The sequence below is a fragment of the Kitasatospora sp. NPDC023176 genome, assembly GCF_055560495.1.
In genome coordinates, this window is sequence record NZ_JBVHIP010000003.1 from 113,451 (window position 1) to 167,164 (window position 53,714).

Here is a 53,714-nt window from a genome sequence, read left to right on the forward strand (position 1 = left end):
CAGCAGCAGGCGGTCAACGACCTGGGCTACAGCCCGGCGCTGGCCGTCGACGGCGCCTGGGGCCCGCTGACCGACGCCGGCGTGCGCTGGCTCCAGAACAAGGTCGGCGCCACGGCCGACGGCCTGTGGGGGCCCGGTACCGAGTCGGCGTTCAGGGCCTTCGGGGGCGGCGGCTCGTCCTCCGGCGGCGGCATGTCGTCCGTGCGGTCGGTGGCGCGCCAGCAGCAGGCGGTCAACGACCTGGGCTACAGCCCGGCGCTGGCCGTCGACGGCGCCTGGGGCCCGCTGACCGACGCCGGCGTGCGCTGGCTCCAGGGCAAGGTCGGCACCGCGGCCGACGGCCAGTGGGGCCCCGCCACCGAGTCGGCGTACTTCGCGTACATCGACGACGGCGCCGGCCTCACCGTCGACGGCCAGTTCGGCACCCTGACCATCATGGCCGTCCAGCGGGTGTGCGGCTCCACCCCGGACGGCCAGTGGGGGCCGGACTCCAAGCGGTCGCTGCAGCACCACCTCAATGTGTGGGGCAACGCCGGGCTCGTCGAGGACGGCGACCCCGGCCCCGCCACCTACAAGGCGCTGCAGACCTTCCTCAACGCCTCCGGCGCCGGCCTCACCGTCGACGGCCAGTGGGGCCCGGCCACCATCTCGGCCCTGCAGAACGCGCTGAACCAGGGCAGGTTCTGACCCTTCCGCCCGCCCGATCCGGACCGGCGGCCGAGGCCACCGGCCCGGATCGGGCGGGTCGCGGGGCCTCGCGGGGCCGGGCTTGTCGTTCAGCCGGAGTGATCGTCAAAACCTGTGGGCCGAGCCGCTCGGACCGTCACCGGGATGACCGCGTTTCGCTGCTTCGATCCAGGTGACGATGGCTTCGGCGTCGACCGGCCGGGTGGTGTCGACACGCAGGGTCGTCTTCCCCGCGCCGGGCAGCCCGTTGACCAGGACAGCGAGTGGTCCCCTCATGCCGCCACCGCCTTGGCCGGCGGGCCGGTCGGGGCACTCGGCCGCTCTCTCGCCGTTCTGGAGCTTGTCTCGGGAGTGAGCTCTGCTGGGCCCTCGACTCGGGGGCGCCTGGGGAGAATGTGGACCATGGAGGGGAAGTGCAGGCTGCAGCGCCAGACGAGCAAGTGGGCACGCTTCGCCCAGGTCACCGTGCAGGTCACCATGCAGGGCGCCGTCCAGGGCGCCGTGCAGAGCGCCGTGGCCGACGAGCCGGACGTCAGGACGGGCGCCGACGTGTTCGGGTGGCTCGCCCGGTCCTACAGCGCCGAGGTATGCGCCGGCATCGCCGGTGATCAACGGATCCGGGAAGAGGCACAGGAAGGCGCTCGGTATGCGCTCATGCGTCTTCCTGCATCGGCCCGCGGCGTGCTCGTTTCCGTCATCGAGATCGTGGAGATCGTGACGGCCCCAGCAGACACGGGACCGGGCGACGTGAAGTTCGCTGCGGCACAGGCGGTCTGGCAAGCCGTCGGGTGGGCACCGGATCAGCCTCCCTGGATCGGTGATGACGGGAATCCCGTCTTCCCGTAGCGACGTGGGGGCCGCGATTGCGGCGGTGCTCCCCCCAAGGACGTCACTGGGCGCGGCCGGCCGGCCAACCCGTCGGGGCCTCGGCACGGATCTCGGCGGCCTGGAAGGTCACGTGCTTGCCCCGGCCGCCGAGTACGACCGTCCTCCCGGTGAGGCGGGCAGTCGTCGTAGGCCAGCCGGACCACGCATCCACCTCGAAGCCCGTCACGCCGAGGCACACCAGCACGAACCCGACCGCGTTGTGGCCCCGCTCTCGCCACAGGTCCGCAGCCCCGGCCGGGGCGCCGAAGGCGAAGAACCTCAGGGTGACCGAGGCCTCGCGTTCGTCGATCAGAACAGAGGTCAGTTCGTAGTCACTGAGTGGTGGTGGCGGACGGCCAAGAACCCCCCGGACCGTCTCGGGGCCGGTCAACTCGGCGGACCAGTCCTGGTCACCGTTCATAGAAGGCCTTCGCCGTCGTGGGAGGCAGTACCCGCTCCGGGTTCAGATGCTGGTCGAGCCGGCTCTCGAACCACCGCCGGGCCGTGGAGGGATCGGCGCCGCCGGAGCAGTACGCGTTGAGGTGGCCGACCTTGAGCGCCGCGTGCGCGGTGAAGTCCAGCGAGAGCCCCGGCCCGCTCACCGCGACCGCGATCCGGCGCTCCCGCCCCTCGGCGTAGCAGTCCAGCACGATGTCGACCACGCTGCCGCTGGGCACACCCCGCATCCGAAGGTCCTCACCCACACCCATGAACTCGATCTGCGCCTCGAACCGGTCACACCCGGCCTCCACCCACGCCGGAGGAGCATCGTCCGGGAAGCGCGGCAGCTCGACCCGCAACGTCACGCCGGCGCCGTACGGACTCAACTGCACCGACCTGAGCACCAGGCCTTCTAGGGGCGGCAGTTCGGAGTAGAGCGCGGTCAACCGCTCGGAGCCGACCAGGAGCTCCGACCACGCACCGGCCGTCATGGGGCACATCCCTTCCCTCGACGAGCGCTCTGAGCTGCGATGATATCCAGTGCGGCAATGTCAGGGAGCGCTGGTTCCGCAGCAGCCGAACGCACACTGCCGCCGGGTTCGCTGAGCGAGCGGCGCGCTCGAACGGCCGGCCACGGGCGAGGACGGGGACGGGGACGTCCGCGAAGCCGCACGCTCAGCGCTGGAGGCACCGGTCGGACCCCGGTGAGACAACGGTTGCGCGAGAAGTCGGCCGGGCCGACTTCTCGTGCCGAGGCCGAGCCCCTCAGTGGTGCCCGTGGCCCTCGTGTTCGCCGGCGTCGGGGCTGCCGCCCATCATGCGGAGCATCGGGGCGCCGCCGGTGCGGAGGAAGCGGAGGAGCAGCGCCGCGGCCACCAGCAGGAAGGCGATGTTGAGCCACGTCGTGTAGTTCCACTCGATGCCCGACATCGGGATCTCGGCGTCACGCTGGTCCGGCACCAGGCCGAGGACCCCGAACAGGAACTCGACCACGTACCCGGCGACGACCATCGCCGGGTAGAACGTGCCGAGCAGGAAGAGGGCCATCCGCGCCCCGTAGTACTTCCGGTAGATGTTGAGGATCGGCAGGATCAGCAGGTCGGCGAAGATGAACGCGACCACCCCGCCGAAGCTGATGCCGCCCTTCCACAGCACCACCGCCAGCGGCACGTTGCCGATCGAGCAGACGAAGGACGCGATCGCCACCAGCGGTCCGACCAGCGGCCCCCACAGCTTCCCCGCCAGCGGATGGTCGGCGAAGAAGAAGGCCTGCCAGAACGAGTCCGGGACCCAGGCGGCGATCGCGCCCGCGATGAGCAGGCCGATCACCAGGTCCTTGAGGATCGCCGCCCACTCCATCACGAACACGTGCGAGACCGAGGTGAGGCCGCGAGGGGACAGCAGCCGCCGGGCGAAGGAACCCTCGCCGCCCACCGACATGTCCATCGCCGCGTGCCCCTCCATCGACCCCGCCCGCCCGTACGACGCCTGTTGGCGCGCCTCGGCGAGCAGCCGGTCGCGCAGGAACAGCCGGAACAGCGCCGCGAGCAGCAGGATCATCACCGGCCCGCCGACGAACTCCGCCGCGGTGAACTGCCAGCCCAGCAACAGCGCCAGGATCACCCCGAGTTCGACGACCAGGTTGGTGGAGGCGATCTCGAAGGCCATCGCCGCCGTGAAGTTCGCGCCCTTGCGGAACAGCGACCGGGCGAGCGCGACGGCCGCGTACGAGCAGGAGGACGATGCCGCGCCCAGCGCCGAGGCGACGGAGAGGGTGCGCGGCCGGTCGTCGCCGAGCAGCCGTACCACCGTCGCCTTGTGGACCACCGCCTGGACGACCGCGGAGAGCAGGAAGCCGAGGATCAGCGCCCAGGTGATCTGCCAGGTCATCGATCCGGCGATGGACAGCGCGTGCAGGATCGCGTGCACGGCACTCCGCCTTCCCGAGTCTCACGTCCGCGCGACCATATACCTGGACGGGGTATGACGGAACCGTGCCGCGCCGTCGCCGGCGGCGCAAGTGGTGGCAAGCCGGCCGAGTGCGGCGTCCAGCGCGCCCCGGCGGCATCGCCCCCATCGGCATCGCCACCGTCGGCAGGTACCGGCCGCGGCACGAAGCTGCCGCCCCCACCGCCTCCTCCCCGTCGCACACCGGGCACAGAATCAACCGACCGCCCCCATACCCGACTCGGGCACGTCCCGATCCCAGGAGGAGTCATGCTGCTGCGCACCGGACGCCCGGCCGGACCGCTACGGACCGCCCCGCTCCCCACCGTCGAGACCCGCTCGCCCGGCGCCGACGTCCTCGACTACCTGCGCGCCGCCCGCACCACCGGCGGCCCCGTGCTGGACCTCGGCGCCGGCACCGGGCGATTCGCCGTCCCGCTCGCCCGCCAGGGCTTCGACGTCGACGCCGTCGACCGCGATCCGGCCCGGCTCGCCCGGCTCGGCACCTGGGCCAGCACCCTGCCCGACTCCCACCCCGGCAGGGTCACCACCATCCGCGCCGACCTCGCCGACCTCACCCTCCACCGCCGCTACGGCCTCGTCATGATGGCGGGCGGTCTCATCCTCGAACTCCCCGAAGCCGTAAGGCCGGTGCTGCTGCGCAAGATCGCCGCCCACCTGACCAGGAGCGGCGTCCTCGCCCTGGACTGGATCGCCCCCGACCAGCCCGGCGCCATCGCCACCCTGCCGGGCGACCTGCGCGCCTGCGGACTTCGCAGCCTGCGCCGCGACCGCCGACCGCTCGGCGGCGGCCGCTCCAGCGTCTTCCTGGTCTGCGGCCGCCGCGACTGACCGCCGGACGCCGCCGCTCCCGCTTCGAACGACCTTCAGCAGTAGCGGAGTTGCGCCGCCGACGGTCCTGACGAGACGTCAGATGGCCTGATGGCCGGGGCCGGGGAGGAGGCCGGGCCGCAGGGTGGCATCGACGCGGCCGCCGGGGAGGTGCTCGCCCGGGGCAGGCGGCCCCAGCCCCGGATTCCGGCTCCGCGACACCCTTCCACTTACCCTAGGGGGGTATGGTATGTTCTCCGGCGAAGCAGCCGCCCGGGCCACCCCGGGAGGCGTCGCACGCACTGACGACAGGAGCACACCATGAGCGAGACCACCGTCACCGTCGAGCCGGCCGCCACCGAGGGTTCCTGCTGCGGATCGTGCGGCACCGGTGCCGCCGAGGCCCCCGCCACCGCCGTCGCCGAGCGCACCGTGTTCCAGGTGAAGGGCATGACCTGCGGCCACTGCGTCAGCGCGGTGACCGCCGAGCTGAAGAAGCTCACCGACGTCACCGAGGTCGCGGTGGACCTCGCCACCGGGCAGGTCACCGTCGACAGCTCCGGGCCGCTGGCCGACACCGACGTCGCCGCCGCCATCGACGAGGCCGGCTACGACCTGGTCGGCCGCCTCGGCGCCTGACCCGCCGTCGGCCCGGACGCCAACTGCCGTACGACTCCGTGCGACGACTCCCGTCCGTCCGGGCCGACTCCCCTCCCACCGCACCCCGGTAAAGTGAGGACACTCCTCACCGCACGGGAACCGGAGACGGCCATGGCCAGCTACAGCCCCCACAAGGACGACTTCCTCAAGCGGCTGCGCCGCATCGAGGGCCAGATCCGCGGCCTGCAGCGCATGGTCGAGCAGGACACCTACTGCATAGACGTCCTCACCCAGGTCTCCGCCGCCAGCCGCGCCCTCCAGTCCTTCGCGCTGCAACTCCTGGACGAGCACATCGAATGCTGCGTCCGCGACGCGATCGCCGAGGGCGGCCAGGAGGCCAACGCCAGGATCCGCGAGGCCAATCAGGCCATCGCCCGGCTGGTCCGCTCCTGACCCGGACCCCGACGCAGGACACCCCGCACCGGCAGACAGGCCCGCACACCCCCGACGGCACCCGCCCGCCGGGGGTGCCGTGCGTTACGGGGCAGGGGTATGTCGGGGTGGGAGCATGTCGGAGGCAGGGGCGTGCAGCGCAGGGGCATGCGGGGCAGGGGTATTACCGGGCCGGGGTGTCCGCACCGCCCGCACCCGCCGCCGGCGCCCTGAGCAGCGGTAGGACGATCTCGTCCAGCACCTCGGCGACCACCTGGTCCGACGGCACATCACCCTCGATCAGGAAGGCGTCGCGCAGCAGGTCCAGCGGCAGCGACGCGACCCGCGGGGTGAGCCGCGCCGGGTCGATCTCGCCCCGCCCAACGGCCCGGCGCATGATCGCGGCCAGGGTGGCCACCGGGCCTTGCGCGGTGAGACCGCTGCGGAAGACGACACGCAGCTCGGGGACGCGCATCAGGTCGACCAGCAGGCCGTGGACGGCGTCGACCGGCAGGTCGTCGAAGCGGTGCAGCAGACTGCGCAGGAACAGCAGCAGGTCGGTGCGCAGGTCGCCGGTGTCGGGCGGCTCCAGGTAGTCCGGGGCGTTGCGGCCGAGGGCGGCCATCACCATTTCGACCCGGTTCGGCCAGCGGCGGTAGAGCACCGGCTTGCTGGTGCGGGCGCGGGCGGCGACGCCGTCCATGGTGAGCCGGTCGTAGCCGTGCTCGGCGAGTTCGGCCCAGACGGCGTCGAGGATCGCCGCTTCCAGCTCGTCCCCGCGCCGCCGTGGAATGCCCGCTCTTCCGCTTGTCACCGGTTCGGTACCCGATCCTCGTAGATACGTTGCGTTTCCTATCGGGGTCAGCTTACAGTCGAAGACAAGAAACGCGCCGTATCCTACGGCCGAGCGGAGGGGGACCCGCCATGCGCACCTCACCTACCACCGACATCCTCGTCGTCGGCGCCGGCCCGGTGGGCCTCGCGCTCGCCATCGGGCTGGCCCGCTCCGGCGTCGACTGCCGGATCATCGAGCGGGACGCCGGGTTCCGCACCGCCGGCGTCCGCGGCAAGGGCATCAACCCCCGCACGCTGGAGGTGTTCGACGACCTCGGCGTGGTCGATCAGATCCTCGACCGGGGGGCGCTCAACCTCAGGATCCGCTCCTACGAGGGCACCCGGCTGGTCCAGGAGGTCGACCCCGGGGCCACCCAGCCCCCGACCCCCGACCGCCCGTACGCCGGCATGCTGCTGATCGCCCAGCACCAGACCGAGGCCGTGCTGCGCGACCGGCTCGCCGAGCACGGCGTGAAGGTCGAGACCGGCACCGAACTGGTCGACTGCGCCCAGGACGCCGACGGCGTGCTCGCCACCCTCCGACAGGACGGCCGGACGACGCAGCTGCGCGCCCGCTACCTGATCGGCTGCGACGGCGGCCGCAGCACCGTCCGCAAGCTGGCCGGTATCCCCTTCCTCGGCGAGACCTGGGACGAGGAACGTTTCATCATGGCCTCGATGGACCTGGACGGCCTGGACCCGGACCACCTGCACATCTGGAACCACCCGAAGTTCGGCGGCGGCGCCATGACGCTCGTCCCGATGCGGCAGGACGGCACGTGGGCGGTGCACGCCGCCGTCGAACCGGACGAGCACGGCGAACTGCCCGCCCCCACCCTGGAGACCTTCCGCCGGCTCTTCGCCGAACGGGCCGGCCTGCCCGGGGTCCGGATGCACGAGCCGATCTGGTCCACCGTCTGGCGCCCCACCGTGCGACTGGTCGAGCGCTACCGCGACGGCCGGATCCTGCTCGCCGGGGACGCCGCCCACTGCCAGTCCGCGGCCGGCGGCCAGGGGCTGAACACCGGCGTCCAGGACGCCCACAACCTCGGCTGGAAGCTCGCCGCCGTACTGCGCGGCGCGCCCGAGGCGCTGCTCGACAGCTATCAGGACGAGCGCCTGCCGATCGCCCGGGCCAGCCTCGCCGCCACCTCCGCCCACCACAAGGCGGCGTTCAGCGGCGACGGCGCCAAGGTGCTCACCGACCAGTTCCGCACCCTGTCCGTCCAGGGCATCGACCTCACCGGACTCTCCGTCGACTACCGCGGCGGGCCGATCGGCCGCGACCTGGACACGGCCACCGGCATCCGGGCCGGCGACCGGGCCCCGGACGCCCCGTGCGCCACCGCGGACGGCACGCCCACCCGGCTCTTCGAGCTGTTCCGCGGCCCGCACTTCACCCTGCTGGCCTTCGGCGACCACCCGGCCCTGACCGACCCCGCCGAAGCGGCCGACCCCGCAGAACCGGCCGACCTCTCCGACCTCCCCGCCCTGCGGGTGGCCACCGTCCGCGACCCCGACGGCCACGCCGCCCGGGCGTACGGGGTGCACGGCGACGCCGTGGTGCTGGTCCGGCCGGACGGCTACGTCTCGCTCACCGGGGCCACCGCCGACCGGGCCACGCTCGCCGAACACCTGCGGGCGTTCGCCGTCTGACCCGGGGTTGACCCGCCCGGGGCTCACAACCCCGGCGGGCGTCAACCCCGCCCCGCCGCCCGCTCATCCGCGTCGGCGAGCCGGAAGAACACCACCGGAAGCCCGAGTTCGATCCCCATCAGCACCAGCTGGAACCAGTGCGGCCGCCCGTCCACCGCGAGGCCCAGCACCCGGCCGAGGCCGCCCAGCAGGAACACCGCCGCCAGCCACCGCACCACCCGCGCCGGCACCGGCGCCTGCCGGGCGGCCCAGATCCAGGCCGCGCCGTAGCCGGCGAAGACCGCGCCCATGAAGCGGCCGAAGCTGTCGACCGTCGGGCCCGGGTCCGCGATCCCGGGGAACCCGACGGCGCCGCCCAGCAGGTGTTCGAACCCGATCGCCACGCAGGCGACCCCCATCGTCCATGCGAGTACCCGCAGTGCCTTCGCCATGAGCCGACCACCATCCCATTCAGTGCCTGACGGATCGCCAGGCACTGGTTGACACGTGTCTACCAAGCCGGACTCCACGCTAGCCCCCGCTGGTAGACACGTGTCAAGTAGCCTGTCCGGCATGCCAATCCACGAATCCGGCATGCCGGTCCAGGAGCGCCGCTGGCGCCTCTCCCCCGACGAACGCCGCGCCCAGCTGCTCGCCGTCGGCGCCCGGGCCTTCGCCGCCCGGCCGTACGAGGAGGTGCTGATGGAGCAGGTCGCCGAACAGGCGGGGGTCTCCCGCGCCCTGCTCTACCGGCACTTCACGAGCAAGCACGAGCTGTTCGCGGCGGTCCACCGGAAGGCCTCGGACGACCTGCTGGCCCGGACCAGGTTCGACCCGGCCGACACCCTGGTCGAGCAGTTGGTCGAGGGCATGGACGCCCACCTGGACCACTTCGTCGCCAACCGGCACACCGTGCTGGCCGCCAACCGCGTGCTGGCCGGGGATCCGGTGATCCAGACCATCATCACCGAGGAACTGGACGCCCTGCGCGGCCGGCTGCTCACCGTGCTGCCGCTCGCGGACGAGGGCGCGCGACTCGCCGTCTCCCAAGTCCTGCGCAGCTGGCTGGTGTTCGTCCGGGTGCTGGTCGTGGACTGGCTGACCGAGCCCAGCTGCACCCGCACCGAACTGCGCGACGCCTGCATCGGCGCCGTGCTGGGCGCGCTGCGTCCGCTGCTGCCGGCCGACCCGGCACCCGAGTGGGGGCGTTGAGACACCGTACGGAGGGTTCGGGGGCGTACCATCGGGCCGAAACGGGAAAACCGTCCTAAGGATCCAATTCCCTCAGAAAATATGACAGTTGGATGCCCGTGCCCCGCAGCGCCGCCGACCCCGAAGGATTCCATGTCCTCCGCCGCAGCCGACACCGGCACCGAACCCGGCACCGAGACCTACACCGAGACCGACACCTGCACCGAACCCCGGCAGAGCCACCCGCTCCCCCCGCTCCACCGGCTCCCCGTCACCCCCGCCCAGCCGCCGCACCCGACCACCCTCCCGGACGGCACCCCCGCCTGGCTCGTCACCCGCTACCACGACGTCCGGCAGGTCCTCGGCGACCCCCGCCTCACCCGGAGCGGCCTGCACGAGGTCGGCACCGCGGGCAGCACCGCCGACGTGGCCGCCAACCCGGCCTCGCTGTTCAACCAGGACGGCGCCGCCCACCGCCGCCTGCGCGCCACCGTCCAGAAGGCGTTCACCCCGCGCGCCATCGCCGGCTGGCAGCCCTGGGTCGCGTCCGCCGTCCGGCAGACCGTGGACGCGCTGCTCGCCGCCGGTCCGCCCGCCGACCTGGTCACCGCCTTCACCCGGCCGGTGCCCTTCGCGGTCACCACCCGGCTGATGGGGCTCGACGGGGACGGCCCCGACCGGCTGGACGAGCGGCAGCTGCGGCACTGGACCCTCGCCCTGCTCGCCCAGGGCGGCGACCCGACGCCGGAGCAGGGCCGGGCGCTCGCCGAATTCGGCGCCTTCACCGAGGAGTTGATCGAACGCCGGCGTCGCGCGCCCGGGCCGGACCTGGTCAGCCGCCTGGTCCGGGCCGCCGACCAGGACGGCGGCATCCCCGCCGACGCCCTCGCCTTCCTCGTCCTCGGGCTCACCGCGAGCGGCAACGAGAGCGTCACCGGCGCTCTCGGCAACGCCCTGGTCTACCTCCTCGGCGAGCGCCCCGAGCACTGGCCCCGGCTGGCCGACCCGGGCATCACCGAGCACACCGCCGAACGCCTGCTGCACTTCATCCCGTTGGGGGACGACGAGGCCACCGTGCGCCGCGCCACCGCCCCGGTCGAGGTCGGCGGCGTGACCATCCCGACCGGGGCCGTCGTCGCCGCGAGCCTCGGCAGTGCCAACCGCGACCCCGCCGTCTTCCCCGCCGGGATCGCGGCCGACCTCGCCGCCCCGCTCGACGCCCCCACCCTCGCCTTCAGCGTCGGGCCGCACTTCTGCATCGGCGCCTGGCGGGTCCGGCTGGAGATGCGCGAATCCCTCCGCCGGCTGGCCACCGCCCTGCCCGGTCTGCGCCTCACCACCCCGGTGGAGCAGCTCGGCTGGCAGCTGGGCGGCACCACCCGCAGCCCGGCCGCGATCCCGGTCAGCTGGTGAGGCCGGTCGGTGAGGCCGGTCGGTGAGGCCTGGTCGGTGAAGTCAGTCGGTGAGGTCAGCCGTCCAGCAGGGCGCGCTCCCAGTGCGCCTCCCGCTCCTCGATGTACTCGGCGTCGCCGCGCCAGGTGTCGCCGTGGCCCTCCGCCCACAGCCGCGCCCAGGGCTGCTCGCCCCGGCCGGCCCGGTCCCGCAGGAAGTCGTGCATGGAGCGGGCGCGCCGCCCCAACAGCGGTACCAGGCGGCGCCGTTCGGCCTCGTCGAGCCCGTACGCGTCGCCGAAGACCCGCAGCCGCTCCCCGGCGTCGGCGGGCCGCCAGGCCGGGTCCGTCCGCAGCGGGACGAAGCCGTGCAGCGCGTAGGCGACGTCCCACAGCCGGGAGCCGGGGGCCGCGACGTCCCAGTCGATGAAGGTGAACCGCCCGTCCCGGCCGGCCACCAGGTTCCACGGTGCGAGGTCGTGGTGGGCGATGATCCCACCACCCTCCCCATCCCCGTCCCCGCCACCGTCCTCGCCATCGCCCGTGCCTTCCCCCTCGTCCGGGATCAGCACCTGCCAGCAGGCGTCCGGCGGGGGCGTGAAGTCCCTGACGGCGTCGTGGAACTCGCGGACCAGCCGGGCCACGTCCGCCAGCCGGTCGCGCGGCCGCACCAGGGCGAAGCGGTCGGGCCAGACCACCTCGCCCGGGACGAAGTCGAGCACCTCCCGCCCCTGGTCGTCCAGCCCCAGGGCCCGGGGCGCGCCCCGGAAGCCCACCGCGTGCAGGTGCCCGAGCAGCGCGTGCACGGCCGGGGTCCACGGCCCGGCCGGGCGCCGGACGGTGTCGCCGACCCGTACGACCCCGGCGCTGACGTTGCCGCCCGTCAGCGGCTGTTCCTCCGCAGGGCTCATCGTTACGCCCACAGTCCCTCGCCCAGCACCCCGCCCTCCCGGGCCCCCGGCAGCACGTACACCACCGCCGAAGCCGTGTGCACCAGGAACGGGTTGAGCGCGTCCTTGGCCGCCAGCCGGTTCTGCACCCGGGTGAACTGCTCCGGGTCCCGCACGAAGGCGCAGAACAGCAGGCCCCGGTCGTCGGGGGCGTCGTCGTAGCTGTAGCCGCGCCGCAGCATCCGGGCGCCGGAGTCCAGCCGGGGGCTGCTGAGGCGGACATGGGCACTGTTGGGGATGACGTACGAGCCGTCCGGGTTCTTGGCGTAGATGTCCGGGTCGTCGTGCTCGGCCGCGCCGGTGAGCGGGGTGCCGTCGGTGAGACGGCGGCCCATGGCCAGGTTGCGGCGGTCCTCGGGCAGGGCGGCGAAGCCGGCGGTGTCCATCCGGATGCGGCGGTAGACCAGGACGGTGCCGTGCCGGTACGGGCCCGGCGGGCCCCAGACCCACTGCTCGGCCTCCGTCGGGCTCGGGTTGGCGGTGCCGTCCTTGTAACCGAAGAGGTTGCGCGGCGTGCTGCCCGGGGGTGTGCGCGGCAGGAAGCCGGGCTGGGTCCACCGCACGCTCGCGCCGGCCGATCGCGCGACCGCGCCGAGGAGTTCGGCGACCACGGTCAGCGGCCAGCGGTCGGCGGCGCACAGCTGCACCAGCAGGTCGCCGCCGCCGCGCGCCGGGTCGAGCCGGTCCCCCGGGAAGGCCGGGAGGTCCGCCAGCGCGGGCGGGACGTTCAGCCCCAGCCGGGTGGCGAGCCCCGGCCCGACCCCGACCAGGGTGCTGAGCCGGGCCGGCTCCCCGCCCTGGAGGCGCGGGTCGGCCGAGGTGCCGCCCGCCGCCTCGGCGAGCACCCGGGTCAACTCCCCCAGCAGGGAGCGCAGTGCGGCCCTCCCGTCCGAGGTGGCGGCGGGCGCCAGGTCGAGGGCCAGCAGCAGGGTGGCCGGCTGCTGCGGGGCCGTCACCCCGGCCTGCCGCTCGCCGTGGAACGGCACCTCCGGGGCCACCGGGGGCTCCGGAGGCGGGGAGGCGGACCGCCCCTGCCCCAGCGCCACGACCCCCGCGCCGACTCCGGCGGCCAGCACCGCACCCCCGCCCGCGATCAGTGCCCTCCGGTCCACACCGTTCCTGACGGCCCCCGGCTGTTTCCGCGCCTTTCCGGTTTCGGCATGCATGACCGACATTGGAGACGATAGAACACCCCGTATGCAACTTTTGACTGGCTGTCAATCCGTCTCCGAAGCACCGATCCGCCGTGGCCGTCGCCGAGTCCGCGCCCTGCCCACCCTGCTGGTCGCCGCCCTCGCCCTCGCCGGCTGCTCCTCCGCCGGCGGCTCCTCCTCGGACGCCCGGCACCCGGACGGCACGGTGGTCCGCGTCCCGCAGGACTTCCCGTCCATCCAGAAGGCGGTGGACGTCGCCCGCGAGGGCGACACCGTCCTGGTCTCCCCCGGCACGTACCAGGAGAGCGTGCGGATCACCAAGGCCCGGATCGTGCTGCGCGGCACCGACCGCAACACGGTGCTCCTGGACGGCGGCGTCCGCCTGGTCAACGGTGTCACCGTCACCGGCCCCGGCTCGGTGGTGGAGAACCTCACCGTGCACGGCTACCTCGCCAACGGCGTGCTGTTCACCGGCGTCACCGACGAGAAGCTCCAGCAGCGCGGCGCCGGCGGCTCCGCCTACAACCCGTTGGACACCACCCGCTTCCCCGCCGTCCAGGGCTTCCGGGCGACGAAGGTCACGGCTTACAACAACGGTCTGTACGGCATCTACGCCTTCGACGCCCGGGGCGGGATCATCGAGGACTCCTATGCCTCCGGCGGCGCCGACTCCGGCATCTACGTCGGCCAGTGCAAGCCCTGCGACACCCTGGTCCGCGGCAACACGGTGGAACGCAACGCGGTCGGCATCGAGATCACCAACGCCTCGGACAACCTCCACTTCCTCGGCAACCGGGTGGTCGGCAACCGGGTCGGCGTCACCGTCAACTCCAACGACCTGGAGGCGCTGGCCCCCCAGCACGGCGCCGTGATCGCCGGCAACGCCGTCACCGACAACAACGCCTCCGACACCCCCGAGCAGGCCGACGGCGGCTTCGGCATCGGGATCGGGATCGGCGGCGGCACCGCGAACCGGGTCGAACGCAACCTGGTCAAGGGCAACCGCGCGGCCGGCGTCATCATCACCGACCCGCCCGGCCACCCGGCCGCCGGCAACCGGATCCAGGGCAACCGCACCGAGGGCAACGGCGCCGACCTCGTCCTCGCCTCGGCCGACCCCGGCAACTGCTTCACCGGCAACCAGCCCGCCACCCAGAGCCCGGACGGCCTGGAAGCCCTGGCCGCCTGCGAGGCCAAGAGCCACAGCCCGCTCACCGCCGGCCGCGCGGCCCCGGTCCAGGCCCCGCCCGGCGTCCCCTTCAACCAGGTCCAGGCTCCGCCCGCCCAGCCGTCGCTGCCCGACCCCAACGCCCCCGGCCGCCCGGCCACCGACCTGCCCGGCCCGGTCGACCCGGACGCCTACCCGCTGCCGGCGACCGCCGACGCCGTCCTCCGGCACTGACCCGCCGCCCCCGGGTGGGCCCCGGCCGCCGAAGCACTGCGGGCCCGCCCGGCTCTCCCCGGCTCCCCCGGCTCCTCTGATGCCCCTGACTCCCCCGACTCCCCGCTCCCAGTCCTTGCCCGTTCCTTTGCCCAAGCACCACTCGGCCGTGCGGCATGATCGGTACCGATCAACCGCCGACCGAGGAGCCCGGATGAACCGCCCCGCGCGCACCGCCGCCGTGGCCGCACTGGCCCTGCTCGCCACCGCCGGCTGCTCGGCCGCCCCCGCCCGGGCCCGCGACCGCCCGCCCACCGGCCCCGCATCCGCATCCGCCGCATCCGCCGCGGCCACCGCCGCACCGAGCGGATCGGTCGCCTGGAGCGGCGGGTTCCGCGGCTACGGCACCCCGCAGTGGCAGCGCGCCTGGGGCGTGGCCGGCCAAGGCGCCTGGGGCGCGGCGGACTTCGGCGCCGTCGACGACCCGGCCGCCCCCGGCGGCGGCCCGGCGCTGCGGGTGACGTACGGCGCGGGCTCCTCCGCCGACTCCTGCACCGACTGCCCCAACCCGGGCGGCGGCCAGTTCTACACCGACCTGAACACCCTCGGCCTGTCCGCGCTCGCCCAGGGCCCCACCCTGGACCTCAAGTACTCCGTCCGGTTCCCCGCCGGCCGCGACTGGGGCAAGGCCGGCAAGCTGCCCGGCCTGTACGGCGGCACGATCGGCCAGGAGTCCGGCGGCAACCACGGCGCCGGCTGGTCCACCCGCTACATGTGGCGCACCGCCAAGGGCAGCCCCGACAACGGCGAGGTCTACCTGTACACCCCGACCGACTCCGGCCCCACCGGCTACGGCGTGGACGAGGGCCTGGGCGACTGGCACTTCCAGGCGGACGGCCGCTGGCACACCGTCGAGCAGCTGGTGAACCGCCGCACCGGCGACATCACCGTCTGGTACGACGGCCGTCAGGTGCACGCGGCCACCGGCACCGCCTCCGGCATCGGCTCGATCCCCTTCGGCGGGGTGCTGTTCTCCACCTTCTACGGCGGCCACGACACCAGTTGGGGCCCGGCGAGCACCCAGCAGGCGTACTTCGCGGACTTCTCGCTCTCCGCCGGCGTCCAGCACTGACGGGCGGCTGGGCCGGGGTGTGCGGTCCGGCGATCTCGCTGTACGCGCCGAACTCCGGCTGGACGGCCCGGGAGTTCGCGCCGAACGCCCGGCTGTACGGTGTGGTGGTGGCCGCCGTCTCGCCGGCGGCCAAGGGGCTGCGCCCGAACTGAGCGCGTCCGCCTGGGGGTTGGTGACCGCGGCACTGGCCGGCGCGGCGGTGGCGAACCGGCTGCCGGCCGCCCGGGTGCCGGAGCGGCGAGCCCGCGCGGTGGTGCTGGGGCCGGCCCTCGCGGGCGGTCTGACCACCTCGTCAAGGGGGTTTCCGGACTCTGAGACCTCCGGCTGGGAATGCTCTGTGAAGGGGCGGCCAAATCTGTAGCGGTCATGCCATACTGCGTCGGTGACTCCAGCCAGCCCAGCGACATCCGCGCCCCGCACCAGGCCCCAACTGGGCCGGAAATTCGCCATGCTGTGGTCGGCCTCGTCGATCTCAGCGGTCGGCGACGGCATGCGTGACTCGTCGCTGCCGCTGCTCGCCCTGGCCATCTCGGACTCCCCGTCCTCGGTGTCCGTCGTCGCGGTGGCCGGATCGCTGCCCTGGCTGCTGATGGCCCTGTTCGGCGGCGTCATCGCCGACCGCTTCGACCGCCGCCGGCTGATGTGGACGATCGACCTCGGCCGGGCCGCCATCGTGCTGGGCTTCGCCGCCTGGGTCTTCTCCACCACCCCGCCGCTGGCCCTGCTCGCCGCCCTGGCCTTCATCCTCGGCTGCGGTGAGACGGTGTTCGTCAACGCCGCCACCTCGACCATCCCGGACGTGGTCCGCTCCGACCAACTGGACGTCGCCAACGGCCGGCTGCAGGGCGGCCTGCTGGTCGGCCGGATGATCGGCCCGCTGGTCGGCACCACCCTGTTCGCCCTCGCCGCCGGCTACCCGTTCACGGTGGACGGCCTGTCCTTCGCGCTCGCCGCCATCCTGGTCGCCCTGACCGGCCGCTCCGGCGCGCCCCGGGCGAAGTCCGAGCGCCGGGTGATGACGGAGGTCCGCGAGGGCGTCCGCTGGCTGTACCGGCACCGGCAACTGCGCCTGGTCGCCTCGCTCTCCGCCCTGGCCGCCGGTGCCTCCTCACTCGGCATCACCATGATGGCGCTACTGGTCACCCGGACCCTGCACGAGCCCACCTGGGCCTACGGCGCCGTCCTGGCCACCGGCGTGGCCGGCGGCACGGCGGCCAGCATGCTGGCCGGCCGGATCAGCGAACGGCTGAGCCGGCGGGCCCGGATCACCCTCTCCTTCGTCCTGATGGGCTCGTCGCTGCTGCTGATGGGCCTGAGCCCCTCGGTGTTCGTGGTGGCGCCGCTGTTCGCGGTCGGCAACTTCGGGGTGGTCACCTGGAACGTCCAGGCGATCTCGCTGCGCCAGCAGACCGTGCCGAAGGAGCTGCTCGGCCGGGTCAACAGCTGCTACCTGATGCTCTCCCGGATCGGGATGCTCATCGGCGCGAGCCTCAGCGGCTGGATCGGCTCCACCGTCAGCGTCCGCACCCCGATCGTGATGGCCGGCGCCCTGATCCTCGCCGCGCTGGTCGCGATCCCGCGGATGGGCGACCTCGAACCCGCCCCGGCGCCCGCCGCCGAGGAGCAGCCGGTCGAGCAGCCGGCCCGCTGACCCCACCGCGACCCGTTTCCGTCCTCATGAGCGCACCTGCGCACACGCCCTACGATGGCGCCATGAGTTCCGGCACCCCCATGGCAGATGCGCACCGCTCGCAGCAGCGGGCCGAGGCCCGGCTGGACGTCGCCGCGTCCGTGCTCTCGCTGCTCGCCGACCGCACCCGGCTGGCGCTGCTGGAGCGCCTCGGCCGGGGCGAGGCGGACGTGACCACGCTGACCGAGGCGACCAGCGCCGCCCGCCCCTCGGTCAGCCAGCACCTGGCCAAGCTGCGCCTGGCCGGGCTGGTCGCCACCCGCAAGGACGGGCGGCGGGTGGTCTACTCGCTGCGGCACGGGCACCTGCGCCGGCTGGTGGACGAGGCGCTGAACGTCGCCGACCACCAGATCGGCCACCTGCCGCCGCACGACTGAGCCCGACCCCCTCCCCGGCGCCGGCCGTCCCCTCGGAAATAGGTGCACAAGTACGCACGCATTGGCTACGATGGGCACACCGCCACCCCCTCGCCGCCCCGGGACGGGCCCATGCTGACCGTGCTGCGCAACCGCACCTACCGCCATCTGTTCACGGCCCAGGTCGTCGCCCTGGTCGGCACCGGCCTGGCCACCGTGGCGCTCTCGCTGCTGGCGTACTCGGTCGCCGGGAGCGACGCCTCGGCGGTGCTCGGCACCGCACTGGCGATCAAGATGATCGCCTACGTGACCGTCGCACCGGTCGCCGGAGCACTCGCCGGGCGGATCCCCCGGCGCACCCTGATGGTCGGGATGGACCTCACCCGGGCCGGGGTCGCACTCACCCTGCCGTTCGTGGACCGGGTCTGGCAGATCTACCTGCTGATCTTCCTGCTCCAGGCCGCCTCCGCCGCCTTCACCCCGACCTTCCAGGCCACCATCCCGGAGGTGCTGCCCGCCGAACGCGACTACACCCGGGCGCTGTCGATGTCCCGGCTGGCCTACGACCTCGAATCGCTGTTCAGCCCGGCGCTCGCCGCGCTGCTGCTGTCGGTGATCCCGTACAACTGGCTGTTCGCCGGGACGACGGCGGGCTTCCTCGCCTCCGCCGCCCTGGTCGTCTCCGTCGTCCTGCCCAAGCCCGAGCCCGAGCCCAAGCCCGTGCCCGAGCCCGAGCCCGAGCCCGTGCCCGAGCCGCAGGCCGCACCGCAGCGCACGGCGCAGGCCGCACCGCAGCCCACGCCGGCCGACCGTGGCGGCGGGCTCTACCGCAGGGCCGCCTTCGGCACCCGGCTGTTCCGGGCCACCCCCCGGCTGCGGGCGCTGCTCGCACTGGACCTCGCGGTGGCGGCGGCCGGCGCGATCGTCTTCGTCGACACCGTCAACGTGGTCCGCGACCACTTCCACCGCCCGGCCGGGGCCGTCTCACTGGCGCTCGGCGCGTACGGCGTCGGCTCGATGCTCGCCGCGCTGCTGCTGCCCCGGCTGCTGGCCCGGGTCGGCGACCGGTCCGTGATGCTGCCCGCCGCCTTCGCCCTGCCCTGCGTGCTGGCCGCCGTCACCGTGATCACCGCCGCACCGGCCGGCCCGGGCGGCTGGTACGCCCTGCTCGCCACCTGGGCCCTGGTCGGCGCCGGCAGCTCGGCCGTCCTGACGCCCAGCGGCCGGGTCCTCCGCCGCTCCGCCGCCGACCCCGACCTGCCCGCCGCCTTCGCCGCCCAGTTCTCCCTCTCGCACGGCTGCTGGCTGCTCACCTACCCGCTGGCTGGCTGGCTCGCCGCCGGCGCCGGCCTCCCGGTCACCGCCGTCGTCCTGGGCGCGGTCGCGCTCGCCGCCGCACTGGCCGCCACCGCCCTGTGGCCCGCCCGCGACCCGGACGCCCTCCCCCACCTCCACGCCGACCTGCCCGCCGGCCACCCCCACCTCACCGACGCCCACCCGGCCGCCGGCGGCGCGTGGCAGCACGGCCACCACTACGTCATCGACCAGCACCACCCCAGCTGGCCCCGGGCCCACCGCGCCGCGCTCGCCTGGCGGCCGCGAGGGTCTAACCCCGGGTCACCTCGATCCGGTGCGCGGCCATCGCCGCGATCAACCGCTCCGGCTCGTCGGGGGTGATCACCGGCTTGACCCGCCCGCCGAGGTCGAGGACGAAGGCGACGCTCTTGTCCACCCGCCCCAGGTCCAGGTTGAAGTAGTGCACGAAGTCCCCGGAGCCCCAGATCCGCCACCGCCCGCCGAGCCGGGTCAGCGGCACCTGCTGCAGCCCGCGGATCCGCTCGTACGGGATGCGCTTGGCGGACGCCAGCGGGAAGTAGTACCGGCGAATCACGAGCTCACGCGGGGTGCACGTCACCAGACCGTCGTTGTACATGCGGGCCAGGCTAGACCCGGGCCCCGCCGCGAGTGCCGCCATCGAAGGCCGGTCCGGGCAGGTCCGCCCGGACGTCGCATTGGGGGGACTACCTGGTGATACGCATTCCGCCCGCCGCCCGCCGCCTACCGCCGACGCGTCGGCCGGGGCACCCCGGACCATCGGGGTGCCCCGGCCGACGCCGCCCGCCCCCCCTGCGGTCAGCCGCCGCCGATGAACCCGAGCAGGGCCCGGAAGTCGAACGGCTCCCGCGCGGGCAGCCGGATGTCCCTCAGGTGCGGGGACCCGGCCTCCGTCGTCACGGCTCAGCCCTCCGCACGGGTGGCCGGCGCACCGGAGCCGAACGGCGCGCACCACGCCTCGGACAGCGCGTTCAGCACCCCGAGCGCGGCCCCGCGCGGGGCGGGCGCGAAGAACGCGGCGTCGGCCCGCTCCACCGCCTCCATCGCGTCCACCAGCAGCGCCGCCGCGGCCCCGGTGACCCGCACCCGCTTGGCCCGGCTGTCCGCCGGATCGGGCACCCGCTCGACCAGCCCCTTGCCCTCCAGGGTGCGCAGCACCTGGCTGGTCATCATCGGATCGGTGCCGGAGTGCTCGGCCAGCCGCCGCTGGGTGGGCGGCCCCTCCTGCTCCCCGAGCCGGCCCGCCCCGGCCAGCAGCACGAACTGCACATGCGTCAGGCCGTACGGCCGCAGCGCGGCGGCGAGCGCCCGCTGCCAGCTCAGCGTGACGCGCCAGAGCAGGAAGCCCGGACTCTCCCCCGGCTTCGCGGCCCGCTCGAACCCGGCCTCCGACCCGTTCCGCACGACGGACGGTTCCCCCATGGTGCTCACTCCCCCTCGATCTACTATGCGCATTTACCATATCGGCCGCAGTCCCCCCTGGCGAGCCCTTTTACCCTTCCCGACCTCCCCTCAGCGCTCCCCTCAGCGCTCCCGGCCGCGCGCCTTCAGCGGCGCGTCCGGCAGCTCCGGGGCGGCCAGCCGGGCACCGTCGTAGCCGTGGACCTCACCGAAGCGGTCGCCGGTCATCCAGTCGGCGCGGGCCCGGGCGATGTCCTCGGTCGAGCGGCCGATGAAGTTCCACCACATGACGATCCGCTCCTCGAAGGGCGCGCCGCCGAGGAGCAGCGCCGAGGCCTCCGAGCGGGCGAGGAGCGGGAGTTCGCGGCGGCCGCAGCCGAGGTAGAGCAGCGAGCCGGGTTCGACCGGGACGCCGTCGACGTCGATCCGGCCGGTCATGGCGAGGACGGCGTACTCGAACCCGGGGACCAGCGGGAGACGCAGGTCCGTCCCGTCGGCGAGGGCGAGGTCGGCGCCGACCAGCGGGGTGTGGGTGGTGCCCGGGGAGGTGGCGGTGTCCAGGGTGCCGAGGATGACGGTGGCGCGCAGGCCCGGGGCGGTGACCACGGGCAGTTCGGGGTGGTGCTCGAAGGAGGGGGCGGTGTGCCGGTGGGCGTCCGGGAGGGCGACCCAGAGCTGGGCACCGTGCAGGAAGCGGGCGTGCGGGCGCGGGGACTCCTCGGAGTGGGAGATCGCCCGGCCGGAGGTCATCAGGCCCAGCTCGTAGGGCCGGATGGCCTGCAGGCTGCCGAGGCTGTCGCGGTGCAGCACCTCGCCCTGGTGGAGCCAGCTGACCGTCTGCAGGCCCGTGTGCGGGTGCGGCGGGACCCGCATGCCGGGCTCGCCGGCGATGTCGTCCGGGCCGTAGTGGTCCACGAAGCACCAGGCGCCGACCATCCGGCGACCCAGACTGGGGAGCAGTCGACGCACCATCGTGCTTTCGCCGAGCGGGACTTGACGACCCGTCAGCAAGTCCTTCACCGGCCCGCCGCTGGCCTCGCGGCCGCAGTCGGTCGGGGCGGGCCTGAGGTCGAGGTTGCTCATCGCGGTACCACCACCGTACGAGGAGGGCCGGGCGGGAGAGGCGTACACCGTCACCGATCATCCGGCACGGTACGACGTTCCTCCACCCGCGCCCGGCCATCCGGCGGTGCGGCCGCTCCGGGCGGGCGGGCGCCTCAGTGCTCGCAGGCCCACCAGGCGACCGCCGAGGACTTGTCGGCCAGCTCGCGCAGGTTGCGGACGGCCGCGGCCGGGTCCTCCGCCCCGTAGACGGCCGAGCCGGCCACGAAGACGTCCGCGCCGGCCTCGGCGCAGCGCTCGATGGTGGCCGCGGAGACGCCGCCGTCGACCTGCAGCCACAGCTCCAGGCCGTGCCTGGCGATCAGCTCCCGGGTGCGGCGGATCTTCGGCAGCATGATGTCCAGGAAGGCCTGGCCGCCGAAGCCGGGCTCGACCGTCATGATCAACAGCATGTCCAGCTCGGGCAGCAGGTCCTCGTACGGCTCGATCGGGGTGCCCGGCTTGAGCGCCATCGAGGCGCGGGCGCCCTTGGCCCGGATCTCGCGGGCCAGCCGGACGGGCGCGGCGGCGGCCTCGACGTGGAAGGTGATCGAGCCGGCACCGGCCTCGATGTACTGCGGGGCCCAGCGGTCCGGGTCCTCGATCATGAGGTGGCAGTCGAGCGGGATGTCGGTGGCCCGGGCGAGCGACTCGACCACCGGGACGCCCAGGGTCAGGTTCGGCACGAAGTGGTTGTCCATGACGTCCACGTGCAGCCAGTCGGAACCCCGGACGGCCTCGGCCTCGTCGGCGAGCCGGGCGAAGTCCGCGGACAGGATGCTGGGGTTGATCTGGGCCATGACCGACTACCTTCGTACGGGGGTTTGCGAGGGCCGGACGCCCGAGGGCGCCCGCGTCCCATCATCTCGTGCCGGGCCACCGGCGGGCGCACCCCCGGTGCGCCGCGTGACGGTGATCACACCCGCTCCGGGGGTTACCGGGGCCGCTGCCGTGGCCATCAGCACCTGAGCGGTCGGGTGCCCGCCCGGCCGCCCCGGCCGGCCGCGTCCGCCTGGTCGCCCCGGCCGGCCGTCGAGCCCCCACGAGGAAGGCCTCCCGATGTCCGATCCCGCCGTTCCCCCCGCCCGCGCCCTGTGGTGGCTCTACGAGCCGGTGCACGCCGTCACCTTCCTCCAGCCCGAGAGCCGGGTGGCCTTCGAGGCGGCCGGGCTGGACGGCGGCTGGCGCGGTTACTTCGCCGCCCGCTCGGCCCCGCTCGGTGCGGTGGACGCCCCGCCGGTGATCGCCGCGTTCTTCAGCTTCGCCCCGGCGATGGTCGAGCACGCCCTGCCCGAGGCGTGGACCCACGCGAGCCCTGAGCAGGCGCTGGCCGCCCGGGCCGGCGGCTCGGCGGCGGCGCTGACCCGACTGCTGGCACAGGTGGAGCCCGGGCGGATCGAGTCGGCGGCGACGGCCCTGGAGGAGGCGGTGGCCCGGCTGGACTGTGCCGGCCGGGTGCTGGCCGCCGCCAACGCCGCGCTCCCCCGGCCCGCCGACGCCCACGGGCGGCTGTGGCAGGCCGCGACCGTGCTGCGCGAGCACCGCGGGGACGGCCATGTGGCCGCGCTGGTCACCGCCGGGCTGGACGGCTGCGAGGCGTCGGTGCTGCACTGCGCGGTGGACGCCCGCCGCCAGGTGCTCCAGCCGATGCGCGGCTGGACGGACCAGGAGTGGGAGGCCGCCGCCGCGCGCCTGGCCGAACGCGGCTGGCTGACCGCCGCCGGCACGGTCACCGAACTGGGCCGGATCCGCCGCCAGGCCCTGGAGGCGGCCACCGACCTGGCCGCCGGCCGGGTCTGGGAGGGGCTGCCGGACGGCGAACTCGACCGCCTGACCGCCGTGTTGCGGCCGATCGCGGCACTCTGCCGCGCACAGCTGCCGGTCAACCCGCTCGCGATGCCGCCGGTGCGGCAGTAGCCGGCGCGCGGCGGCCCTCGCCCGCCCCCGTGACCGCCCTTTCACCCGCCCCCACGGTCGCTGAGTGACCGGCATCACATCCCGCCGGGGATTACCGGGACCGCCCCCGTGGTCATCAGCAGGTGAACGGACCACGCACCCGCCCGAGCTGCCCCCGCACCCCGCCGCTCGGGTGACCACCCGTGCCGTGCCGTGCCGACCAGTCAAGCTCCCCGCCCGGAGCCCCGTCCCAGGGAAGGTCTCCCGATGGCCGATCTCGTCCATCCCGCCCGCGCGCTCTGGTGGCTCTTCGAGCCGGTGCACGCGGTCACCTACTTCCAGCCCGAGTGTCTCGACTCCTTCGAGGAGGCCGGGCTGCGCGGCTTCTGGCGCGGCTACTTCGCCGGGCGCTCGGCCCCGCTCGGCGCGGTGGACGCCCCGCCGGTGATCGGCGCGTTCTTCAACTTCGCCCCGGCGATGGTCGAGCGCGCCCTGCCCGCGGTCTGGTCGCTGGCCGGCCCGGAGGAGGCGCTGGCCGCCCGCGGCAAGGGTGCCGGCGCCGCGCTGGCCCGGCTGCTGGAGCACGTGGACCGGGGCCAGGTGGAGCGGGCGGTCGAGACGCTGGAGCAGGCCGCGGCCCGACTGGACTGCGCCGGCCGGGTGCTGGCCGCCGCCAACGCCGCGCTCCCGCCGCCGACCGGCCTGTACGAGCGGCTCTGGCGGGCCGCCACCGTGATGCGCGAGCACCGCGGGGACGGCCATGTGGCCGCGCTGGTCACCGCCGGGCTGGACGGCTGCGAGGCGCTGGTGATGCGCTGTGCGATGGACATGCGCCGCGAGCAGCTCCAGCCGGTGCGCGGCTGGACGGACGAGCAGTGGGATGCGGCCGCCGCGCGCCTGGTCGAGCGCGGCTGGCTGACCGCCGCCGGCACGGTCACCGAACTCGGCCGGATCCGCCACCAGGCCCTGGAGGCCGCCACCGACCTGGCCGCCGCCCGGGTCTGGGAGGACTACCCGCGGGCCGAACTCGACGGGCTGGCCGCCGCGTTGAAGCCGATCTCGGCGCTGTGCCGGAGCAGCCTGCCGTTCTACCCGGTGGGGCTCCCGGACAACACCTGACCGTCGACGGCGCCGGGCGGGCCCAGCACGATCCCCCGCCCGGCGTAGAACTGCCCGAACGAGCGCCACGGCACCCGGGCGAAGGCCTGCGACTCCCCCGGGAAGCCGGAGGGGTTGTGGATCAGCAGCGCCGTCTCGGTGGCGCCCACCGCCAGCACCAGGTGGCCGCCGCGCCGGACCGGCTCCGGACCGCCCGGCTCCCGGATCGACGGGTGCACCGACAGCATCACCAGCCGCCCGTCCGCCACCTCGGCCCCCACCTGGGCGGGGCTCAACTCGGCGGCCCGGGCGGCCAGTCCCCAGCGCCGCCGGGCGTAGCCGGCGAACGGCGTGTGGACCAGCCCGCGCAGGCTCTCACCGTCCCGGACGTACGCGCCGGCCGCCAGGCACTCGGCCGCCAGCACCATCGCCGCCGGGGTCACGCCCCACCAGTGCTCCAGCGCCATCCGCAGGCAGGCCACCCCGCACAGCCGCCAGGACCACCACGCGTACTCCTCCGGGGTGGCCGCGCCCGACTGGCCCCAGCGCGGGTCACGCGCCGCGTCCAGCCGCCCGTCCACGATGTCCCGCACCAGCTCGGCGGACTCCCACTGCGCCCGGTACGGCACCTCGTGCACCACCCGCGCCGGTCGCGCGGCGCCGCCCTGATCGACCATCCCCCGACGCTCCCACACCGGGGCGGCCGGACGGACTCACGACACTCCCCGGGCCTGCGCGCCGTCCTCGGCGCCGTCCTGCGCACTGCCCTCCGCGCCGTCCTCTCCGCCGCTACCGTCCGCCGAGCGGTAGGCCAGGCGCTGGGCGGCGTGCCGGCCGCGCTCCTCCACCGGCACCTGGCCGGTGGCGCCGGCCAGGCCGAAGGCCGGCATGTCGAAGTAGATCGACTCGTAGCCGCCCTCGGGGACGATGTACGTCTCGTGCCAGAGCCCGACGTGCCCGCGCAACCTGCCCTCCCGCACCATCCGGTTGGCGATGCCCCACACGGTGTGGTGGAAGCCGTCCGGCGCGGTCGCGTAGCGGTACAGGTGCTCCTTCGACTCCCAGTACTGGACGACGTAGTAGGTGCGCGGCGAGGCGGTGAGCAGGATCCGGCCGCGCAGGCCGCGTTCGGGGCTGCGGCGCAGCTCGTACAGCATCCGGAACATCGCGAACATCACCGGGCCCCAGTGGTGCACGGCCCAGAAGCGGTTGATCCGCATGCCGATCAGCAGCACCACGGTGTCGCCGGTGGCGGCGGCGGTGGTGTAGCCCGGCTGCGGCTTGGCGAACATCGAGCGGACGAACGTGTTACCCATCGGCATCGCGGCCTCCCGAACCCGTGCGCGTACGTGCGCCGGCGCCTCATGTAATCGGTGATTACATCAACGCCCGGAAACCCGGTCAAGGCCTGCCACAGCCACAATTCGACGACGGCTGAGGCGGATTGACGACCCCGCCGATCCCCCGACGGAAGGTGTCCAGCACCTGGACGACCAGTTCCTCGGCCCGCTCGGCCGGCAGGTAGCCGTCCACGATCATCTGCGCCAGCCCGTACACCAGCGCCTGCCCGGCCAGCAGCACCAGCCCCGGGTCCCCGGCACCCACCCGGCCCGCCGCCTGGTCCGCCACGACCAGCTCGGTGAACGCCCGGTCCAGACCGTCCAGTTGCTCCCGCAGCCGCGGATCCCGGTCGGCCGCGAACACCCGCGAACGCACCAGCTCGAACCGCCGCGGATAACGCATCGCGTACCGGACGAACCCCAGCCCGAGCGCCCGCATCGCCGACCCCCCGACCGCCTCGGCGGCCGCCACCTCCGCCTCCTGCCAGCGGGCGAAGTCCGCCAGCACCCGGTCCGCCACCGCCGCCAACAGCGCCTGCCGGTCGGCGAAGTGCCGGAACGGCGCCCCCGCCGACACCCCCGCCCGGCGCGCCACCTCCCGGACGCTCACCTTCTCCTGGCCCTGCTCGTCCACCACCTCGACCGCCGCCGCCACCAACGCCTCCGGCAGCGCCCCGTGGTGGTACCCGCTCCGCTCCGTCATGCCTGCCTTGCTACCACAGCCGGCCGGGCGGATCGGGCCAGGCAGGGGTCCGGGTCGGCTCGCCACGGGCCCGGGGTGCGCGACCCGGTTGTGCACGCCGTTGACGATCGGCGGGAAGCACGCCGCCCGCCACGTCCGCGCGGATCAGCACGCCCGGCGGGCCGAGGGCCTCCGACCGGCCGAGGGCGTCCGCGGGCCGACGCGTCCTGAACCGGCCCCCGGCCGGGGCTTCAGAGCCACGGCCGGGGGCCCGGGCGGGGCTACCAGGCGTAGTCCTCCGGGGCGGGCTTGTGGCCGGGGAAGAGTTCGTCGAGGCGGTCCAGGGTCTTCTGGTCCAGCTCCAGGTCGAGCGCGGCGAGGGCGGCGTCGAGGTGGGCCGGGGTGCGGGGGCCGATGATCGGCGCGGTGACGGCCGGGCGGGAGAGCAGCCAGCCGAGGGCGAGGACGGCCGGGTCGGTGCCGAGTTCGTCGGCGAAGTCCTCGTAGGCCTGGAGCTGCTCGCGGTACTGGTCGAGGAGGTCGCTCGCGTAGCCCGTGGCGCTGCGGCCGCGGGTGCCCTCGCGCTCCTTGCGCAGGATGCCGCCGAGCAGGCCGCTGCGCAGCGGGGACCACGGGATCAGCCCGAGGCCGTAGTGCTGGAGGGCGGGAATGACCTCCAGTTCGACCGTCCGGTCGAGCAGGTTGTAGAGGGACTGCTCGCTGACCAGGCCGAGGAAGTGCCGGGAGCGGGCGGCCTCCTGGGCCCGGGCGAGGTGCCAGCCGGCGAAGTTGCTGGAGCCGACGTAGATGATCTTTCCCTGGGCGACCAGCAGTTCCATCGCCTGCCAGATCTCCTCCCAGGGCGTGGCCCGGTCGATGTGGTGCATCTGGTACAGGTCGATGTGGTCGGTCTGGAGCCGGCGCAGGCTGGCCTCGACGGCCTTGCGGATGGCGAGCGCGGAGAGCTTGCCCTCGTTGGGCCAGTCGCTCATGTTCGCGTAGGCCTTGGTGGCGAGGACGGTGCGCTCGCGGCGGCCGCCGCCCTGGGCGAACCAGCGGCCGATGATCTCCTCGGTGCGCCCCATGAGGTTGCCCTCGGGGTCGCGGCCGTAGGAGTTGGCGGTGTCGAAGAAGTTGATGCCGCGCTCGTGCGCGGTGTCCATCAGGCGGTGGGCGTCGGCTTCTTCGGTGTGGGGGCCGAAGTTCATGGTGCCGAGGCAGAGGCGGGAGACGGTCAGGCCGGTACGGCCGAGGTGGGTGTACTCCATGGCGCCCCACCTAAGGCCACACCGGCCGCGGTGTCCAGCACATTCCGGCGACCGGGCGGTTCACCGCCCGTGGTTGGCCGGCTTCACCGCCCGTGCGTGGCGAACTTCCGCACGGCCAGCGGCCCGCAGAGCACCAGCAGCGCGGCGCTCCACAGCAGCGTGGCCGGCACGGCGTGCTGCATCGGCCAGGCGGAGCCGGGCGCCGTCGGGTTGCCGAACAGCTCGCGGGCGGCCTCGACCACCGAGCTGATCGGGTTCCAGTCGGCGACCACCCGCAGCCAGCCGGGCATCCCGCCGGTGGGCACGTAGGCGTTGGTGACCATCGCCAACGGGAAGACGACGACGGAGAGTTGACCGGCCGCCTCCTCCTTGCCGACGGCCAGGCCGAGCAGGGTGCCGACCCAGGTCATCACGAACCGGAAGAGCAGTAGCAGCGCGAACGCCTCCAGCGCGTCGGCGGCGCCGTGCCGGGCGCGCCAGCCGGTGGCCAGCCCGACCAGCGTGAGCAGGGTCAGGACGACCACGGTCACCAGCAGGTCGGCGAGGGTCTGCCCGAGCAGCAGTCCGGTGCGGGAGACCGGCATCGAGCGCAGCCGGTCGGTGACCCCGCGGCCGACGTCGCGGGCGGCGCCGACCATGGTGGGCATGATGCCGTTGGTGGCGACCATGGCGAACAGTCCGGGCATCAGGAACTCCCGGTAGTCCCCGCCGCCGGGCACCTGCATGGCGCTGCCGAAGACGTACCCGAAGACCACCACCATGACCACCGGCACACCCAGCGAGGCGGCCAACAGGCCGGGCGAGTGGCGGTAGTTGAGCAGGATGCGGAGCATCGAGGTGCCGGTGTCGGAGACCAGCCGGGCGCCGGTCGAGGGGCGTGAGGCGGTGTACGCGGCGGTGGCGGTGGACATCAGGCGGCCCTTCCCAGATCGGCGTTCTCCCGGGACTTCCCGGTGAGCGCGAGGAACACGTCGTCCAGCGAGGGCGGCCGGACGGCGACGTCCTCGGCGATGACCCCGACGGCGTCCAACTCCCGTACCAGCGAGGGCAGCAGGACGTTCGCCCCGGGCCTGGTCAGCACCGTGACCGCCCGCTCGACCACGTCCACCTGGGCATCGCCGCCGGACAGGGCGGACAACACCACGGCGGCGGCGCCGAGTTGGCCCGGGTCGGCCAGGGTCACGGAGACCTGGCTGCCGATCGCCGCCTTGAGCCGGTCCGGCGGACCGGTGGCGATCGCGGCGCCGTGGTCGACCACGACGACGTCGTCGGCCAGCCGGTCGGCCTCCTCCAGGTACTGGGTGGTGAGCAGCACGGTGGTGCCGCCGTCGGCCAACTCCTTGACGGTGGCCCAGATCTCCTGGCGGCTGCGCGGGTCGAGCCCGGTGGTGGGCTCGTCCAGGAAGAGCACCGGTGGACTGGTGACCAGGCTGGCGATCAGGTCGAGGCGCCGGCGCATGCCACCGGAGTAGGTGCGGACCAGCCGGTCGCCGGCCTCGGCGAGGTCGAAGCGGGTCAGCAGTTCGTCGGCGCGCGCCCGGGCCCGGCGGGCACCGAGGCGGTGCAGCCGGCCGAAGAGGTGGAGGTTGTCACGACCGGTGATGCCCTCGTCCAGCGCGGCGTGCTGACCGGCGAGTCCGATCGCCCGCCGGACCTCCTCGGCGTTGCGGACGGCGTCGTGCCCGGCGACCCGGACGGTGCCCCGGTCGGGGGCGACCAGGGTGGCGAGCACCCGCACGGCGGTGGTCTTGCCGGCGCCGTTGGGGCCGAGGAGGCCGCAGACGGCGCCGGCCGGGACGGTCAGGTCGAGGCCGCACAGGGCCTCGGTGGCCCCGAAGCGTTTCCGCACGCCCGCCATCTCGATGGCGGGTCGGGTGGTGTCGGACATGGCTCTGCCCTTCTCTAGGTACAGCGTACGTAGAAGTGCGCGCAGCCGCCATCTTACTACGTACGCCGTACGTATCTAAGATGGGGGAGCGAGGTGATCTTCCAGTGCCGTCCAGCAAGCCCCCGAACAGTCCAGCGCGACCCGAAGAACCCCAGAAGCCGGTGCCCCCCGAGGCCCCCGAACTGATCTGGCTGCGCCCCGAGCGCACCGGCCGCGGCCCCCGGCCGGCCCACAGCCGCGACTCGATCGCCGCGGCCGCCATCGCGATCGCCGACGCCGAGGGCCTGGACGCCGTCTCGATGCGCCGGGTCGCGGCCGCGCTCGGCGCGGGCACCATGTCGCTCTACAACTACGTGCCGAAGAAGGAGCACCTGCTCGACCTGATGCTCGACGCCGCCTGCGGCGAGTACCGGCTACCCCCCGCGCCCAGCGGCGACGTCCGGGCCGACCTCGCGAGCCTGGCCCACGAGCAGCTCACCCTCTTCCGCCGCCACCCGTGGCTGCCCGGCCTGGTCATCGCCCGCCCCGGCATCGGCCCCAACGCCCTGCGCTACACCGACCACTTCCTCGCCGTCACCGCCCCCACCGGCCTGCCGGGCGGCACCCGGATGGAGGCGATGGCGATGTTCAACGGCTTCATCTGCCAGTTCGCCCAGTACGAGCGGACGGCCGCCGCAGGCGCCAAGTGGCAGGCGGAGATGGTCGGTTACCTCACCCAGGCGGCGATGAGCGGCGCCTACCCCAACCTCGCCCAGGCCTTCGCCACCGCCGGCCCGCCCGCCGACCCGGACCAGGCCTTCGACCGCACCCTGGACCGGGTCATCCTCGCCATCCTGGCGCCCGCGACGGGCAGTTAGCCCAGAACGTCCCGCATCAGGGAGTCAGCACAAGGCGTCCCGAGACAGTCAGCCCAGAACGTCCCCCATCGGGGAGTCAGCTCCGGACGCCCCGCATCGGGAAGTCAGCCCAGGGCGTCCCGCGACAGCACCCCGGCCACCAGGCCGTCCACCAGCACCGCCACCGCCGGGCGCCCGCCCGCCAGCGCCGCCCGCGCCTCGGCGACCGACTGCCCGACCCCCACCGTCGGCAGGTCCGGCCCCAGCAGCGGGCGCACCGGGCCGTCCGGCTTGACCCCGCCGTCGGCCAGCGCCGCCGCCAGCACCTCCCGGGACACCGAGCCCACCACCTCCAACGCGCTCACCCCGTACCGGCGCGCCGCCCGCGCCAGCACCGCCGGGGCGACCCCGCCCGGCGCGGCCCGCAGCATCTCCAGCGCCTCGCCGACGGTCAGGTCCGCGCCGGCCACCACCAGCGGACCGGCCGCCTCCAGGGCGGTACGCAGCGCCGTCTCCCCCGCCTCCTCCAGGAAGCCCCACTCCCGCATCCAGGCGTCGCTGTGCACCTTGGACAGGTACGAGCGGCCCGAGTCCGGCAGCAGCACCACGACCAGGTCGTCCGGCCCGAGCCGGCGCGCCAGCCGCAGCGCCGCCGCGACCGCCGTGCCGGAGGACGGGCCGGCCAGGATGCCCTCCTCACGGGCGAGCCGGCGGGCCGTCAGGAACGACTCGCGGTCCGGGATCCGCTCGAAGGAGTCGATCACCTCCGAGCGGTAGACCTGCGGCCAGCGGTCCTCGACCGTCTCGGGGTGGAGGAAGTGGCCGATGCTCTCGACGAACCACGGGCTGCCGTCCCCGCCGCCGTAGGACGAGGGCTCCGGGTCCGCGCCGACCACGGTCACGGCCCCGCCGGACACCTGCTTCAGGTACCCGCCGGTGCCGGTGATGGTGCCGCTGGTGCCGACACCCGCGACGAAGTGGGTCAACCGGCCGCCGGTCTGCTCCCAGAGCTCCGGGCCGGTGGTCCGGACGTGGGCGTCGGGATTGGCCGGGTTGTCGTACTGGTTGGCGAGCCAGGCGCCGGGGATCTCCGCGGTCAGCCGCCGCACGGCGTTGAACAGGTGCTCCGGGTCCTCCTGCGGCACGGCCGTCGGCGCGAAGACCACCTCGGCCCCGTACGCCCGCAGGATGTCCGCCTTCTCCGGCGCCGCCTTGTCGGACACTCCGGCGATCACCCGGTACCCGCGCTGCCGGCCGACGATGGCCAGCCCGATCCCGGTGTTGCCGGACGTCGCCTCGATGATGGTCCCGCCCGGCTTCAACAGGCCGTCCCGCTCGGCGGCCAGCACCATCGACAGCGCCGCGCGGTCCTTGACGCTGCCGCCGATGTTGAGGAACTCGGCCTTGGCGTAGATCGGCGTGGCGATCCCGGCGCCGAGCCGGGCGAGGCGGATCAGCGGCGTGCCGCCGATCGCGTCGAGAACGGATTCGTGCACAGCGGTCATATCAGCAGCTCCCTGACTAGACGTGTCCGCCCGAGCCTGCCCAGGCCGACTGCCCGCCAGACCCCGGGGGCGGGCGCGGACCGCAGGGCCCGCACTCGCTGCCGACCCTGCGGCGCGAAAAGGGGCGCACAGCACTCCACTCACGCCCCACAGTCGCGACGAGCTCCAAGTTGCGCACCCGTACGGCCCGGGCCCGCCCCGCCGTGGGAACTGCGCACGGAGAGTGACTGATGCTCGGATCAGATGCTCAGATCAGCGGGTCGAAGAGTCCGCGCTCCCAGTGCCCGAGCCACGAGGCCGTGGCGGACGGCAGCAACTGCCCCTCCGTGGACTCGTCGTACGGGAGCACGGCGGTCGGCGCGAACCAGCCCTCGCCCGGGGAGATGCGGATGCGTAGGAGGCTCAGCTGCTTCCGCTCACCGAGGTAGAGACGGAGGTCGTCGGTGTGCGGGCGGTGGCTTTCGTAACGGTCGCGCACAGTCCGGCAGATGGACTTGATGTCGCGGGTCGCGAGCAGGAGGTGGCGGTCGCCGGGGCCGAAGTTGACGCAGAGCCTACGGCGCGCGAACTCGCGCTCGGCGTACAGCAGGTTCTGGTGGCTGTCGATGTGCAGGCCGGGACGCAGGCCGTTCTCCGGCAGGCGGTGGGTGACGGGCTCACCCGGCGGATCGTCGGTCACGGGGAGCCGGACGGGATGGGGATCGCCCAACTCGCCGACCAGGGCGGCGAGCGCGTGCCGGCTGGTGACGGTACCGGGGAGGCGGAAGAACTCCACCAGGCCGCTGTCCAGGGTGAAGGCGCAGGGCGCGTACTGGGCCGGGAGTCCCTCGGGCGGCGGGGCCCAGTCACCGGCCGGGAGCGCGGCACCGGACTCGTAGCCGGGGTCGCCGTAGAGGCGCCGGACACCGCCGATCTCGCAGCGGGCCAGCAGGGCGGCCGGGTCGCGGAAGGCGATCGCGGCGGGGTGCAGGTCGGGCATGGGAAGTCGCCTCGGATCAATCGTCGTCGTCGGTCGGGCCGTTGTGGCGGTTGATGCCGGTCATCAGGGCGGCGGCCAGAGTGGTCCACCAGACGACGTCGGCGGTGGCCGGCTCGCGCGGAGGGACGAGGTCCGAGGCGAAGCAGGCGATGGCAAGGCTGGCGACGGTGATCGCAGCCGTGGGGGCGAGCTTGATGGGGATCAACTCCCGGGCGAGGAAAGGTCGTCGGCCGGGTCGAGCAGGACGCGCACCCAGACCCGCTTGCCCGCGTCACGGCGGGCGATGACGCCGAAGTCGAAGGCCAGTCGGCGGACGAGTTCGATGCCCCGGCCGCCCTCGCCGAAGCAGCGCGGGCGGGGCCGGCGGAGGTGGAGGTCGCCGCGCGGGTCCCAGACTTCGAGGCGGCAATCGCCGTCGAACTCCTGGAGGTAGAGCCGGATTTCGCCGTACCCCTGGCAGGCGTGGACCACGGCGTTGGTGACGAGCTCGGAGGCGATCAGGACGAGGTCATCGACGGGGTCGCCGCCCCAGCCCCAGGAGGTCAGCTGCTCGCGGATCAGGCGGCGAGCGGTACGGACCGAGGTCGAGTGCTCGGTGAGGGCGGTCTCCCACGTTCGGAGGACCGGGTTACGCAAGGTGGACATGAGTCACCCCACACCTTCAGTGGCGTGTTCGTGCGGTCACGTTGAGTGTGGAGTGTCAGGATTCGAAAACGCAACCAGAACGTCTTGGAAAATCGGTGGATCTTGAAACGGGTTGAGTCTGGACGCCCTCAGAGGCAAGACTGACCCTCAGCATCCGAAGGGAGGGACCTCACTTGAGCACTGACCTCTCCGCCATCAGGCAGATCCGGCTCGGGGACGAGCTTCGTGCACTGCGGCTCGATCAGAACAAGAAGTTGGTCGAGGTCACGAAGGACTTGAAGGGGTGGAGCGCCGCTCGTCTGAGCAAGATGGAGCGCGCCGGCCAGCCGGTCGGAGCCGCTGATCTCGCGACACTTCTGGACTACTACGGAGTCTCCGACGCCGACCGCGAGTACTACGAGAACCTTCTGGGGAGCGGCCCGGCGAGGCAATGGTGGCGCGACCTCGACTACGCCGAGGCCATCACTCCCGCCTTCGCGGAGTACCTGGCGCTCGAAGCCGACGCCTCACACATACTCAACTACTTCCCCTCAGGCTTCCCTGGACTCATTCAAACCGAGGCCTACGCAAAGGAGATGATCGCCGCCGGCGTTGACTCTCCCAATGAAGAACGAGTCGAGGCCGGAGCGGAGGTCCGCCTTCTTCGCCAACGCCGCCTTTCCGGCAAGCCCAACCTCATGCTGGGAGCATATTTCGGCGAGGTTGCCCTGCTGGTGGCAGGTGATCAGAAGGTCCTCGCCGAACAGATCCGGCATGCGATCAAGGTGTCCAAGTACTCCAACATCTCCCTCCGCATGGTGCCGCTCAGCGCTGGCCGGTCAGGCATCCTGACATCTGGTATCACCCTCATGCGGTTCCCTGACGACCTCGAAAATGGCTTCGTCTTCGTCGAAGCCATCGGCGGTATGCTCCCCAGGAAGACGGGACGCGACCTGCGGCGAGCCGAGCGGACGTTCGCCAGACTTGACCGGGTGGCGTTGTCGCCGGAAGACACCATCACTGCCCTTGAACGCAAGTTGGAAGAGCTGACGTGAGCGAGAAGCACGACCCGTACAACCACAACCCCGCCAATGCCGAGTGGGTCAAGTCCCCATTCTCCGGCGAAGGAAACGGCGACTGCGTGGTCATCGCGCGCTTCGACAATGGGGACGTGTGGGTCGGCGACGACAAGAGCCCCAACCGCCCGCACCTCGCCTTCGACCAGGCCGAATGGACCGCCTTCATCCAAGCCATCGAAGCCCGCGACCCCCGCTTCACCGCCTGACCACCACCGCCGCCTCCGGAGGGGGAAGTCGGCCGGGCCGACTTCCCCCTCCGCGTCTCCCCCGCCCGAGGGAGGCCACCGCCCACCGCACTACCCGAGCAGGACGCCCACCGAGGCCCGGTTCCGCGACGGTTGGATCACCACCGACCGAGGGAACCGACATGACCCGCCACCACCCCCGCGCCGTCACCCTGGCCGCCGTTCTCGCCCTGCCGTACATCGCGCTGAAGACCTACTGGGCGGCCGGCGGCCGGGTCGGGATCGCGGACGGCTTCGACCTCGCCGACGAGTTCCGTCACAACGGCGCGCCCACCGCCCTCATCTGGCTGGAGCGGCACGGCGTCGACTTCACCGCCGTCCTGGCCGCGACCGGCGTGGCCCTGGCCCTGTCGCTCACCCACCGACCACCGCGACACCCCCTGCCCCGCCGCCTGCTGCTCACCGCCGCCGGGGCGGGCACCCTCCTCATCCCGTACGGCCTGCTGACCGCCCTGCTGGGGGCGCTCGGCAGCAGCAACGGCAAGAGCGACCTGACCGGTTGGGTGGTTCCGGCGGGCGCGGCGGCCTTCGTCGGCATCGGCACGGCCCTCGCGCTCAGCGCCTCTGCCGCTGTACGACCCGGCCGTCGACTGAGCGCGACGGGGTCTCAGTAGCCCTGCGGGTGCGAGGACAGCCAGTCGGCGTGCCGCTCGCGCAGCCGGTCCCGCTCCTCCGTGGAGGCGAGGAAGACGTCGGCGCCGCCGTCGTACGGGTGATGCAGCCGCAGCAGGCCGGTGTCCGTGATGATCACCCCGGCCACCTCGTCGTCCGCGACCCGGCGCAGCAGCTCGTCGAGGCGTCCGCGCCGCCACTCCAACCGCTCGGCGAAGACGTGGCAGTGGGTGCGGAACTCCGGGTCGGGATCGTCGTTCTGCAGCCAGCTCCGCCAGAGCCGGGCGCCCGGGCGCCCCGACGGGGCCCCAGGCTCGGTGGTCCACTCCGGCGTGAGCACGTACACCTGCGAACCCGCGAACAGCTCGTCCAGAAGGGTGTTCTGGCGCTCCAGTACGATCGCGTACTCGCGCTCGTCGCCCGGGTAGCGCTTGGATCCGGGCAGGCTGTGGAAGCGCACCCAGACGTCCCGGCCCGAGCCGTCGATCTCGTGCCCCACCGGTGGGCTGCCCGGCCAGCTCCGCTCCCACAGCGCGGTCAGCTCCGTCAGATCCGTCAGCTCGGTCGGCTCCGCCAGCTCGGTCGGCCCCGTCAGCTCCACCCCGGTCCCCTCTGCGTTCACTGGCGTGTCCGTCACACCCACCCCATTCTCCCCAACCCGGTGAAATCCCTTCGTCACGGCCGCCGCGACCCCGTACCGTGGTCCGGTCGATGATCTTGGCAGTCGCCAGGCGAGCAGAACGGGGCACCACCGATGCAGCAGTACCAGGGCTGGGCCGACGACGGCTACGGCGCCGTCGCGGACGCCTTCGCGGGGAACTTCGCCGAGTTCCCCGAACTCGGCTCCGCCGTCACGGTCTTCGTCGGCGGCCGCAAGGTGGTCGAGCTGTGGGGCGGCACCGCCGACCAGCACACCGGCCGGGCCTGGACGCAGGACACCGTCGTCCCGGTGTTCTCCTGTGCCAAGGGCGCGGTGAGCATCAGCGCCCTGCTGCTCGCCCAGCGGGGCCGGCTCGACCTGGACGCCCCGATCGCCCGCTACTGGCCCGAGTTCGCCCGCCACGGCAAGCAGGCCGTCACCACCCGGATGATCCTCGGCCACCGGGCCGGCCTCCCCGCCCTGGACGCGGTGCTCCCCTTCGAGGAGATCGCCGCCTGGCAGCCGGTGGTCCGGGCGATCGAGCAGCAGCAGCCGCTCTGGGAGCCGGGAACGACGTACGAGTACCACGGCCATGTGTTCGGCTTCGCGGTCGGCGAGGTGATCCGCCGGATCACCGGGCTGACCCCGGGCGCGTTCCTGCGCGAGGAGATCGCCGGGCCGCTCGGCCTGCCGCTGTGGATCGGCCTGCCGGAGAGCGAACACCCGCGGCTGGCCCGGCTGGTGGAGACCGAGGGCCGCCGTCCGATGCCCGGCCCGGAGCACCTGCTCACCCGGATCGTCACCATGAACGGCGCCCTGGTCTTCCCCGGCCTGGACGTGCCGCACGGCTGGAACGACCCGGCCCTGCACGCGATCGAGCTGCCCGGCGCGGGCGCCGTCGCCTCCGCCACCGGCCTGGCCGGCCTGTACGCGGCCGCGGCCACCGGCCTGGACGGCGGGCCCCGACTGCTCTCCACCGAGACGGTGAGCGACGCGGTGCGCGAACTCTCCTCCGGCCAGGGCTTCCTGGGCTTCGACATGGGCGCCCGCTGGGGTTCCGGCCTGCTGCTCGACTCCCCCGCGTTCCGCCCGCTGCTCGGTGCGCGCAGCTTCGGCAACGACGGCGCGGGCGGCCAGTTCGCCTTCGGTGACGACGAGTTCGGCGTCGGCTTCGGCTATGTCGCCAACCGGATGATCGGCCACGGCGACGCCCGCGCCAACCGGCTGATCGAGGCGGTGCGCGGGTGCCTGGGGTGACGGGGTTCCTCGGCCGACTCACCGAGCTGTTCGCCACCGGCGCCCTCGGCGAACTGCGCTACGGCGCCACCCTGCCCGAACTCGCCGCTCACTACGGCGATCCGTGGGACGGCGGCCGGATCCACCGGGAGAGCCGCTGGCCGCACGCCTTCGGCTTCGGCGACGTGCTCACGGTGTTCTGTCGCTGTCGGCAGCTCCGGTCGCTGTCCCTGCTGACCTGGCAGGGGCAGCTCGACCTTCCGCTGCCTGGTGGCGGGTTGGAGACCTACGAGACCCGCTTCGTCGAATCCGAGCTGACCGCCGCGCTCACCGCGGCCGGCTGCACCTGGCGGACGGTGACGTACGAGAACCTCCCCGGCCAGCGGACCCTGGAGTTCTCGCCGGCCGAGGACGTCTGGGTCGCCCTGATCCTCACCGACCGGGAGAACAGCGACGAACCGCCGCTGGCGGACTGGATGCTGTACAAGGCGATGATGTGGGGCTACGACCACGTCGACTGCCCCGAGCCCGACCCCGCCCTGCCCGACGACGGCTGGGGCGCGACCGAGCGCTGAGCCGGTGACGGGCCGCTCCCTCCCCTGCGCGGAGCGGACCGTCACCGGCCTCACGTCACTTCGACAGGAAGTCGTAGACCGCCTGCCGCCCGGCCGGGTCGGCCGCCCGGGTCTGCACCGAGTGCGCCGCGCCCGGGACGATCACGATCTGCGGGTCGTGCGTCGACTTCGCCTGCTGGTAGAGCCATTCGTAGGGGGTGGAGAGGTCCCGGTCGCCGCCGAGCAGCAGCACCGGCACATCGGGCAGCTTGCGGTGCTCCGACGGCAGCGGCGGTACCTGCTCGCGCGGCCAGTCCAGGCAGACCAGCAGGGAGCCCAGTCCGGTCGCGGTCGCCGGGTCGTACGGCCAGGTCTGGTCGGCGGTCAGGTCCTGCCGGGTCTCCGCCAGTGCGGCCGCCCGGCCCTCGACCGGGGTGTCCGAGGTGCCCCACGGGTAGCGCCCGTCGGCGCACAGGGTGGCGGCGTGCAGGCCCTGGCTGAGCAACTCGGCCGGGGCGGCGTCGCCCTTGTGCACGTCGTCGATGAAGGCCTGGAGCTTCTCCGGTTGCCCGCCGGCCGCCGCGTGCAGGGCTTCCGGCACCCCGCCGTAGTTCGGGTCGGTGAACTCGTAGCTGGTGAGCGCGTCCAGGATCTGTGCCCCGTCGCCGTACTTCCGCACGGTGGTGGCCAGGTCGGCGGCCGGGTCGGTGGTGCAGCCGGTGGCCTGGCAGGCGCTGCGCAGGACTCGCGCGGTGGCGGGCAGCGCGGCGAGGTCCATCGGGTCGTAACCGCCCTGCGGCACCACCGAGTCGAGGACCAGCCGGGCCACGTGCGCCGGGTGGGCGAGGGCGTAGCGTTCGGCGACGAAGGTGCCGTAGGAGACGCCGTCGAGGGTCAGCCGGTGGTCGCCCAGGGCCTGGCGCAGCAGGTCGATGTCGCCGACGGTGGCCTCGCTGCTGTAGTAGCGGGCGTTCGGGCCGAGGGCGGTGGCGCAGTCGGCGATGGACTGCCGACGGGGCAGGGCGAGGTCGGAGGAGCCCATGTCCTCCTGGAGGCCGGGGCACTGCAGGGCCCGTTGGCCGGTGCCGCGCTGGTCGTACATGACCAGGCGGTAGTCCTTCAGCACGGGCGTCAGCTTGCTCGCGATCCGGCGCATCAGCGGTACGCCGGGCTGCCCGGGGCCGCCGGCCAGGAAGAGCAGGTCACCCTTGGGGGCGTCGGCGTTGCCGGTCATCGCCACGTCGAGCTGGAGGGTGCCGGGGGTGGCGCCGCTGTGGTCGAGTGGCACGGTGAAGGTCCCGCAGGTGAATTCGGGCGCGCCCTGACAGGGTGCCTGCCCGGTGATCCCGCCGCCGTGCCGGTGCTGCGGTTCGGCCGGCGCCGCGGCGGCCGGGCCGGCGAGGGTGGTGCCGGCGACCACCGCGACGGCGCCCAGCAGGGCGGCGACGCGGCCGCGCGTGCTCGTCATGTTCGTCCTTCCGTTCGCACCGCGTCCGTCCTGACGCGGTCACGGAAGTAGCTTGTGCCCAGGGTGACTTGGAGGGCGAGCGGGCGGGTGGGGATTCGACCAGGGCCGAATCGTCACCACCCCAAAGGCGGACGATTCACCCGGGGTGCGGGACGCTGCCGACCAGACCGACGCGCACCGTCCACACCAGCGCCGGTCACACCCACGCAGGTCACACCAGCACCGTTCACACCCGCACCGGTCACACCAGTGCGCGCGGGAGCACCACCCGCACCCACTCCTCCGGCTGCGACAGGTGCGGGGCGTGACCGGCGCCCGCGTACAGGTGCCGTTCCGCCTTCGGCAGCGCGAGGTCGATGAGGTCCAGCACCTCGCCGTACATCGGCGGGCTGTCATCGCTCTGGGTGAGCAGCGCGGGCTCGTTGAAGCGGGCGAGCGCGGTGAGGTCCAGGTCCAGCGCGTCCGGATCCCGCAGCTCGTCCAGGTAGGTCGGCGCGTTGCGGATGAAGGTGTGCCGCACCGGCGCGGGCAGCTGGGCCCACGCCCCCGGCCCGTAGGCGACCGTCTCGACGAACAGCTCCGCCGCCGCGGCCGACTCCGCCTGCTCCAGCAGCTCCCGGACGGCCTCCACGCGCCCGGCGAGCGCGGTGCCGACCGGCCGCAGCTCCGGGTCGGTCAGCAGCAGGCCGGTGGCGGGCGGCTCGTGCACGGCGACGCCGCGGAGCAGGTCCGGCCGGGCGGAGGCGAGCCGCAGCGTGACCAGTGCCCCGTACGAGTTGCCGCAGACGAAGGCGGGTGCCAGTCCGAGCCCCTGGACCAGCCCCGCCAGGTCGGCCGCGTCCTCGTACACCGAGCCCTGGGTGAGCGGGTCCTCGCTGCGGCTGTGCCCGCGCCGGTCGTAGGCGACGACGGTGGTGGACTCCGCCAGGCCCGGCATCACCCGGGACCAGGAGTCGCCGTCGGTCCACGAGCCGTGCACCAGGACGACACCGGGGCCCTCACCACGGGCCTCGTAGTGCAGTGAGACCCCGTTCACCCTGATCTCGGCCATCACGAGCCTCCCGAGCTCGGCGGTGCTCCCCCACCAGCCTGACACAAGCGGTCGGGTCGGTCAGATCAGCGAGTCGAAGAGGTCCGGCTCCCAGTGGCCGAGCCAGGAGGAGGTGACGGAGGGGAGGTCGAGGCCCTCGGTGGACTCGTCGTACGGGAGCCTTCCTGCGCTCGCCGTAGGGGAGGTTCTGGTGGTTGTCGACGTGGAGAAGCCGGGGCGCCGGCCGGATTCGGGGAGGACATGCTTCTCCCCCGCTTCACCGCCTGAGGCTCCGGTGTGACGTCACCCTGGGGGCGACCAGTCCTGTTCCACCCACGTCACCCACCGATCAGTGGCCGTGCGTGCCTGGTCCGCCTGTTCCGGGGTCACGACGCCCTCCGCGTCCGGCGCCCGGTCGAGGAGATCCCGGACCATCCTCATCTGGTCTGCGCTGACTACCCAGCGCAGCCAGGTGGAGGAGCCGTCGTCGTGCCAGTCCATGATGTTCAGGGTGTGCCGAACGCTCATCGTGTCCTCCCGCGTGTCGGCCCGGGCGGGCCCGGGCGCGCCTGGCTCCGGCCCAGGGCGGGCCCGGGCCGACCGTCACCCTGCGAGGCGGACGCGTTCGGCCTGCGGTCCCTTCTGGCCCTGGGTCACGTCGAACTCGACCCTCTGGCCTTCCACCAGTTCACGGAAGCCCGAGCTGTCGATGTTCGAGTAGTGCACGAACACGTCCGGACCGCCGCCGTCCTGCTCGATGAACCCGAAGCCCTTCTCGGCGTTGAACCACTTGACTGTCCCAGTAGCCATGACCCCTCCTGGGAAACGAGGCTGCGCTTCGCCGGGTGGGACGAAGCCGGTGCCGGAAGACTCGCCGACAAGAACCGACATGGACACTCATTCGGCAAAGAGCGGCTACCCGGTTCCACCGTAGGACCGGTACGCACGCCTGTCCTGCGGAGGACAAGGAGGCCGGTGGAGCCCCCGAAGGCCCGGCCCTCCCCCGCACGCGCCGGCCTCCCGCAGCGCCGCACGCAGGAGCTTGCTCGATCCGCCCGGACGGCCCTCAGCTCATCCCGCGGACCGGCGGCTCGTCCCGGGTGCCGTCCTCCGCGACCACCGTGAAGTGCTCCCGGCCCGCCACCGAGAGGTCCACCGGGTAGAGCGAGGCGGTGTCGTTGACGTCCAGCTCGCGGCTCTGCCGGCCGGTCGCGGCGTCGATCCGGGTCAGTTTGTCGCGGGTCATCGCCCAGACCGAGGTGCCGTCCGCCAGGACGCCGGTGACCTGGTCGTCCAGGCCCGCCGTCCAGCGCTTCCCGCCGTCCGCCAGGGAGTAGGCGACCAGCCGGCCGGTGGCCGTGCGGCTCGGGTGCAGGCCGCCGCTCATGCTGACGTCGCCGGGCTTCTCCCCGGGCACGATGAACAGGTCTCCGACGACCATGCCGCCGAACAGCGGCCGGGCGCTGAACTCGTCGAAGGCGTGGACGCCGCCGAGCATCACGTCCAGGTCGTACTCGTCGCCGGAGACCGGTATGGCGGCGCGCTGGCGGCCCGCCCGGTCGAAGCTGAGCACGGCGTGGGTGCCGCGCTCGGCCTGGGCGTCGACCCAGACCGCGAGCGGGTCGACGGACACCACCATGAAGTTCTTGATCCCGCCCTCGGCCGGCACGGCGGCCCGCGTCCGAGCCTGTCCGTCCCCGGGGGCCAGGGTGCGCACGACCGCCGTCCCGTCGCCGCACTGGGCGGCCGTCACCACGTCCTGGTCACCGCCCGCGACCTCCAGCGGCGTGCACCCGGTGTCGGGCTCGCCGCGCCACAGCTCCCGGCCGTCGGTCAGCCGTACGGCCCGCCAGCCGTCGGTGCCCTGCAGCACGGCCTCGGTGCCCGCCACCGCGACGAGGTCCGAATCCGCGCCGTCACCGTCCCGGGCGGGTGCGTTCACGGTGGCGGTCCAGCCCGGCTTGCCGTCCGTGAGGTCCAGCGAGGTCACCGCCCCGCAGGGCTTTCCGTGCGCCGAGTGGCCGATCACGCCGATGCCGCCGGTCCCGACCCCGCGGCTCATCGTGCACACGGAGTCGGAGCCCGGCGGCGTCCACTGCCAGGCGACCGCCCCGTCCCCGCGGCGGTACGCCACCACCTCGTCCGGGCGGACCCGCACCACCAGGTCACCGCTGGTCCAGCTGCCGACCGCGCGGACGGTGGACGGGTGGTCCGGCGGGGCCTTCCAGGAGTCGTTGACGCCGTCCCCGGCGAAGCCGAGGAAGATGCCCAGCCCGAGCACGGTGCCGACGGCCGCCGCGGGGAGCCCGCGCCGGGGGTGGATCAGCGCCCAGACGAAGCTCGCCCCGCAGGGCAGCATCCCGAGGATGCTGAGGGCGCCCATCACGCCGAGGCTGGCGCCGCCGAACCCGTTGGCGGGGCCGAACAGCACCGCCAGGCCCAGGCTCGCGAACATGGCTCCCAGGACTCCGCCGAAGACCACCATCAAGGTCTCCCTGTCCCTGACGAACCTGGCGCGCCACCTCGTCCTCAGCCGGACGACGCTGTCCTCGGGCCGCTCGGCCATGCCGGTTTCTCCCCTGCGAAGCGCCGCCCACCACAATCGGGCGACGATCATCGGATCGTCGCAGAGCAAAGCAAGATCCTAAACAAAGAGCAGGAAAAACCCCTTCCGCCCCTGCACATGGGAGGCCCCGCCCCCGTGATCGTTACGATTCCCGGCCCAGCCCGGCCGACCCGGACAGCGCCTCCCCCACCCGCCCGGCCGGCAGCATCGGGGCCCTGGGCGCCGTCCACCACCCCGCCGAGCCGCCCGCCCGAGGTCGCCACGCCCGCCGCCCGCCGCCCGCAGGCCGGTCGCAGGCCGGTCGCCACGCCCGCCGCCCGAGGGCCGACCGGGCGGCTCCCCGACGCCCGTCAGTCCGCCGTGAACACCGGCCGGTCCGGCACGAACTCGACGTACTCGAACACCGCCCCGCCGGGGTGCCGAGCGGTGGCGTTGCGTCCGGTCGGCACCTCGTTGGGGCCGTCCAGCAGCTCGCCGCCCTGGATCCGCAGCAGCTCCCCGAGGCCGTCCAGGTCGTCGACCAGCAGGGTGCTCTGCACCCGGCGGAAGGGCGCCCGCGCCTCCTCCGTCCCCGCGACGACCAGCAGGCCGCCGATCCGCGCGACCTCGACCCCGGCGTACGGGAAGCGCAATCCCTCGCGCTCGCCGGTGAGTTCGCGCAGCGTGGGCAGCACCGTGTCCAGATCGTCCACGTACACCCGGGCCAGCGTCGCCAGCACCTTCATCCTCCGGCCTCCCTCTCCGAACGGCCCCGCCATCGGCGGCCCGGGGCTGATCCACGGTCAGTTCGACTTTCCCGAACTGTCGAAGCGTCATACTAGACAGCACACCGGGCCCGCCACCAGAGCCGGCCGCAGCCCACCCGAGGAACCCGATGCGGACCCTGCCCCAGCCCCACCCCGAGGACTTCGACCTCGCCACCGTCCTGCACGCCCTCGGCGACCCGGTCCGCCTGCAACTCGTCCGGCGCCTCGCCGAGGACGGCGAGACCACCTGCAGCCCCGAGGGGATAGCCGTCCCGCGCTCGACCCTCTCCAACCACTGGCGGCTCCTGCGCGAGGCCGGCGTGGTCGCCGTCCGCACCAGCGGCAAGGCCCGGCTGGTCACCCTGCGCCGGACCGAACTCGACACCCGCCTCCCGGGCCTGCTCGACGCCGTCCTGGCGGAGCTGGCCGCCGACCGCAGCGGATGACCAGCCACCGTGCCCCCGGGGGTAGGTTGAAGCGGGCCCGGCCGCGGGCACCGGATCGCGGGAAGGGGCGGGGGATGCAGCCGGGCGAGGTACTCGACGGACGGTACGAACTGGTCGAGCAGATCGGCGAGGGCGCCTTCGGCGCGGTCTGGAAGGCCCGCGACGCGCGCATCCAACGCCTCGTCGCCGTCAAGGTGATGCTCCCCGGCGGCAGCGGCTCCCCCAAGGACGCGGCCCGGTTCGCCCGGGAGGTGGCCACGGCCGGCGCGCTCAACCACCCCTCGATCGTCACCGTGCACGACTTCGGGCAGCACCGGGCCGCCGACCGCCCGCTGTTCTTCCTGGTCATGGAGCTGCTGGACGGCGCCCCGCTCAGCCGCCACCTGGCCGACGGCGTACCGGAGTTGGACCGTTCGCTGGCCTGGGCGGTCCAGATCGCCCGGGCGCTGGCCACCGCGCACCGGGCCGGGGTCGTCCACCGGGACGTCAAGCCGGCCAACGTGATGATCCAGTCCAGCGGCGCGGTCAAGGTCGTCGACTTCGGCATCGCCCGCAGCGGCCACGTCGACGACGGCGTCACCAGCACCAACGTGATCGTCGGCACGCCCGCCTACATGGCCCCCGAACGCTTCGAGAACCGCAGCCTGGACGCCCGATCCGACCTCTACGCCTTCGGCTGCCTGCTGTACGAACTCCTCACCGGGCGACCCCCGTTCCGCGGCACGCTGTACGAGCTGATCCGCCAGCACGCCGAGGTCCGGCCAACCGCCCCCGGCGACCTGCGGCCACCCGTGCCGCCGGAGCTCGACGCCCTCGTCCTCGACCTGCTCGCCAAGGACCCGGCCGCCCGCCCGGCCGACGCCGACGAGGTCGCCGAACGGCTGCTCCGGATCGCCGGACCGACCGGGGCGGCGTGGGCGGCCGGGGCGGCCGACACGTATGGCCACCGGCCCACCGTCCTCGACGCCCACGCCGCCCACGCCGCCCACGCCGCCCATGCCGCCCATGCCGCCGCCGAACAGGACCGGTACGTCCTGGCCCGTCGCCAGGAGGCGGACACGCTGCTCGCCCGGGCCCGCGAGGAGGTCACCCGGCTCCGGGAGGGGTTCGAGGCCGAGGCCGCCTTCCTCCGCCGCCAGGCCGAGCAGGAGGTGACCGACATCCGGACCCGCACCGAGTCCGCGGCGCAGCAGATCCTCGCCGACGCCCGGGCCCGCGGCGAGCAGCTCGAACGCGAGTCCGCCGCCCGGGCCGCCGCCAGCCTCAGGCAGCTCAGCGAGGCCGAGCAGCGCAACGACCTGCTGAGCCGTCAGGCCGACAAGCTGCGCGGCGACGCCGAGCAGTTGCGGCGCAGCGTGGACAACGCCCGCCGCCAGGCCTCGGACTTCCTGGCCGACGCGGTCGCCAAGGCCGGTCTCGGCCCGGCGCCGGAGCCCCGGCCGCAGCCGGTCGACCCGCCCGCGCAGCAGCGACGGAAGCTCCCGAGCGTGCAGGAGCTGCTCTCGGGCCGCGCCCGGGCGGGCGAGCGGGGGCCGCAGAGCCCCGAGGGCGAGCAGGGGCGTCGGCGCTAGGCCAACTCGGTCTCGTTCGGCGCCAGTTGGCACTGGTAGCAAGTTTGGCCCGTAGCGGTACCGCCCGCCACGCTCGCCCGACCGGGTGAGCATCCACGCCCGACCGTTCGCACACACCCGACGACTCGTTCTGCTGTACATGACCCCCGCGCTCCCCACAGCTTCCGCACGCCCCGGGCACGGTGCGGCTTCCGCACGCCCCGGGCACGGCGCGGCCCCGAGGCCGTCGTGGCGGTGATCGGCCGGGCCACGGCGGCGGCGCTCTCGCTCGCCATCCTGCTGGCCCCGGCGACCGTCACCCCCGGTGAACAGCGGACGCCCGTGGTCGGGGCCGGGTGGTGGGAGGTCTCCGCGAACGCCGCCAACATCCGGCTCGACCACTTCGGCGGCGACACCGTGATCGGGCTGGCCCGCTCCGGCGACCGGGTCGAGGTGGTGGACACCTGGACCTCCCCGCTCGGCGCCCGCTGGGCGAAGGTCCTGGTCGCCCGCACCCGCGTCACCGGCTGGGTGCTGTGGTCGCTCCTGACGCACCGTGACCCGCCGTCGGAACCGTAGAATCCGCGTGTCCACTTCAGCACCACCGTCCCCCGACGGCCCCCAGGAAGGACCGGCGTGTTCCGAGCCCAGCGCCCGCGCACCGCACAGCTCACCCCGTGGGAGGGCGACGGCGACGGCCCGGTCTCCGGCGTCGCCCTGCTGCTGCCCGGCGGGTTCCTCCGCAGCCGGCGCGGACCGCTGCGGATCGCCGAACTGGGCCTGCGGGGGCTCGCCACCGGACTCACCGAACGCGGCCGCCCGCACGGCCTCGCGGTGCACCTGCTGCGCTACCGCTACAGCGGCTGGAACGGCGCCGACGCCGATACCGCGGTCGACACCCGCTGGGCACTCGACGAGCTCGCCCGCCGGTACCCGGGCGCACCGGTGGTGCTGATCGGCAACTCGCTCGGCGGGCGGGCCGCGTTCTGGTGCGCGGGGCACCCGAACGTGGCCGGGGTGGCCGGGATCGCCCCCTGGCTGCCCACCGGCGACCGGGTCGACCAGCTCGCCGGGCGGCGGGTGCTGATCGTGCACGGCACCGCCGACCACAGTGCGGCCAACGCCGCCCAGTCCCTGGAGTACGCGCTGCGCGCCCGGCAGGTGGTGCCCGAGCTGGCGCGCTACGAGGTGCCCGGGGGCAGCCACTACCTGGTCCGGCAGAGCGCCGACATCAACGCGCTGACCACGGACTTCACGCTGGCGGTGGTGGGTGCCGAGGCCGCTTCACTGGCGGCCGGGAGGGTCTGCACCCGGCTGCCGGCCCGGGCGTAGCGGGGGCCCGCCAGGGGTTGGGCGAGGGCCTGGCCAGGCCGGGCGAGGGCCTCGCCTGGCCTGGCCTGGCCTGGGGCCTGAACTCCCGCGCTGGCCCTGCCGATCGGCAGGGCCGGCCGCCGAACTCGGTGATCGCCTTATGCCGATCGGCACATGTGCGGAGGGGGTGTCGGCGACCAGTCTTGGAGTCACCGAGACGGCGGCCACCGGGGCCGCCGAAGAAGGGAGTCTCCACCGTGTTCCGCCTCGCCCGTCCCGCCCGCACCCGCTTCGCCCGCACCCCCAGGGGATCCCGCCGCAGGCGTGATCCCCTGGTGACGGCCCGAGTCGATGGTCTCCACCCCGCCGGCCTGGACCGCTTCCTGAGCGCCCTGCTCGACGGCGAACTCCTGCCCCCGCAGCAGCTGCGTGACCTGCTCGCCCTGCCACTCGACGCCGCCGGGCAGCTGCTGCCCTACCAGGACTCCGGTGAATGCCAGTTGGGGCCGGACAAGGGCAAGGCCTGCTTACAGCGCGGGGTTGCTGGCCATCCCGCTGCAGGACGGCACCGAGGTCTGGGGCAAGACCGGACACGACCTCGGCTACTGCGACGGCCTCTTCGCCACGCTGGACCTGCGCAAGCGCCTCCACCCGACCTGGCCTGGCCTGACCACCCAGCCCCGACCCGCCAACACACCGGCCTGCCGACCCGCCGACCCGCCAACACACCGGCCCGCTGGCCCGCCGACCCGTCGGCCCACCGCCCCACCCCCGAAATCGCATTGGCGATCGGCACCCCCTCCTGCCTATCGTCGGGGCATGACCACCCGAACCTTCCGCATCATGGTGCGCGGCGTCTTCGACGCCCTGACCGACGAGCAGCGCGCCGAACTCCTCGCCGCCGCGCCCGAGCACGACGTCCTGCACGCGGCCTTCACCCGCGTGGGCCATCTCAGCTACGACCTCACCGCGCGGGCCGCCTTCACCTTCCGCTTCCTGGACGAGGGCGAGGCCGAGGAGGACATCCTGGCGGCCACCGAGCGGGCCGAGGAGGCGGCGCAGTCCTGGCTGACCGAGCACGGTTACGGCTACAAGAACCTCCGCTCCCAGGCCGAGGACCTCTCCCAGGCGCCCCTCGGCAAGCGGCAGCGCCGCGCCGCCAACGCCACCGGCTGACCGACCCCCCTCCCCCGCCACCTCCTTGACGGCTCCGCCCATGCCTATACTTGAGCAGTCAAGGAGGTGGCAATGACAAGCCCGATCAACCCCGATCCCAACCCCGATCCCCCCACCGCCCGCACCACCGACCCCGCCTTCGCCCCCCGCCCGGACCCGCTCGACACCGCCCTGCGCCTGGTCCGCGCCCAGACCGCCGTGGTCAAACGCTTCGACGCGAGCCTCAGCGGCCTGCACGGCGTGAGCCTGTCCGATTTCACCCTGCTGCTGCACCTCGCCCAGGCCCCCGGCGGCCGGATGCGCCGGGTCGACCTCGCCGAGGCCCTCGGCCTCACCGCCTCCGGCGTCACCCGAGGTCTCGCCCCGCTGGAGCGGATCGGCCTGGTCGCCCGCGAGGCCGCCGCCCGTGACGCCCGGGTCGCCTACGCCGCCCTCACCCCGACCGGTCGCGAACGGCTCGCCGAGATGCTGCACACCGCCCGGCAGGTCGCCGCCGACCACTTCGCCCCCGACCAGTGGAGCAGCGAGGACCTCACCCAGCTGTCCACCCTGCTCACCCGCCTGGGCGGCACCGCCCCCGAACACCGGCACATCCCGAGGCCGTGACCGGGGCCCTGCCCGGACACCCGCCCGGGCACCCACCGGCGCACCCCCGGCCACCGGCCCCACCCCACGCGCCCTAGGCTGAACCCGAACCGCCCGCCTCACCCGCCCTGTCCGCCCCACCCACACCACCTGCACTACCCGCACCACGGCGCACCCCCGCGAAGGGCACCCACCACCATGACCCGCACTCCCGGCCCGACATCCGGCCCGACGCCCGACTCGTCGTCCGGCCAGGCGCCCCACCGGGAGCCCGCCCTCGCCGAGGCCCAGCGCGCCCACTGGCAGCGGACGTACCACGCCCACCCCGCGATGTACGGCGAGCAGCCATCCGCCCCCGCCGAGTACGCCGCCCGGACCTTCGCCGCCGCCGGCGCCCGCGAGGTGCTCGAACTCGGCGCCGGCCACGGCCGCGACGCCCTCCACTTCGCCCGTGCGGGCTTCACCGTGCTGGCCACCGACTTCAGCCCGCCCGGCCTGGAACAGCTGCGCAGCGCCGCCGTCGAGCAGGGCCTGGCCGAGCGGGTCCGCACCGTCGTGCACGACGTCCGCGCGCCGCTGCCCCTCCCCGACGCCTCGGTCGACGCGGTGTTCGCCCACATGCTGCTCTGCATGGCGCTCAGCACCGAGGAGATCGCGGCGCTGGTCGCCGAGGTCCGCCGGGTCCTGCGCCCGGGCGGCACCTTCGTCTACACCGTCCGCCACACCGGCGACGCCCACTTCGGCGCCGGCACCGGCCACGGGGACGACATCTGGGAACACGGCGGCTTCGCCGTCCACTTCTTCCCCCGCGAGCTGGTGGACCGGCTCGCCGAGGGCTGGCACCTCGCCGAGGTCCACCCGTTCGAGGAGGGCGAACTGCCCCGCCACCTCTGGCGCATCACCCAGGAGACCCCCCGATGACCACCGACACCACCCCCGACGACGCCGCACCCGACGAGGCCGACCTCACCGTCGACGGCACCGGCCTGCTCTGCGTCCAGCTCCTGCTCCGTCTGCGCGCGCAGATCGCCCACCTCCCAGCCGGCGCCGTCGTCCACATCCAGACCACCGACCCCGCCGCCCCGCTCGACCTGCCCGCCTGGTGCCACCTGACCGGTCACGAGTACCTCGGCCCGGTCCCCTCTCCGGCACCGGACCACGAGGTGTACGGACTGCGCCTCACCTCGGCCCCCGTCCAGACCCGCCCCAACCGCCCCTGGCACCCCGCCCCCACCACTACTGTCCCCACCACCGCCACCGCCGACTGAGCCCGGCCGGGCGGCGGTCATCCCCGCGCGCCCGCCCCGCCGCCGGGTGAAGACTGCCCCCCATGTCCACCTCAGCCCCCACCCCGGACGGCCCGCACGCCAACCGGCTCCTCGGCCACCCGCCCGACGCCCGCCTCCTGCTCCTCACCTGCGACGACCTCGGCCTGGACGAGTCCGTCAACCTCGCCGTCGTCGAGGCGGTCCAGCAGGGCATCGCCGCGTCCTGCAGCCTGATGACCCCCTGTCACGCCGCCCCGCACGCGCTCCGACTCCTGCGCCGCCACCCGGAGATCCCGTTCGGCATCCACCTCACCCTGGTCTGCGAGGCGCCGCACCTGCGCTGGGGCCCGCTGGCCGACCGCGACCAGGTGTCCTCCCTGCTCGACCCCAGCGGCGAGCTGTACGCCCCCACCCCGGCCGGCCGCGCCGCTCTCGCCGCCGAGGCCCGACTCGACCGAGCACGACATCACCGTGCTCGACCACCGTCCGCTGCAGGAAGCCTGGCAAGCCGCCCGAGGACGGGTCACACCGCGCGACCCCGGCCCGCCCGGTGTGCCACGATGAGGAGAAAACGTAACGGCCCGACCCCACAGGGAGGTTGACCACCATGGATCCGATCCTGAGTTGCCGATGGCTCGACCAGCACGGCGAGTGGGAACTGGCGATCCGCCACAACGGCAGCGACTGGGAGCTGTTGGCGGCCGCACCGTTCTGCTCGGAGTCGCTTCCCTTCGCCGACCCGGACGAGGTCCGCCGGCTCGCCCAGGCCCTCCTCGACCTGCCCGCCGAACCCGAACCGTACGAGTTCGAATGGCAGCTCTTCCGCACGGGCACCACGGGCGCCGGGAAGGAGCACGACCTCTACGCGACCCTCACCGTAGGGCTGGACCCCCTGGACGACCACCGCCCGTACCTCGCCTACCAGTCCTACCACCACCTGAGCCACAGCACCGCCCTCGGCATGGAGGCGATCTGCGAGGACCCACCGGTCGACCACCTCCGCGCCCAGGCCCACGCGTTCCTCACCAACTGCCCCGGCCCGCCGCCCCGGTGGCTGTGACGGCGCCGCCCGCTCAGCGGGTGGCCCGCACCGCCGAGTGCACCGGCTCCGGCGTCAACGTCCGCGCGACCGCTCCGAGCCGACCACCCAGACCTCCGCAACGTCCGAGATCCCGAACCCCGGCACCCCCGAACCCCCGGAACCCCCGGAGCCCCCCGAGCCCCCCGAACCGAACACCTCGGCCCGGAACTCCCCAACGAGGCGCCCCCGTTCACCCCCAGTCGACCGGACCAACCGGACCAGCCGGACCGACCGGACCAGCCGGTGCACCAGCGTCAACTCCTCGGGCGGACGCCCCGCGCGCGGCCACCGCCCGAGGTGCAAGCGGCGGGGCGAGCCACTCCTCCCGCACGGGGCAGGCCTGGGCCTCTCGTCCGGATCGCACCGGGGCACGATCCGGACGAGAGGCCCTGCACGTCAGGCGGTGCGCCGCAGCAGCGCCAGGTACATCGCGTCCGTCCCGTGCAGGTGCGGCCACAGCTGCACGTCGGGCCCGTCGCCGAGCGCCGGGACACCGGGCAGCAGCGGCCGCGCGTCGATCCACTCGACCCGGCCGCCCTCGCCGCGCAGCACGTCGTCGACGACCGCGCGGGTCTCCGCGAGGTGCGGCGAGCAGGTCGCGTAGCCGACGACGCCGCCGACCCGGGTGGCCTCGATCGCCGAGCGCAGCAGGTCCCGCTGGAGCGGGCCGAAGGCCGCGATGTCGGCCGGCCGGCGGCGCCAGCGCGCCTCCGGGCGGCGCCGCAGCGCGCCCAGACCGGAGCACGGCACGTCGACCAGGACGCGGTCGAAGCCGCCGGAGCGCCAGGCCGGGCGGGTCCCGTCGGCCGCGATCACCGTGTACGGGCCGGGGTTGCCCTCCAGTGCCCGCGCCACCAGCCGGGCCCGGTGCGGCTGCTTCTCGCTGGCGACCAGCCCGGCGCCCCGCTCGGCGGCGAGCGCGGCGAGCAGCGCGGCCTTGCCGCCGGGGCCGGCGCAGCCGTCCAGCCAGAGCCGGTCGGGGCCGTCCAGCGGCGCGGCGGCCAGGGCCAGCGCGACCAGCTGGCTGCCCTCGTCCTGCACGCCGGCCCGGTTCTCCCGGACAGCGGCCAGCGCGCCGGGGTCGCCGCCCTCGGCGAGCCGGAGCGCGAACGGGGACCAGCGCCCGGGCTGGGCCTCGGGCAGCGCGTCGGCCAGTTCGCCGACGGTGGCCCGGCCGGGCCGGGCGATCAGGGTGACCTCGGGCCGCTCGTTGTCGGCCCGCAGCAGTTCCTCGATCGCGGTGCGCCCGGAGGCGTCCGGCTGCCAGCGGCCGAGCGAGTCCCAGAGCGCGGAGACCACCCAGCGCGGGTGCGAGTGCACGACGGCCAGGTGGTCCTCGGCGTCCTTGTCGTACGGCGGGGCGACCCGTTCGATCCAGGCGTCCAGGTCGTGGGCGCTGATCCGGCGCAGCACGGCGTTGACGAACTTGGCCTTGCCGTCGCCGAGCACCACCCGGGCCAGCTCGACGGTCGCCGAGACGGCGGCGTGGCTGGGGATACGGGTGGTGAGCAGCTGGTGGGCGCCGAGCGAGAGCACGTCGAGGACCGGCGGGTCGACCTTGCTCAGCGGCCGGTCGATGCAGGCCGCGATGACCGCGTCGTAGGTGCCCTGCAGGCGCAGGGTGCCGTAGACGAGTTCGGTGGCGAGGGCGGCGTCGCGCCGGTCCATGCCCTTCTGCTCGGCCTCGCGGAGCAGGGAGGGCAGGATCAGGTTGGCGTACGCGTCCCGCTCGTCGACGGCGCGCAGCGCCCGGAACGCGACGATCCGGGCCGGGTCCTTCTTGGGGCGGCGGTGCGGACGGGGCGCCCGCTTGGCGCCGGACGTGCTGGGGGTGCTGGGGGTGCTCACAGGAACCTCAAAGTGCTGCGGTGATTATCAGAAGATCTCGAACGAACAGTAACGCCAAACCCGAAGGTCAGCCCTCGGAGCCGTCCTCCCGGACCCCGAACCGCTCCCCCGCCTCCAGCCGCGCCCCGCGCGCCCAGTCGGCCGCCCGCATCTCCTTCTTCCCCTGCGGACGCACCTCCCCCAGCTCGATGTCGTGGCTCCCGGTCCCGACCCGCACGCTGTTCTTGCCGGCCATCGCGACCTCGCCCGGCGCCAGCTCGGCCGACTCCGGCAGCAGCTTGACCGGCCCGGTGACCTTCAGCCGCTCGCCCCGGAACTCCGTCCACGCGCCCGGTGCCGGCGCGCAGCCGCGCACCACCCGGTCGATCCGCAGTGCCGGGTGGTTCCAGTCGATCCGGGCGTCCTCGACGGTGATCTTCGGCGCGAGGGTGACGCCCTCGGCCGGCTGTGGCACGGCGTGCAGCGAGCCGTCCTCGATGCCGTCCATGGTGGCGGCGAGCAGCCGGGCACCGGAGAGCGACAGCCGGGTGAGGAGTTCGCCGCTGGTGTCGGCCGGGCGGATCTCCTCGGTGATCACGCCGTAGACCGGCCCGGAGTCCAGGCCCCGCTCGATCAGGAAGGTGGACGCCCCGGTCACCTCGTCACCGGCCAGCACCGAGTGCTGGACGGGGGCCGCGCCGCGCCAGGCGGGCAGCAGCGAGAAGTGCAGGTTGACCCAGCCGTGCTGGGGGATCTCCAGGGTGCCGGGTCGCAGCAGCGCGCCGTAGGCGACCACCGGGCAGCAGTCGGGGGCGAGTTCGG

62 protein-coding genes (1 of these 62 only partly in view) are annotated in these 53,714 nt (G+C 73.9%); 32 read left to right on the top strand and 30 right to left on the bottom strand.

Annotated features, from left to right (window positions below; translation table 11 throughout):
- Together ACZ3YL_RS06405 and ACZ3YL_RS06410 are read left to right on the top strand one after the other, a co-directional pair.
- Positions 1-687, top strand: a 687-nt coding sequence (locus ACZ3YL_RS06405; RefSeq protein WP_465655860.1) for a peptidoglycan-binding domain-containing protein, incomplete at its 5' end; no start/stop codon positions are given.
- A 402-nt stretch (positions 688-1,089) separates the two neighbouring features.
- Positions 1,090-1,533 carry a hypothetical protein gene (locus ACZ3YL_RS06410; RefSeq protein ID WP_465655863.1) on the top strand — a complete coding sequence of 148 codons (444 nt, stop codon included), beginning with the start codon at positions 1,090-1,092 and terminating at the stop codon, positions 1,531-1,533.
- A gap of 43 nt (positions 1,534-1,576) precedes the next feature.
- Here the strand turns inward: ACZ3YL_RS06410 and ACZ3YL_RS06415 are convergent, their stop codons facing one another.
- The 3 genes from ACZ3YL_RS06415 to ACZ3YL_RS06425 all read right to left on the bottom strand — a co-directional run bounded on the left by ACZ3YL_RS06415 (position 1,577) and on the right by ACZ3YL_RS06425 (position 3,924).
- Positions 1,577-1,975, bottom strand: a complete 399-nt coding sequence (locus ACZ3YL_RS06415; RefSeq protein WP_465655865.1) for an Imm50 family immunity protein — start codon at positions 1,973-1,975, stop codon at positions 1,577-1,579.
- Complete coding sequence (locus ACZ3YL_RS06420; RefSeq protein ID WP_465655867.1) at positions 1,965-2,486, bottom strand: Imm50 family immunity protein; 522 nt, start codon at positions 2,484-2,486, stop codon at positions 1,965-1,967. Before ACZ3YL_RS06420 ends, ACZ3YL_RS06415 begins: the two co-directional genes overlap by 11 nt.
- Positions 2,487-2,760: 274 nt before the next feature.
- A complete protein-coding gene (locus ACZ3YL_RS06425; RefSeq protein WP_188304633.1) occupies positions 2,761-3,924 on the bottom strand; it encodes a permease in 1,164 nt (387 codons plus the stop codon).
- 288 nt (positions 3,925-4,212) lie between these two features.
- Between ACZ3YL_RS06425 and ACZ3YL_RS06430 the strand changes: the two genes are divergently transcribed.
- From ACZ3YL_RS06430 to ACZ3YL_RS06440, 3 genes are all read left to right on the top strand, one after another.
- Entirely contained in the window at positions 4,213-4,794 is a 582-nt protein-coding gene (locus ACZ3YL_RS06430) for a class I SAM-dependent methyltransferase (RefSeq protein ID WP_188304634.1), read from the top strand.
- A gap of 300 nt (positions 4,795-5,094) precedes the next feature.
- Positions 5,095-5,412: a heavy-metal-associated domain-containing protein gene (locus tag ACZ3YL_RS06435; RefSeq protein WP_465655870.1), complete on the top strand. Its 318-nt coding sequence runs from the start codon at positions 5,095-5,097 to the stop codon at positions 5,410-5,412.
- 132 nt (positions 5,413-5,544) lie between these two features.
- A complete protein-coding gene (locus ACZ3YL_RS06440) occupies positions 5,545-5,826 on the top strand; it encodes a metal-sensitive transcriptional regulator (protein WP_188304636.1) in 282 nt (93 codons plus the stop codon).
- A gap of 163 nt (positions 5,827-5,989) precedes the next feature.
- Here ACZ3YL_RS06440 and ACZ3YL_RS06445 read toward each other — a convergent pair whose 3' ends face one another.
- Positions 5,990-6,619, bottom strand: coding sequence for a TetR/AcrR family transcriptional regulator (locus tag ACZ3YL_RS06445; protein ID WP_465655872.1), 630 nt, complete (start codon positions 6,617-6,619; stop codon positions 5,990-5,992).
- Positions 6,620-6,729: 110 nt separating this feature from the next.
- Here ACZ3YL_RS06445 and ACZ3YL_RS06450 point away from each other — a divergent pair, with 110 nt between their 5' ends.
- Positions 6,730-8,295, top strand: a complete 1,566-nt coding sequence (locus tag ACZ3YL_RS06450; protein WP_465655874.1) for an FAD-dependent monooxygenase — start codon at positions 6,730-6,732, stop codon at positions 8,293-8,295.
- 41 nt (positions 8,296-8,336) lie between these two features.
- Here ACZ3YL_RS06450 and ACZ3YL_RS06455 read toward each other — a convergent pair whose 3' ends face one another.
- Complete coding sequence (locus ACZ3YL_RS06455; protein WP_465655876.1) at positions 8,337-8,726, bottom strand: DUF4345 domain-containing protein; 390 nt, start codon at positions 8,724-8,726, stop codon at positions 8,337-8,339.
- A gap of 121 nt (positions 8,727-8,847) precedes the next feature.
- Between ACZ3YL_RS06455 and ACZ3YL_RS06460 the strand changes: the two genes are divergently transcribed.
- Both ACZ3YL_RS06460 and ACZ3YL_RS06465 read left to right on the top strand, forming a co-directional pair.
- Positions 8,848-9,486, top strand: a complete 639-nt coding sequence (locus ACZ3YL_RS06460; RefSeq protein WP_465655878.1) for a TetR/AcrR family transcriptional regulator — start codon at positions 8,848-8,850, stop codon at positions 9,484-9,486.
- A gap of 132 nt (positions 9,487-9,618) precedes the next feature.
- Positions 9,619-10,878: a cytochrome P450 gene (locus ACZ3YL_RS06465; RefSeq protein ID WP_465655880.1), complete on the top strand. Its 1,260-nt coding sequence runs from the start codon at positions 9,619-9,621 to the stop codon at positions 10,876-10,878.
- Positions 10,879-10,933: 55 nt separating this feature from the next.
- On the opposite strand, the gene ACZ3YL_RS06470 is transcribed toward ACZ3YL_RS06465, so the two are convergent.
- Positions 10,934-11,767 (bottom strand): phosphotransferase, encoded by an 834-nt coding sequence (locus ACZ3YL_RS06470; protein WP_465655882.1) that lies wholly within the window; start codon positions 11,765-11,767, stop codon positions 10,934-10,936.
- Between the two features lie 2 nt (positions 11,768-11,769).
- The gene (locus ACZ3YL_RS06475; protein ID WP_188304641.1) at positions 11,770-12,918 is read right to left on the bottom strand and encodes a Dyp-type peroxidase; all 1,149 of its coding nucleotides are present in this window, start codon (positions 12,916-12,918) and stop codon (positions 11,770-11,772) included.
- Positions 12,919-13,003: 85 nt separating this feature from the next.
- Between ACZ3YL_RS06475 and ACZ3YL_RS06480 the strand changes: the two genes are divergently transcribed.
- From ACZ3YL_RS06480 to ACZ3YL_RS06505, 6 genes are all read left to right on the top strand, one after another.
- A complete protein-coding gene (locus tag ACZ3YL_RS06480) occupies positions 13,004-14,362 on the top strand; it encodes a right-handed parallel beta-helix repeat-containing protein (RefSeq protein ID WP_465655884.1) in 1,359 nt (452 codons plus the stop codon).
- A 193-nt stretch (positions 14,363-14,555) separates the two neighbouring features.
- Entirely contained in the window at positions 14,556-15,473 is a 918-nt protein-coding gene (locus tag ACZ3YL_RS06485; protein WP_465655886.1) for a polysaccharide lyase, read from the top strand.
- A gap of 17 nt (positions 15,474-15,490) precedes the next feature.
- Entirely contained in the window at positions 15,491-15,625 is a 135-nt protein-coding gene (locus tag ACZ3YL_RS06490; protein ID WP_262986090.1) for a hypothetical protein, read from the top strand.
- A gap of 296 nt (positions 15,626-15,921) precedes the next feature.
- A complete protein-coding gene (locus tag ACZ3YL_RS06495; protein WP_465655889.1) occupies positions 15,922-17,124 on the top strand; it encodes an MFS transporter in 1,203 nt (400 codons plus the stop codon).
- Between the two features lie 80 nt (positions 17,125-17,204).
- Positions 17,205-17,540, top strand: a complete 336-nt coding sequence (locus ACZ3YL_RS06500) for an ArsR/SmtB family transcription factor (RefSeq protein ID WP_465656110.1) — start codon at positions 17,205-17,207, stop codon at positions 17,538-17,540.
- A gap of 111 nt (positions 17,541-17,651) precedes the next feature.
- Positions 17,652-19,196, top strand: a complete 1,545-nt coding sequence (locus ACZ3YL_RS06505) for an MFS transporter (RefSeq protein WP_465655891.1) — start codon at positions 17,652-17,654, stop codon at positions 19,194-19,196.
- Here ACZ3YL_RS06505 and ACZ3YL_RS06510 read toward each other — a convergent pair.
- From ACZ3YL_RS06510 to rpe, 4 genes are all read right to left on the bottom strand, one after another.
- The gene (locus ACZ3YL_RS06510; protein WP_188308345.1) at positions 19,126-19,452 is read right to left on the bottom strand and encodes a hypothetical protein; all 327 of its coding nucleotides are present in this window, start codon (positions 19,450-19,452) and stop codon (positions 19,126-19,128) included. The genes ACZ3YL_RS06505 and ACZ3YL_RS06510 overlap by 71 nt on opposite strands.
- Before the next feature lie 305 nt (positions 19,453-19,757).
- On the bottom strand, positions 19,758-20,276 hold the full coding sequence (locus ACZ3YL_RS06515; RefSeq protein WP_188308344.1) for a MarR family winged helix-turn-helix transcriptional regulator: 519 nt from the start codon (positions 20,274-20,276) through the stop codon (positions 19,758-19,760).
- A 102-nt stretch (positions 20,277-20,378) separates the two neighbouring features.
- Positions 20,379-21,338: a pirin family protein gene (locus ACZ3YL_RS06520; protein WP_465655893.1), complete on the bottom strand. Its 960-nt coding sequence runs from the start codon at positions 21,336-21,338 to the stop codon at positions 20,379-20,381.
- Positions 21,339-21,472: 134 nt separating this feature from the next.
- Entirely contained in the window at positions 21,473-22,156 is a 684-nt protein-coding gene (gene rpe / locus ACZ3YL_RS06525; RefSeq protein WP_188308342.1) for a ribulose-phosphate 3-epimerase, read from the bottom strand.
- A 259-nt stretch (positions 22,157-22,415) separates the two neighbouring features.
- Here rpe and ACZ3YL_RS06530 point away from each other — a divergent pair, with 259 nt between their 5' ends.
- Together ACZ3YL_RS06530 and ACZ3YL_RS06535 are read left to right on the top strand one after the other, a co-directional pair.
- A complete protein-coding gene (locus tag ACZ3YL_RS06530) occupies positions 22,416-23,273 on the top strand; it encodes an SCO6745 family protein (RefSeq protein ID WP_465655896.1) in 858 nt (285 codons plus the stop codon).
- A gap of 246 nt (positions 23,274-23,519) precedes the next feature.
- Positions 23,520-24,371, top strand: coding sequence for an SCO6745 family protein (locus ACZ3YL_RS06535; protein WP_188308340.1), 852 nt, complete (start codon positions 23,520-23,522; stop codon positions 24,369-24,371).
- Here ACZ3YL_RS06535 and ACZ3YL_RS06540 read toward each other — a convergent pair.
- The 6 genes from ACZ3YL_RS06540 to ACZ3YL_RS06565 all read right to left on the bottom strand — a co-directional run bounded on the left by ACZ3YL_RS06540 (position 24,341) and on the right by ACZ3YL_RS06565 (position 29,528).
- Positions 24,341-25,027, bottom strand: coding sequence for a C39 family peptidase (locus ACZ3YL_RS06540; RefSeq protein WP_465655898.1), 687 nt, complete (start codon positions 25,025-25,027; stop codon positions 24,341-24,343). The genes ACZ3YL_RS06535 and ACZ3YL_RS06540 overlap by 31 nt on opposite strands.
- A 36-nt stretch (positions 25,028-25,063) precedes the next feature.
- Complete coding sequence (locus ACZ3YL_RS06545; protein ID WP_188308351.1) at positions 25,064-25,642, bottom strand: DUF4188 domain-containing protein; 579 nt, start codon at positions 25,640-25,642, stop codon at positions 25,064-25,066.
- A 109-nt stretch (positions 25,643-25,751) separates the two neighbouring features.
- Positions 25,752-26,393 (bottom strand): TetR/AcrR family transcriptional regulator, encoded by a 642-nt coding sequence (locus ACZ3YL_RS06550; RefSeq protein WP_188308338.1) that lies wholly within the window; start codon positions 26,391-26,393, stop codon positions 25,752-25,754.
- A gap of 260 nt (positions 26,394-26,653) precedes the next feature.
- Positions 26,654-27,640: an aldo/keto reductase gene (locus ACZ3YL_RS06555; protein WP_188308331.1), complete on the bottom strand. Its 987-nt coding sequence runs from the start codon at positions 27,638-27,640 to the stop codon at positions 26,654-26,656.
- A gap of 83 nt (positions 27,641-27,723) precedes the next feature.
- A complete protein-coding gene (locus ACZ3YL_RS06560; protein ID WP_188308330.1) occupies positions 27,724-28,551 on the bottom strand; it encodes an ABC transporter permease in 828 nt (275 codons plus the stop codon).
- Positions 28,551-29,528, bottom strand: a complete 978-nt coding sequence (locus tag ACZ3YL_RS06565) for an ATP-binding cassette domain-containing protein (protein ID WP_465655900.1) — start codon at positions 29,526-29,528, stop codon at positions 28,551-28,553. The genes ACZ3YL_RS06560 and ACZ3YL_RS06565 overlap by 1 nt, the downstream gene beginning before the upstream one ends.
- Positions 29,529-29,689: 161 nt before the next feature.
- On the opposite strand from ACZ3YL_RS06565, the gene ACZ3YL_RS06570 reads away from it, so the two are divergent.
- Positions 29,690-30,385 carry a TetR/AcrR family transcriptional regulator gene (locus ACZ3YL_RS06570; RefSeq protein WP_317621368.1) on the top strand — a complete coding sequence of 232 codons (696 nt, stop codon included), beginning with the start codon at positions 29,690-29,692 and terminating at the stop codon, positions 30,383-30,385.
- 104 nt (positions 30,386-30,489) lie between these two features.
- Here ACZ3YL_RS06570 and ACZ3YL_RS06575 read toward each other — a convergent pair whose 3' ends face one another.
- The 4 genes from ACZ3YL_RS06575 to ACZ3YL_RS06590 form a co-directional block, all read right to left on the bottom strand.
- A complete protein-coding gene (locus tag ACZ3YL_RS06575) occupies positions 30,490-31,869 on the bottom strand; it encodes a pyridoxal-phosphate dependent enzyme (protein WP_465655902.1) in 1,380 nt (459 codons plus the stop codon).
- 247 nt (positions 31,870-32,116) lie between these two features.
- A complete protein-coding gene (locus tag ACZ3YL_RS06580; protein ID WP_188308326.1) occupies positions 32,117-32,848 on the bottom strand; it encodes a hypothetical protein in 732 nt (243 codons plus the stop codon).
- Between the two features lie 16 nt (positions 32,849-32,864).
- Positions 32,865-33,053, bottom strand: a complete 189-nt coding sequence (locus ACZ3YL_RS06585) for a hypothetical protein (RefSeq protein ID WP_188308325.1) — start codon at positions 33,051-33,053, stop codon at positions 32,865-32,867.
- Positions 33,050-33,493: an ATP-binding protein gene (locus ACZ3YL_RS06590; protein ID WP_465655905.1), complete on the bottom strand. Its 444-nt coding sequence runs from the start codon at positions 33,491-33,493 to the stop codon at positions 33,050-33,052. The genes ACZ3YL_RS06585 and ACZ3YL_RS06590 overlap by 4 nt, the downstream gene beginning before the upstream one ends.
- Positions 33,494-33,666: 173 nt before the next feature.
- On the opposite strand from ACZ3YL_RS06590, the gene ACZ3YL_RS06595 reads away from it, so the two are divergent.
- From ACZ3YL_RS06595 to ACZ3YL_RS06605, 3 genes are all read left to right on the top strand, one after another.
- Positions 33,667-34,527: a helix-turn-helix domain-containing protein gene (locus ACZ3YL_RS06595; RefSeq protein WP_465655907.1), complete on the top strand. Its 861-nt coding sequence runs from the start codon at positions 33,667-33,669 to the stop codon at positions 34,525-34,527.
- Positions 34,524-34,757: a DUF397 domain-containing protein gene (locus tag ACZ3YL_RS06600; protein WP_465655908.1), complete on the top strand. Its 234-nt coding sequence runs from the start codon at positions 34,524-34,526 to the stop codon at positions 34,755-34,757. Before ACZ3YL_RS06595 ends, ACZ3YL_RS06600 begins: the two co-directional genes overlap by 4 nt.
- A 161-nt stretch (positions 34,758-34,918) precedes the next feature.
- Positions 34,919-35,410, top strand: coding sequence for a hypothetical protein (locus ACZ3YL_RS06605; RefSeq protein ID WP_465655910.1), 492 nt, complete (start codon positions 34,919-34,921; stop codon positions 35,408-35,410).
- On the opposite strand, the gene ACZ3YL_RS06610 is transcribed toward ACZ3YL_RS06605, so the two are convergent.
- Positions 35,404-36,030 carry a DUF3885 domain-containing protein gene (locus ACZ3YL_RS06610; RefSeq protein WP_465655912.1) on the bottom strand — a complete coding sequence of 209 codons (627 nt, stop codon included), beginning with the start codon at positions 36,028-36,030 and terminating at the stop codon, positions 35,404-35,406. The genes ACZ3YL_RS06605 and ACZ3YL_RS06610 overlap by 7 nt on opposite strands.
- A gap of 132 nt (positions 36,031-36,162) precedes the next feature.
- Between ACZ3YL_RS06610 and ACZ3YL_RS06615 the strand changes: the two genes are divergently transcribed.
- Positions 36,163-37,305, top strand: a complete 1,143-nt coding sequence (locus ACZ3YL_RS06615; protein WP_465655914.1) for a serine hydrolase domain-containing protein — start codon at positions 36,163-36,165, stop codon at positions 37,303-37,305.
- Entirely contained in the window at positions 37,302-37,859 is a 558-nt protein-coding gene (locus ACZ3YL_RS06620; protein ID WP_465655916.1) for a hypothetical protein, read from the top strand. The genes ACZ3YL_RS06615 and ACZ3YL_RS06620 overlap by 4 nt, the downstream gene beginning before the upstream one ends.
- 55 nt (positions 37,860-37,914) lie before the next feature.
- Here the strand turns inward: ACZ3YL_RS06620 and ACZ3YL_RS06625 are convergent, their stop codons facing one another.
- The 6 genes from ACZ3YL_RS06625 to ACZ3YL_RS06650 all read right to left on the bottom strand — a co-directional run bounded on the left by ACZ3YL_RS06625 (position 37,915) and on the right by ACZ3YL_RS06650 (position 43,627).
- A complete protein-coding gene (locus ACZ3YL_RS06625) occupies positions 37,915-39,306 on the bottom strand; it encodes an alpha/beta fold hydrolase (RefSeq protein WP_465655918.1) in 1,392 nt (463 codons plus the stop codon).
- Between the two features lie 241 nt (positions 39,307-39,547).
- On the bottom strand, positions 39,548-40,357 hold the full coding sequence (locus ACZ3YL_RS06630) for an alpha/beta fold hydrolase (RefSeq protein ID WP_188308316.1): 810 nt from the start codon (positions 40,355-40,357) through the stop codon (positions 39,548-39,550).
- A gap of 282 nt (positions 40,358-40,639) precedes the next feature.
- Positions 40,640-40,864 carry a hypothetical protein gene (locus ACZ3YL_RS06635; protein WP_188308315.1) on the bottom strand — a complete coding sequence of 75 codons (225 nt, stop codon included), beginning with the start codon at positions 40,862-40,864 and terminating at the stop codon, positions 40,640-40,642.
- Between the two features lie 75 nt (positions 40,865-40,939).
- Positions 40,940-41,146, bottom strand: coding sequence for a cold-shock protein (locus tag ACZ3YL_RS06640; RefSeq protein ID WP_188308314.1), 207 nt, complete (start codon positions 41,144-41,146; stop codon positions 40,940-40,942).
- Positions 41,147-41,402: 256 nt separating this feature from the next.
- Positions 41,403-42,902: an outer membrane protein assembly factor BamB family protein gene (locus ACZ3YL_RS06645; RefSeq protein ID WP_188308313.1), complete on the bottom strand. Its 1,500-nt coding sequence runs from the start codon at positions 42,900-42,902 to the stop codon at positions 41,403-41,405.
- 350 nt (positions 42,903-43,252) lie between these two features.
- On the bottom strand, positions 43,253-43,627 hold the full coding sequence (locus ACZ3YL_RS06650) for a VOC family protein (protein WP_188308312.1): 375 nt from the start codon (positions 43,625-43,627) through the stop codon (positions 43,253-43,255).
- A 149-nt stretch (positions 43,628-43,776) separates the two neighbouring features.
- On the opposite strand from ACZ3YL_RS06650, the gene ACZ3YL_RS06655 reads away from it, so the two are divergent.
- The 10 genes from ACZ3YL_RS06655 to ACZ3YL_RS06700 all read left to right on the top strand — a co-directional run bounded on the left by ACZ3YL_RS06655 (position 43,777) and on the right by ACZ3YL_RS06700 (position 51,044).
- Positions 43,777-44,094 (top strand): ArsR/SmtB family transcription factor, encoded by a 318-nt coding sequence (locus ACZ3YL_RS06655; protein ID WP_188308311.1) that lies wholly within the window; start codon positions 43,777-43,779, stop codon positions 44,092-44,094.
- Positions 44,095-44,168: 74 nt separating this feature from the next.
- Positions 44,169-45,665, top strand: coding sequence for a serine/threonine-protein kinase (locus tag ACZ3YL_RS06660; RefSeq protein WP_465655921.1), 1,497 nt, complete (start codon positions 44,169-44,171; stop codon positions 45,663-45,665).
- 228 nt (positions 45,666-45,893) lie between these two features.
- Complete coding sequence (locus ACZ3YL_RS06665) at positions 45,894-46,223, top strand: hypothetical protein (protein WP_188308309.1); 330 nt, start codon at positions 45,894-45,896, stop codon at positions 46,221-46,223.
- Positions 46,224-46,280: 57 nt separating this feature from the next.
- Complete coding sequence (locus ACZ3YL_RS06670; RefSeq protein ID WP_188308308.1) at positions 46,281-46,976, top strand: alpha/beta hydrolase; 696 nt, start codon at positions 46,281-46,283, stop codon at positions 46,974-46,976.
- Positions 46,977-47,774: 798 nt separating this feature from the next.
- Complete coding sequence (locus ACZ3YL_RS06675) at positions 47,775-48,131, top strand: DUF6204 family protein (protein WP_465655923.1); 357 nt, start codon at positions 47,775-47,777, stop codon at positions 48,129-48,131.
- Positions 48,132-48,203: 72 nt separating this feature from the next.
- Positions 48,204-48,737 (top strand): MarR family winged helix-turn-helix transcriptional regulator, encoded by a 534-nt coding sequence (locus ACZ3YL_RS06680; RefSeq protein WP_465655925.1) that lies wholly within the window; start codon positions 48,204-48,206, stop codon positions 48,735-48,737.
- 177 nt (positions 48,738-48,914) lie between these two features.
- On the top strand, positions 48,915-49,637 hold the full coding sequence (locus ACZ3YL_RS06685) for a class I SAM-dependent methyltransferase (protein WP_465655927.1): 723 nt from the start codon (positions 48,915-48,917) through the stop codon (positions 49,635-49,637).
- Positions 49,634-49,984 carry a sulfurtransferase TusA family protein gene (locus ACZ3YL_RS06690; protein WP_188308303.1) on the top strand — a complete coding sequence of 117 codons (351 nt, stop codon included), beginning with the start codon at positions 49,634-49,636 and terminating at the stop codon, positions 49,982-49,984. Before ACZ3YL_RS06685 ends, ACZ3YL_RS06690 begins: the two co-directional genes overlap by 4 nt.
- A 62-nt stretch (positions 49,985-50,046) precedes the next feature.
- A complete protein-coding gene (locus ACZ3YL_RS06695; protein WP_465655931.1) occupies positions 50,047-50,586 on the top strand; it encodes a ChbG/HpnK family deacetylase in 540 nt (179 codons plus the stop codon).
- Between the two features lie 5 nt (positions 50,587-50,591).
- Positions 50,592-51,044, top strand: coding sequence for a hypothetical protein (locus ACZ3YL_RS06700; protein WP_188308301.1), 453 nt, complete (start codon positions 50,592-50,594; stop codon positions 51,042-51,044).
- Between the two features lie 417 nt (positions 51,045-51,461).
- Here the strand turns inward: ACZ3YL_RS06700 and ACZ3YL_RS06705 are convergent, their stop codons facing one another.
- Together ACZ3YL_RS06705 and fmt are read right to left on the bottom strand one after the other, a co-directional pair.
- Entirely contained in the window at positions 51,462-52,913 is a 1,452-nt protein-coding gene (locus tag ACZ3YL_RS06705; RefSeq protein WP_465655934.1) for an RsmB/NOP family class I SAM-dependent RNA methyltransferase, read from the bottom strand.
- Between the two features lie 67 nt (positions 52,914-52,980).
- On the bottom strand, positions 52,981-53,714 hold the 3' portion of the coding sequence (fmt, locus tag ACZ3YL_RS06710; protein WP_188307388.1) for a methionyl-tRNA formyltransferase. It continues 226 nt past the right edge of the window; only the last 734 of its 960 coding nucleotides appear in the window; its start codon lies beyond the right edge, outside the window; it ends in the stop codon at positions 52,981-52,983.

Bases quoted from the DNA above. Each gene is read 5' to 3' on its own strand.
- ACZ3YL_RS06410 (WP_465655863.1), top strand. From the start codon at position 1,090: ATGGAGGGGAAGTGCAGGCTGCAGCGCCAGACGAGCAAGTGGGCACGC.
- ACZ3YL_RS06415 (WP_465655865.1), bottom strand. From the start codon at position 1,975: ATGAACGGTGACCAGGACTGGTCCGCCGAGTTGACCGGCCCCGAGACG.
- ACZ3YL_RS06420 (WP_465655867.1), bottom strand. From the start codon at position 2,486: ATGACGGCCGGTGCGTGGTCGGAGCTCCTGGTCGGCTCCGAGCGGTTG.
- ACZ3YL_RS06430 (WP_188304634.1), top strand. From the start codon at position 4,213: ATGCTGCTGCGCACCGGACGCCCGGCCGGACCGCTACGGACCGCCCCG.
- ACZ3YL_RS06435 (WP_465655870.1), top strand. From the start codon at position 5,095: ATGAGCGAGACCACCGTCACCGTCGAGCCGGCCGCCACCGAGGGTTCC.
- ACZ3YL_RS06440 (WP_188304636.1), top strand. From the start codon at position 5,545: ATGGCCAGCTACAGCCCCCACAAGGACGACTTCCTCAAGCGGCTGCGC.
- ACZ3YL_RS06450 (WP_465655874.1), top strand. From the start codon at position 6,730: ATGCGCACCTCACCTACCACCGACATCCTCGTCGTCGGCGCCGGCCCG.
- ACZ3YL_RS06455 (WP_465655876.1), bottom strand. From the start codon at position 8,726: ATGGCGAAGGCACTGCGGGTACTCGCATGGACGATGGGGGTCGCCTGC.
- ACZ3YL_RS06460 (WP_465655878.1), top strand. From the start codon at position 8,848: ATGCCAATCCACGAATCCGGCATGCCGGTCCAGGAGCGCCGCTGGCGC.
- ACZ3YL_RS06465 (WP_465655880.1), top strand. From the start codon at position 9,619: ATGTCCTCCGCCGCAGCCGACACCGGCACCGAACCCGGCACCGAGACC.
- ACZ3YL_RS06470 (WP_465655882.1), bottom strand. From the start codon at position 11,767: ATGAGCCCTGCGGAGGAACAGCCGCTGACGGGCGGCAACGTCAGCGCC.
- ACZ3YL_RS06480 (WP_465655884.1), top strand. From the start codon at position 13,004: ATGCAACTTTTGACTGGCTGTCAATCCGTCTCCGAAGCACCGATCCGC.
- ACZ3YL_RS06485 (WP_465655886.1), top strand. From the start codon at position 14,556: ATGAACCGCCCCGCGCGCACCGCCGCCGTGGCCGCACTGGCCCTGCTC.
- ACZ3YL_RS06495 (WP_465655889.1), top strand. From the start codon at position 15,922: ATGCTGTGGTCGGCCTCGTCGATCTCAGCGGTCGGCGACGGCATGCGT.
- ACZ3YL_RS06500 (WP_465656110.1), top strand. From the start codon at position 17,205: ATGGCAGATGCGCACCGCTCGCAGCAGCGGGCCGAGGCCCGGCTGGAC.
- ACZ3YL_RS06505 (WP_465655891.1), top strand. From the start codon at position 17,652: ATGCTGACCGTGCTGCGCAACCGCACCTACCGCCATCTGTTCACGGCC.
- ACZ3YL_RS06510 (WP_188308345.1), bottom strand. From the start codon at position 19,452: ATGTACAACGACGGTCTGGTGACGTGCACCCCGCGTGAGCTCGTGATT.
- ACZ3YL_RS06515 (WP_188308344.1), bottom strand. From the start codon at position 20,276: ATGGGGGAACCGTCCGTCGTGCGGAACGGGTCGGAGGCCGGGTTCGAG.
- ACZ3YL_RS06520 (WP_465655893.1), bottom strand. From the start codon at position 21,338: ATGAGCAACCTCGACCTCAGGCCCGCCCCGACCGACTGCGGCCGCGAG.
- rpe (WP_188308342.1), bottom strand. From the start codon at position 22,156: ATGGCCCAGATCAACCCCAGCATCCTGTCCGCGGACTTCGCCCGGCTC.
- ACZ3YL_RS06530 (WP_465655896.1), top strand. From the start codon at position 22,416: ATGTCCGATCCCGCCGTTCCCCCCGCCCGCGCCCTGTGGTGGCTCTAC.
- ACZ3YL_RS06535 (WP_188308340.1), top strand. From the start codon at position 23,520: ATGGCCGATCTCGTCCATCCCGCCCGCGCGCTCTGGTGGCTCTTCGAG.
- ACZ3YL_RS06540 (WP_465655898.1), bottom strand. From the start codon at position 25,027: ATGGTCGATCAGGGCGGCGCCGCGCGACCGGCGCGGGTGGTGCACGAG.
- ACZ3YL_RS06545 (WP_188308351.1), bottom strand. From the start codon at position 25,642: ATGTTCGCCAAGCCGCAGCCGGGCTACACCACCGCCGCCGCCACCGGC.
- ACZ3YL_RS06550 (WP_188308338.1), bottom strand. From the start codon at position 26,393: ATGACGGAGCGGAGCGGGTACCACCACGGGGCGCTGCCGGAGGCGTTG.
- ACZ3YL_RS06555 (WP_188308331.1), bottom strand. From the start codon at position 27,640: ATGGAGTACACCCACCTCGGCCGTACCGGCCTGACCGTCTCCCGCCTC.
- ACZ3YL_RS06560 (WP_188308330.1), bottom strand. From the start codon at position 28,551: ATGTCCACCGCCACCGCCGCGTACACCGCCTCACGCCCCTCGACCGGC.
- ACZ3YL_RS06565 (WP_465655900.1), bottom strand. From the start codon at position 29,528: ATGTCCGACACCACCCGACCCGCCATCGAGATGGCGGGCGTGCGGAAA.
- ACZ3YL_RS06575 (WP_465655902.1), bottom strand. From the start codon at position 31,869: ATGACCGCTGTGCACGAATCCGTTCTCGACGCGATCGGCGGCACGCCG.
- ACZ3YL_RS06580 (WP_188308326.1), bottom strand. From the start codon at position 32,848: ATGCCCGACCTGCACCCCGCCGCGATCGCCTTCCGCGACCCGGCCGCC.
- ACZ3YL_RS06590 (WP_465655905.1), bottom strand. From the start codon at position 33,493: ATGTCCACCTTGCGTAACCCGGTCCTCCGAACGTGGGAGACCGCCCTC.
- ACZ3YL_RS06605 (WP_465655910.1), top strand. From the start codon at position 34,919: ATGACCCGCCACCACCCCCGCGCCGTCACCCTGGCCGCCGTTCTCGCC.
- ACZ3YL_RS06615 (WP_465655914.1), top strand. From the start codon at position 36,163: ATGCAGCAGTACCAGGGCTGGGCCGACGACGGCTACGGCGCCGTCGCG.
- ACZ3YL_RS06625 (WP_465655918.1), bottom strand. From the start codon at position 39,306: ATGACGAGCACGCGCGGCCGCGTCGCCGCCCTGCTGGGCGCCGTCGCG.
- ACZ3YL_RS06630 (WP_188308316.1), bottom strand. From the start codon at position 40,357: ATGGCCGAGATCAGGGTGAACGGGGTCTCACTGCACTACGAGGCCCGT.
- ACZ3YL_RS06635 (WP_188308315.1), bottom strand. From the start codon at position 40,864: ATGAGCGTTCGGCACACCCTGAACATCATGGACTGGCACGACGACGGC.
- ACZ3YL_RS06640 (WP_188308314.1), bottom strand. From the start codon at position 41,146: ATGGCTACTGGGACAGTCAAGTGGTTCAACGCCGAGAAGGGCTTCGGG.
- ACZ3YL_RS06645 (WP_188308313.1), bottom strand. From the start codon at position 42,902: ATGGCCGAGCGGCCCGAGGACAGCGTCGTCCGGCTGAGGACGAGGTGG.
- ACZ3YL_RS06650 (WP_188308312.1), bottom strand. From the start codon at position 43,627: ATGAAGGTGCTGGCGACGCTGGCCCGGGTGTACGTGGACGATCTGGAC.
- ACZ3YL_RS06655 (WP_188308311.1), top strand. From the start codon at position 43,777: ATGCGGACCCTGCCCCAGCCCCACCCCGAGGACTTCGACCTCGCCACC.
- ACZ3YL_RS06660 (WP_465655921.1), top strand. From the start codon at position 44,169: ATGCAGCCGGGCGAGGTACTCGACGGACGGTACGAACTGGTCGAGCAG.
- ACZ3YL_RS06675 (WP_465655923.1), top strand. From the start codon at position 47,775: ATGACCACCCGAACCTTCCGCATCATGGTGCGCGGCGTCTTCGACGCC.
- ACZ3YL_RS06680 (WP_465655925.1), top strand. From the start codon at position 48,204: ATGACAAGCCCGATCAACCCCGATCCCAACCCCGATCCCCCCACCGCC.
- ACZ3YL_RS06685 (WP_465655927.1), top strand. From the start codon at position 48,915: ATGACCCGCACTCCCGGCCCGACATCCGGCCCGACGCCCGACTCGTCG.
- ACZ3YL_RS06690 (WP_188308303.1), top strand. From the start codon at position 49,634: ATGACCACCGACACCACCCCCGACGACGCCGCACCCGACGAGGCCGAC.
- ACZ3YL_RS06695 (WP_465655931.1), top strand. From the start codon at position 50,047: ATGTCCACCTCAGCCCCCACCCCGGACGGCCCGCACGCCAACCGGCTC.
- ACZ3YL_RS06700 (WP_188308301.1), top strand. From the start codon at position 50,592: ATGGATCCGATCCTGAGTTGCCGATGGCTCGACCAGCACGGCGAGTGG.